Origin of the sequence: Streptomyces sp. NPDC002680 (assembly GCF_042889145.1) — a bacterium.
In the GTDB taxonomy this organism is placed as follows: Bacteria; Actinomycetota; Actinomycetes; order Streptomycetales; family Streptomycetaceae; genus Streptomyces; species Streptomyces adonidis.
Genome location: NZ_JBIAQP010000008.1, coordinates 224,819 through 281,188, shown reverse-complemented (window position 1 = coordinate 281,188; position 56,370 = coordinate 224,819). Strand labels below are relative to the sequence as shown.

The 56,370-nt window shown below is 70.4% G+C and carries 52 protein-coding genes and 2 pseudogenes (1 of these 54 running past the window's edge); 24 read left to right on the top strand and 30 right to left on the bottom strand.

What is annotated here, in order from left to right:
- Positions 1-111 precede the first annotated feature (111 nt).
- A complete protein-coding gene (locus ACFYXF_RS22610) occupies positions 112-861 on the top strand; it encodes an SDR family NAD(P)-dependent oxidoreductase (protein WP_389351685.1) in 750 nt (249 codons plus the stop codon).
- Between the two features lie 55 nt (positions 862-916).
- On the top strand, positions 917-1,708 hold the full coding sequence (locus tag ACFYXF_RS22605; RefSeq protein ID WP_389351683.1) for an SDR family NAD(P)-dependent oxidoreductase: 792 nt from the start codon (positions 917-919) through the stop codon (positions 1,706-1,708).
- Positions 1,709-1,852: 144 nt separating this feature from the next.
- On the opposite strand, the gene ACFYXF_RS22600 is transcribed toward ACFYXF_RS22605, so the two are convergent.
- The 7 genes from ACFYXF_RS22600 to ACFYXF_RS22570 all read right to left on the bottom strand — a co-directional run bounded on the left by ACFYXF_RS22600 (position 1,853) and on the right by ACFYXF_RS22570 (position 9,274).
- Positions 1,853-3,808 carry a hypothetical protein gene (locus tag ACFYXF_RS22600; RefSeq protein WP_389351681.1) on the bottom strand — a complete coding sequence of 652 codons (1,956 nt, stop codon included), beginning with the start codon at positions 3,806-3,808 and terminating at the stop codon, positions 1,853-1,855.
- A gap of 93 nt (positions 3,809-3,901) precedes the next feature.
- Positions 3,902-4,717, bottom strand: a complete 816-nt coding sequence (locus tag ACFYXF_RS22595) for an ABC transporter ATP-binding protein (RefSeq protein WP_389351679.1) — start codon at positions 4,715-4,717, stop codon at positions 3,902-3,904.
- Positions 4,714-5,571 (bottom strand): ABC transporter permease, encoded by an 858-nt coding sequence (locus ACFYXF_RS22590; protein ID WP_389351677.1) that lies wholly within the window; start codon positions 5,569-5,571, stop codon positions 4,714-4,716. The genes ACFYXF_RS22595 and ACFYXF_RS22590 overlap by 4 nt, the downstream gene beginning before the upstream one ends.
- Positions 5,568-6,344, bottom strand: a complete 777-nt coding sequence (locus ACFYXF_RS22585; protein ID WP_389351675.1) for an ABC transporter permease — start codon at positions 6,342-6,344, stop codon at positions 5,568-5,570. Before ACFYXF_RS22585 ends, ACFYXF_RS22590 begins: the two co-directional genes overlap by 4 nt.
- 4 nt (positions 6,345-6,348) lie before the next feature.
- The gene (locus ACFYXF_RS22580) at positions 6,349-7,353 is read right to left on the bottom strand and encodes an ABC transporter substrate-binding protein (protein ID WP_389351673.1); all 1,005 of its coding nucleotides are present in this window, start codon (positions 7,351-7,353) and stop codon (positions 6,349-6,351) included.
- Between the two features lie 105 nt (positions 7,354-7,458).
- Positions 7,459-8,433: an amidohydrolase family protein gene (locus ACFYXF_RS22575; RefSeq protein ID WP_389351672.1), complete on the bottom strand. Its 975-nt coding sequence runs from the start codon at positions 8,431-8,433 to the stop codon at positions 7,459-7,461.
- Complete coding sequence (locus tag ACFYXF_RS22570) at positions 8,426-9,274, bottom strand: SDR family NAD(P)-dependent oxidoreductase (RefSeq protein WP_389351671.1); 849 nt, start codon at positions 9,272-9,274, stop codon at positions 8,426-8,428. Before ACFYXF_RS22570 ends, ACFYXF_RS22575 begins: the two co-directional genes overlap by 8 nt.
- A 193-nt stretch (positions 9,275-9,467) precedes the next feature.
- On the opposite strand from ACFYXF_RS22570, the gene ACFYXF_RS22565 reads away from it, so the two are divergent.
- The 4 genes from ACFYXF_RS22565 to ACFYXF_RS22550 all read left to right on the top strand — a co-directional run bounded on the left by ACFYXF_RS22565 (position 9,468) and on the right by ACFYXF_RS22550 (position 12,319).
- Positions 9,468-10,802 (top strand): hypothetical protein, encoded by a 1,335-nt coding sequence (locus ACFYXF_RS22565; RefSeq protein WP_389351669.1) that lies wholly within the window; start codon positions 9,468-9,470, stop codon positions 10,800-10,802.
- Complete coding sequence (locus tag ACFYXF_RS22560) at positions 10,799-11,398, top strand: carboxymuconolactone decarboxylase family protein (RefSeq protein ID WP_389351667.1); 600 nt, start codon at positions 10,799-10,801, stop codon at positions 11,396-11,398. The genes ACFYXF_RS22565 and ACFYXF_RS22560 overlap by 4 nt, the downstream gene beginning before the upstream one ends.
- A 47-nt stretch (positions 11,399-11,445) precedes the next feature.
- A complete protein-coding gene (locus tag ACFYXF_RS22555; protein WP_389351665.1) occupies positions 11,446-11,904 on the top strand; it encodes a TIGR03618 family F420-dependent PPOX class oxidoreductase in 459 nt (152 codons plus the stop codon).
- Between the two features lie 136 nt (positions 11,905-12,040).
- Entirely contained in the window at positions 12,041-12,319 is a 279-nt protein-coding gene (locus tag ACFYXF_RS22550) for a hypothetical protein (RefSeq protein WP_389351663.1), read from the top strand.
- A 28-nt stretch (positions 12,320-12,347) separates the two neighbouring features.
- On the opposite strand, the gene ACFYXF_RS22545 is transcribed toward ACFYXF_RS22550, so the two are convergent.
- Positions 12,348-13,433: a DMT family transporter gene (locus ACFYXF_RS22545; RefSeq protein WP_389351661.1), complete on the bottom strand. Its 1,086-nt coding sequence runs from the start codon at positions 13,431-13,433 to the stop codon at positions 12,348-12,350.
- 355 nt (positions 13,434-13,788) lie between these two features.
- A pseudogene (locus ACFYXF_RS22540) lies at positions 13,789-14,526 on the bottom strand (aldo/keto reductase); the annotation flags it as partial.
- A gap of 105 nt (positions 14,527-14,631) precedes the next feature.
- On the opposite strand from ACFYXF_RS22540, the gene ACFYXF_RS22535 reads away from it, so the two are divergent.
- Positions 14,632-15,189, top strand: coding sequence for a hypothetical protein (locus tag ACFYXF_RS22535; protein ID WP_389351985.1), 558 nt, complete (start codon positions 14,632-14,634; stop codon positions 15,187-15,189).
- A 261-nt stretch (positions 15,190-15,450) separates the two neighbouring features.
- On the opposite strand, the gene ACFYXF_RS22530 is transcribed toward ACFYXF_RS22535, so the two are convergent.
- Both ACFYXF_RS22530 and ACFYXF_RS22525 read right to left on the bottom strand, forming a co-directional pair.
- A complete protein-coding gene (locus ACFYXF_RS22530; protein WP_389351659.1) occupies positions 15,451-16,230 on the bottom strand; it encodes a metallophosphoesterase family protein in 780 nt (259 codons plus the stop codon).
- Complete coding sequence (locus ACFYXF_RS22525; protein WP_389351657.1) at positions 16,227-19,046, bottom strand: FAD-binding and (Fe-S)-binding domain-containing protein; 2,820 nt, start codon at positions 19,044-19,046, stop codon at positions 16,227-16,229. Before ACFYXF_RS22525 ends, ACFYXF_RS22530 begins: the two co-directional genes overlap by 4 nt.
- Positions 19,047-19,301: 255 nt before the next feature.
- On the opposite strand from ACFYXF_RS22525, the gene ACFYXF_RS22520 reads away from it, so the two are divergent.
- The 7 genes from ACFYXF_RS22520 to serC all read left to right on the top strand — a co-directional run bounded on the left by ACFYXF_RS22520 (position 19,302) and on the right by serC (position 29,266).
- A complete protein-coding gene (locus ACFYXF_RS22520) occupies positions 19,302-21,467 on the top strand; it encodes an ATP-binding protein (protein ID WP_389351656.1) in 2,166 nt (721 codons plus the stop codon).
- Positions 21,467-21,952, top strand: coding sequence for a roadblock/LC7 domain-containing protein (locus tag ACFYXF_RS22515; RefSeq protein ID WP_389351655.1), 486 nt, complete (start codon positions 21,467-21,469; stop codon positions 21,950-21,952). Before ACFYXF_RS22520 ends, ACFYXF_RS22515 begins: the two co-directional genes overlap by 1 nt.
- Complete coding sequence (locus ACFYXF_RS22510; RefSeq protein WP_389351653.1) at positions 21,949-22,332, top strand: DUF742 domain-containing protein; 384 nt, start codon at positions 21,949-21,951, stop codon at positions 22,330-22,332. Before ACFYXF_RS22515 ends, ACFYXF_RS22510 begins: the two co-directional genes overlap by 4 nt.
- The gene (locus tag ACFYXF_RS22505; protein ID WP_389351651.1) at positions 22,313-22,987 is read left to right on the top strand and encodes an ATP/GTP-binding protein; all 675 of its coding nucleotides are present in this window, start codon (positions 22,313-22,315) and stop codon (positions 22,985-22,987) included. The genes ACFYXF_RS22510 and ACFYXF_RS22505 overlap by 20 nt, the downstream gene beginning before the upstream one ends.
- Entirely contained in the window at positions 22,984-24,204 is a 1,221-nt protein-coding gene (locus ACFYXF_RS22500; RefSeq protein ID WP_389351650.1) for a cytochrome P450, read from the top strand. Before ACFYXF_RS22505 ends, ACFYXF_RS22500 begins: the two co-directional genes overlap by 4 nt.
- Before the next feature lie 219 nt (positions 24,205-24,423).
- Positions 24,424-28,044 (top strand): NACHT domain-containing protein, encoded by a 3,621-nt coding sequence (locus ACFYXF_RS22495; RefSeq protein WP_389351648.1) that lies wholly within the window; start codon positions 24,424-24,426, stop codon positions 28,042-28,044.
- A gap of 103 nt (positions 28,045-28,147) precedes the next feature.
- The gene (serC, locus tag ACFYXF_RS22490; protein ID WP_389351646.1) at positions 28,148-29,266 is read left to right on the top strand and encodes a phosphoserine transaminase; all 1,119 of its coding nucleotides are present in this window, start codon (positions 28,148-28,150) and stop codon (positions 29,264-29,266) included.
- A gap of 134 nt (positions 29,267-29,400) precedes the next feature.
- On the opposite strand, the gene add is transcribed toward serC, so the two are convergent.
- From add to ACFYXF_RS22470, 4 genes are all read right to left on the bottom strand, one after another.
- Entirely contained in the window at positions 29,401-30,405 is a 1,005-nt protein-coding gene (gene add, locus ACFYXF_RS22485; RefSeq protein WP_389351644.1) for an adenosine deaminase, read from the bottom strand.
- An 82-nt stretch (positions 30,406-30,487) separates the two neighbouring features.
- On the bottom strand, positions 30,488-32,005 hold the full coding sequence (locus ACFYXF_RS22480) for a cellulase family glycosylhydrolase (protein WP_389351643.1): 1,518 nt from the start codon (positions 32,003-32,005) through the stop codon (positions 30,488-30,490).
- Positions 32,006-32,140: 135 nt separating this feature from the next.
- On the bottom strand, positions 32,141-32,986 hold the full coding sequence (locus ACFYXF_RS22475) for an ABC transporter permease (protein ID WP_389351983.1): 846 nt from the start codon (positions 32,984-32,986) through the stop codon (positions 32,141-32,143).
- A gap of 5 nt (positions 32,987-32,991) precedes the next feature.
- Complete coding sequence (locus tag ACFYXF_RS22470) at positions 32,992-33,975, bottom strand: ATP-binding cassette domain-containing protein (protein ID WP_389351642.1); 984 nt, start codon at positions 33,973-33,975, stop codon at positions 32,992-32,994.
- A gap of 124 nt (positions 33,976-34,099) precedes the next feature.
- Between ACFYXF_RS22470 and ACFYXF_RS22465 the strand changes: the two genes are divergently transcribed.
- Together ACFYXF_RS22465 and ACFYXF_RS22460 are read left to right on the top strand one after the other, a co-directional pair.
- On the top strand, positions 34,100-34,861 hold the full coding sequence (locus ACFYXF_RS22465; RefSeq protein WP_389351640.1) for a TetR/AcrR family transcriptional regulator: 762 nt from the start codon (positions 34,100-34,102) through the stop codon (positions 34,859-34,861).
- Positions 34,862-34,892: 31 nt separating this feature from the next.
- On the top strand, positions 34,893-35,315 hold the full coding sequence (locus tag ACFYXF_RS22460) for a PPOX class F420-dependent oxidoreductase (RefSeq protein ID WP_389351639.1): 423 nt from the start codon (positions 34,893-34,895) through the stop codon (positions 35,313-35,315).
- A 62-nt stretch (positions 35,316-35,377) separates the two neighbouring features.
- Here ACFYXF_RS22460 and ACFYXF_RS22455 read toward each other — a convergent pair whose 3' ends face one another.
- From ACFYXF_RS22455 to ACFYXF_RS22425, 7 genes are all read right to left on the bottom strand, one after another.
- On the bottom strand, positions 35,378-36,595 hold the full coding sequence (locus ACFYXF_RS22455; RefSeq protein WP_389351637.1) for an ABC transporter permease: 1,218 nt from the start codon (positions 36,593-36,595) through the stop codon (positions 35,378-35,380).
- On the bottom strand, positions 36,592-37,302 hold the full coding sequence (locus ACFYXF_RS22450; protein WP_389351635.1) for an ABC transporter ATP-binding protein: 711 nt from the start codon (positions 37,300-37,302) through the stop codon (positions 36,592-36,594). Before ACFYXF_RS22450 ends, ACFYXF_RS22455 begins: the two co-directional genes overlap by 4 nt.
- On the bottom strand, positions 37,299-38,471 hold the full coding sequence (locus ACFYXF_RS22445) for a peptidoglycan-binding protein (RefSeq protein WP_389351634.1): 1,173 nt from the start codon (positions 38,469-38,471) through the stop codon (positions 37,299-37,301). The genes ACFYXF_RS22450 and ACFYXF_RS22445 overlap by 4 nt, the downstream gene beginning before the upstream one ends.
- Positions 38,468-39,019: a hypothetical protein gene (locus tag ACFYXF_RS22440; RefSeq protein ID WP_389351632.1), complete on the bottom strand. Its 552-nt coding sequence runs from the start codon at positions 39,017-39,019 to the stop codon at positions 38,468-38,470. Before ACFYXF_RS22440 ends, ACFYXF_RS22445 begins: the two co-directional genes overlap by 4 nt.
- Before the next feature lie 85 nt (positions 39,020-39,104).
- On the bottom strand, positions 39,105-40,622 hold the full coding sequence (locus tag ACFYXF_RS22435; RefSeq protein WP_389351630.1) for a sensor histidine kinase: 1,518 nt from the start codon (positions 40,620-40,622) through the stop codon (positions 39,105-39,107).
- Positions 40,623-40,648: 26 nt separating this feature from the next.
- Complete coding sequence (locus ACFYXF_RS22430; protein ID WP_389351628.1) at positions 40,649-41,344, bottom strand: response regulator transcription factor; 696 nt, start codon at positions 41,342-41,344, stop codon at positions 40,649-40,651.
- Positions 41,345-41,417: 73 nt separating this feature from the next.
- Entirely contained in the window at positions 41,418-42,398 is a 981-nt protein-coding gene (locus tag ACFYXF_RS22425; RefSeq protein WP_389351626.1) for a WD40 repeat domain-containing protein, read from the bottom strand.
- Between the two features lie 189 nt (positions 42,399-42,587).
- On the opposite strand from ACFYXF_RS22425, the gene ACFYXF_RS22420 reads away from it, so the two are divergent.
- The 4 genes from ACFYXF_RS22420 to ACFYXF_RS22405 all read left to right on the top strand — a co-directional run bounded on the left by ACFYXF_RS22420 (position 42,588) and on the right by ACFYXF_RS22405 (position 46,246).
- Positions 42,588-43,271 carry a GDSL-type esterase/lipase family protein gene (locus tag ACFYXF_RS22420; RefSeq protein ID WP_389351624.1) on the top strand — a complete coding sequence of 228 codons (684 nt, stop codon included), beginning with the start codon at positions 42,588-42,590 and terminating at the stop codon, positions 43,269-43,271.
- Between the two features lie 515 nt (positions 43,272-43,786).
- Positions 43,787-45,013 (top strand): hypothetical protein, encoded by a 1,227-nt coding sequence (locus ACFYXF_RS22415; protein ID WP_389351623.1) that lies wholly within the window; start codon positions 43,787-43,789, stop codon positions 45,011-45,013.
- Between the two features lie 9 nt (positions 45,014-45,022).
- On the top strand, positions 45,023-45,670 hold the full coding sequence (locus tag ACFYXF_RS22410; RefSeq protein ID WP_389351622.1) for a hypothetical protein: 648 nt from the start codon (positions 45,023-45,025) through the stop codon (positions 45,668-45,670).
- A 96-nt stretch (positions 45,671-45,766) separates the two neighbouring features.
- A complete protein-coding gene (locus ACFYXF_RS22405; RefSeq protein ID WP_389351620.1) occupies positions 45,767-46,246 on the top strand; it encodes a carboxymuconolactone decarboxylase family protein in 480 nt (159 codons plus the stop codon).
- 92 nt (positions 46,247-46,338) lie between these two features.
- On the opposite strand, the gene ACFYXF_RS22400 is transcribed toward ACFYXF_RS22405, so the two are convergent.
- Positions 46,339-47,277: a nuclear transport factor 2 family protein gene (locus ACFYXF_RS22400; protein ID WP_389351619.1), complete on the bottom strand. Its 939-nt coding sequence runs from the start codon at positions 47,275-47,277 to the stop codon at positions 46,339-46,341.
- A 146-nt stretch (positions 47,278-47,423) separates the two neighbouring features.
- Between ACFYXF_RS22400 and ACFYXF_RS22395 the strand changes: the two genes are divergently transcribed.
- Positions 47,424-48,416: an aldo/keto reductase gene (locus tag ACFYXF_RS22395; RefSeq protein ID WP_389351617.1), complete on the top strand. Its 993-nt coding sequence runs from the start codon at positions 47,424-47,426 to the stop codon at positions 48,414-48,416.
- Positions 48,417-48,677: 261 nt separating this feature from the next.
- On the opposite strand, the gene ACFYXF_RS22390 is transcribed toward ACFYXF_RS22395, so the two are convergent.
- Positions 48,678-49,160: a hypothetical protein gene (locus ACFYXF_RS22390; protein WP_389351615.1), complete on the bottom strand. Its 483-nt coding sequence runs from the start codon at positions 49,158-49,160 to the stop codon at positions 48,678-48,680.
- Positions 49,161-49,237: 77 nt separating this feature from the next.
- Between ACFYXF_RS22390 and ACFYXF_RS22385 the strand changes: the two genes are divergently transcribed.
- Positions 49,238-50,005, top strand: a complete 768-nt coding sequence (locus tag ACFYXF_RS22385) for a transposase (protein WP_389351614.1) — start codon at positions 49,238-49,240, stop codon at positions 50,003-50,005.
- 224 nt (positions 50,006-50,229) lie between these two features.
- Here the strand turns inward: ACFYXF_RS22385 and ACFYXF_RS22380 are convergent.
- Both ACFYXF_RS22380 and thpR read right to left on the bottom strand, forming a co-directional pair.
- Positions 50,230-50,375, bottom strand: a pseudogene (locus ACFYXF_RS22380) (cobyrinic acid a,c-diamide synthase); the annotation flags it as partial.
- Complete coding sequence (gene thpR / locus ACFYXF_RS22375) at positions 50,339-50,923, bottom strand: RNA 2',3'-cyclic phosphodiesterase (protein WP_389351612.1); 585 nt, start codon at positions 50,921-50,923, stop codon at positions 50,339-50,341. The gene thpR and the pseudogene ACFYXF_RS22380, both read right to left, overlap by 37 nt.
- Before the next feature lie 88 nt (positions 50,924-51,011).
- Here thpR and ACFYXF_RS22370 point away from each other — a divergent pair, with 88 nt between their 5' ends.
- Positions 51,012-51,740, top strand: coding sequence for a DUF4239 domain-containing protein (locus tag ACFYXF_RS22370; protein WP_389351610.1), 729 nt, complete (start codon positions 51,012-51,014; stop codon positions 51,738-51,740).
- Here the strand turns inward: ACFYXF_RS22370 and ACFYXF_RS22365 are convergent.
- The 3 genes from ACFYXF_RS22365 to ACFYXF_RS22355 all read right to left on the bottom strand — a co-directional run bounded on the left by ACFYXF_RS22365 (position 51,720) and on the right by ACFYXF_RS22355 (position 55,561).
- Positions 51,720-53,351 (bottom strand): IS200/IS605 family accessory protein TnpB-related protein, encoded by a 1,632-nt coding sequence (locus ACFYXF_RS22365; protein WP_389351609.1) that lies wholly within the window; start codon positions 53,349-53,351, stop codon positions 51,720-51,722. The two genes, ACFYXF_RS22370 and ACFYXF_RS22365, sit on opposite strands and share 21 nt — an antisense overlap.
- A 264-nt stretch (positions 53,352-53,615) precedes the next feature.
- Complete coding sequence (locus ACFYXF_RS22360) at positions 53,616-55,043, bottom strand: MFS transporter (RefSeq protein ID WP_389351607.1); 1,428 nt, start codon at positions 55,041-55,043, stop codon at positions 53,616-53,618.
- 80 nt (positions 55,044-55,123) lie between these two features.
- The gene (locus ACFYXF_RS22355; protein WP_319095470.1) at positions 55,124-55,561 is read right to left on the bottom strand and encodes a MarR family transcriptional regulator; all 438 of its coding nucleotides are present in this window, start codon (positions 55,559-55,561) and stop codon (positions 55,124-55,126) included.
- A 154-nt stretch (positions 55,562-55,715) separates the two neighbouring features.
- On the opposite strand from ACFYXF_RS22355, the gene ACFYXF_RS22350 reads away from it, so the two are divergent.
- On the top strand, positions 55,716-55,898 hold the full coding sequence (locus ACFYXF_RS22350; protein WP_369037399.1) for a ribbon-helix-helix protein, CopG family: 183 nt from the start codon (positions 55,716-55,718) through the stop codon (positions 55,896-55,898).
- Between the two features lie 7 nt (positions 55,899-55,905).
- On the opposite strand, the gene ACFYXF_RS22345 is transcribed toward ACFYXF_RS22350, so the two are convergent.
- Positions 55,906-56,370: the 3' portion of an NCS2 family permease gene (locus tag ACFYXF_RS22345; RefSeq protein ID WP_389351605.1), read on the bottom strand. 948 nt of this gene lie beyond the right edge of the window; 465 of the gene's 1,413 nt are visible here — the last part of the coding sequence; its start codon lies beyond the right edge, outside the window; it ends in the stop codon at positions 55,906-55,908.

The window sequence follows — 56,370 nt, the reverse complement described above, 5'->3', positions numbered from 1 at the left end:
AACCATCCACAGGCCTTAACTGTCGACAGACAGCCTGCCAACGGTGCGGTTGAGCGTCAATAGACGCGTCAAGTGTGGACACAAACCATGTCGTGGCTTACCGTCCGGACCATGCGCGCTACATGGGACTTCACGGGAACGCGAGCGCTGGTCGCCGGCGCCGGTGGCATCGGAGCCGCGGTGGCCGGGGCACTCGCCGGGGCGGGCGCGGCGGTGCTCGTCCTCGACGTCGACAAGGCGAAACTCGACCGGCTCCAGCAGGAGACCTCCGGTTCCGTCAGCGGGCTGGCCGTCGACCTCACCTCGGCGGACGCCTGCCGTGCCGCTGTCGGCCGTACGGTCGAACTCCTCGGCGGGATCGACGTGTTCGTGCACGCGGTGGGCGCCAACGACCGGCGTCCGGTGCTGGGGACGCCCGACGAGGTGTGGGAGCGGATCACCGCGATCAACCTCGACAGCGCCTTCTGGCTGGGCCGGGCCGTCGGCGCGGTGATGGTGCCCGCCGGGTACGGGCGGATCGTGTACCTGTCCTCCGTCTCGGGTCTCCTCGCGCACGCGGACCACTCGCCGTACGCGGCGACCAAGGGCGGGGTGAACCAGCTGATGCGGGTGATGGCACGCGAGTGGGCGCCGACTGGCGTCACCGTCAACGCCGTTGCGCCCGGCTACACCGAGACCGAGCTGACCCGTTCCTACCTCGCCCGGCCCGGCGTACGCGCGTCCCTGGAGTCCCTCGTCCCCGCCGGACGCCTCGGCCGGCCCGGGGATCTGACCGGGCCCGTCCTCTTTCTCGCCTCCGACGAGTCGGCGTTCGTCACCGGGCAGGTGCTGTACGTCGACGGCGGGCGGACCCTCGTATGACATCCGTGTCCTCCAACTCGCCGCTACGGCAGCGGACTTCATGATCGGAGCCCCTATGACCCCCGTGACTCCCGTATCCGAACGCTTCGTCGGCAAGACCGTCCTCGTCACCGGTGCCGGTACCGGATTCGGCGCCGAGATCGCCGTACGGGCCGCGCAGGAAGGTGCCGACGTCGCGGTCCACTACCGCAGCTCCCGGTCCGGCGCCGAGGCAACTGCCCGGCGGGTCACGGAACTTGGCCGCAAGGCCTTCGTCGTCCAGGCCGACATCGCCGAACACGAGCAGATCAAACGCCTCGCCGACGAGGTCTGGTCGCACTTCGGGCGTCTCGACGTGGCCGTGAACAACGTCGGCGACGTGGCCCGTGAGCAGATGTCCTGGCGGGACATCACCGAGGAGTCCATCGACCATGTCCTCGCCGTCGACATCAAGGGCACGCTGCTGTGCACGCATGAGTTCGGGGCGCGGATGCTGGAGCAGGAGGGGGGTGGGTCGATCGTGAACGTCGGCTCCACCGTGGTCGTACGTGGGAGTGCGCGGGCGCCGCAGTACGCGGCCGCGAAGTACGGGATCATCGGGTTGACCAAGTCGTATGCGCAGGCGTTCGCTCCGCGGGTTCGGGTGAATGTCTTTGCGCCGGGGTTCATTGAGACTGCGGCGACGCTTGGGCGGGACGACTGGAAGAGTGGGCGGGGGGATGTTCTGCGGGCGGCTACGCCTATGGGGCGGATTCCCGGGCCTGAGGAACTTGCGGGGACTGCTTTGTTTTTGGCTACGGAGGATGCGCGGCATATAACGGGTGGGTTTTTGATTGCTGATGGGGGCTACAACATGGTGGGGGCGTAGGGGTAGTTGGGTGGGTGCCGGCCGGTGGGGGCTTGTCGCGCAGTTCCCCGCGCCCCTAGGTGGGTGCCCCTCCCCCCTGTTCAGAGCTCCGGCCCCCGGGAATCGGTTCGCATCCAATCCCGGGGGCCGGTCCTGTTAGTGCCGCTACGCCACCGTCAAGGTGATCGCCCCCGTGTAGGAGCGGCCCGCCGTGATGGCCGTCGCCGTGCCGTTGACCGTCAAAGTCACCGTCTTGCCCGTCGGGGCCTCGATCGCTGCCGTGGAGGCGAGCGTGAGGGCGCTCAGGTACGACGTGCCGGTTACCGTCCAGGTCGAGCCCGCGCCCAGGGTCACCAGGACGCCGTTGTTGACCACCGCGCTCGGGGTGTTGGTGACCTCGCTGATCTCGCGGTACTCCGCCGAGGTGATCGTGGAGACGGTGTGCTTGGCGGTGGACGCGGAGATGACGCCCTCGACCGTCGAGCGAGTGAAGGACAGGGTCAGGTTCTGGCCCTGGATGCTGCCGGTGCCGCCGCCCCAGACCGAGTTGTAGAAGTCGCCGGTCAGCGCGATGTCGGTGAACGTGCCCTTCGCGTCAGTGGACTGGGACGAAGTCGTCGTCCAGGACGAGGACTTGGTGGGGGAACCGGTGGGCTCGGTGTACGTGCCTATGGTCTCCGTCTTCCATGCCTTCCCCGAGACCGTGACGCTGCTCGGGCGGTCGGAGTCCATCAGCTGGAAGACAACTCCGTTGCCGGGGTTGATCGTTGCGCCGTCCGAGCCGTCGGCCGTGACGGTGCCCGCGACCGCCTTGCACATGAACGCGGTCTCGCCGGTGTTGACCTTGGTACCGCCGTCGATGGTGACCGACCCGGCCGCGTACCAGAGGACCATGAAGCGGCCGGCGTTGATGACCGTCGGCTGCTCGGACATGGCACTCAACTCGGCGCTGGTGAGGCCGAGTTCGAGGGAGTCGTTCAGGTCGGCGACCGCGTCGGCCGTGCTGTCGCCGTAGTGGGCCGAGGAGCCCCAGTGGATGAGGGCGTAGTCGCCGACGTCGAAGGTGCAGCCGAGGAAGTGCTCGGTGACGTTGCCGATGGCGTACGAACCGTAGCCCTGGCCGCCCGTGTTGGCGATCTTGCTGTTGATGGCGGTGAGCGTGCAGTAGCTGCCGCCGTCGACCGACAGGGCACCCCATTTCTCCGAGGAGACCGAGGAGTTGACGAAGGCCATCTTGGTGTTCGCGCCGAGCAGGTTGGTGGCGCGGACATTGCCGGACAGGCCCAGCATCCACGGCACGGTGATCATGTACCGGGTGTCGCCGGTACCGGCGCTCGGGTACTCGTCCGGGACGGTGCCGTCGGCGCAGTGCAGCGTGGAGTTCTTGACGATCACGTTGGCGCCGGCGTCGGCGATGACCGCCGTACGGACCACGCCCTCGTTGCTGATGGTCGCGCCGTCCACGACGAGCGTCGTGCCCTCGCCCGTGCCCACGATGGAGGCGCCGTACCCGACGAAGTCGCAGCGGCCGTTCCCGACGTACGCGACCTGCGGATTCGTGAGCGTGTAGGTGCCGCCGCCGGCGACGTACACACCGTTGAACGCCTCGCCGTCCGACAGCAGCCGGACGTCGCTCGCGCCCGTGTCGGTGACGGTGCCGCCGAGGACCGCCGAGGGGACCGACCTGGCCTCGTCGACGCCGTCGGCGTCCACGTACAGGGCCTGGCGGAAGGGGAAGGTGAGGTCGTCGTAGGCGACGTCGGTGGCCTCGGCGACTGTCAGGACGACCGTTCCGGAGTAGGTGCCCGCCGCGATGGCGGTCGCCACTCCGCCGTAGCCGTCGGTGAGTTCGGCCAGCTCGCTGCCGATCTCGACACCGTTGACGGTGAGGCTGAGGCTGTAGCCGTCCGCGGCGGCGATGGCACCGCCCTCCTCGATGACGAGGGCGCTCGCGGTGGTGGTCTCCGTGAGTGTCAGGGTCTCCCCGGCGGCGACGGTGATCGTGTCGGCGGTCGCGGCACGGGCGGTGGCCGGCGCGAGGACCGGCGGCGCCAGTACGGCGGCGACCGCCACGAGGAGGGCGCGATTGCGGGACCGATAGCTGATGTTGGTGCGCAGCACTGTGGACTCCCTAGATTTTGGGCAGGGGTGAGCGACGCTTGGCGTCGGCCTGAGAGAAGAAGAGAAGAAGAAGAGAAGTGGGAAGCAGGTGCCCTAGCGGGCTGCGGACTCCGTCAAGTCCGGTACTTCCGGCGCGCGTTCGCCTCTGATGCGGGACAGCACGCGTGTACGCAGTTCGGTGAACCGGGGATCCGCGCGGGTGGTCAGCTGATCGCGATCGGCGCCCAGGGGAATCGTCAGGGTCTCCAGGACCGCCGTGGGCTTCCCGCCCAGCACCACGACCCGGTCCCCGAGATACACCGCCTCGTCGATGTCGTGCGTGACCACGACCACCGTGATACCCAGTCGACGGCGCAGCTCCAGAGTCAGATCCTCCAGGTCGAAGCGCGACTGGGCGTCGACCGACCCGAACGGCTCGTCCATCAACAGCACCGGCGCGTCGTACGCCAGCCCGCGCGCGATCGCGACCCGCTGCTGCATCCCGCCCGACAGCTGCCAGGGGTACTTCTCCCCCACGTCCACCAGCCCGACCGCCTCCAGGCATTCAAGGGCGCGCTGCCGACGTACGGCCTTCCGCACGCCCCGCCCCTGGAGCGGGAAAGCCACGTTGTCCCACACCCGCATCCACGGCAGCAACGACCCCCGGTAGTCCTGCGAGACCACCGCGATGTCCGCGTGCGGAGCCGTCAACGGCAACTCGCCGTAACGCACCGCCCCTTGGGTCGGCGGAGTCAGCCCGGCCAGACACCGCAGCAGCGTCGTCTTGCCCGCACCTGACGGGCCGACAATGCACACCGCCTCCCCCGGATCCACTCTCAACGACAGCCCGCCCAGCACCCGGTGTTCGTGCGCGCCCCGGCCGAAACTCATCCCGACGTCCTCGACGTGCAGGCTGGATCCGCGTGTCATACGGCGACTCCGTTACTCGTGGCGCGTTCCGTGGAAGGCGGCTGTGCAGGGGGAGTTGGCGGGCGCACTGCCCGTCGTGCGCGCGGCGCCCGTTGGTGGTACCAGCCCAGCAGGGCGTGCTCGACGAGCAGGAGCAGCACGCTCAGTGCGTAGCCGAGGACGCCGATCAGGATCGTGCCCGCCCAGGTCTCGGCGACGTGGAAGCTCGATCCGCTCTGCAGGATGAAGTTGCCGAGCCCGATGGGCGATCCGTAGATCTCGCTGACGACCATCAGTACGACGGCGATCGACAGGGCGACCCGGATGCCGGCCAGGATCTGCGGCAGCGCGCCGGGCAGGACGACCCGGCGCATCCGCAGCGCCCAGGGGATGCGGTAGCCGCGCGCGGTCTCGTGCACCGCCGGGCCGATCGCCTGCACCCCGCTGACGGTGTTGAGGAGGATCGGCCACACGGAGCCGAGAAAGATCAGGAAGACCTTGGGCCCGGAGCCGATCCCCAGGGTGAGGATGATGACCGGCACGAATCCGACGGTCGGGGTGGCGCGGGCGAAGTCGAGCAGGGGGCCGGTGGCCAGGCGCAGGGTACGTACCTCGCCGATGACGAGGCCCGCCCCGACGCCGACGACCGTGGCGAGGGCCAGGCCGAGGACGATGTTGCGGAGGCTGAACCACAGGTCTTCGACCAGTCCGCCGTGCAGCAGTTCGGTCCAGAGCACGTGGAGGACTTCGGTCAGCGGCGGGAAGTAGAAGCTGGTGCTTCCCGCCGTGGAGACGAGGAGAACCGCGAACACGACGACCGGCAGCCAGAGTTGGCGCAGCGCCGGCTTCCAGAACGTCCAGGTTGTGAAATTCATGGGGCCTGCTCCCCTCCCGGGTGCGTGGGCGGGCGCCAGCGCAGCAGGCGCTGCTCGGCGAGTTGCGCCAGCATGGTGATCGCGTACCCGATGGTTCCGGCGGTGAGGATGTAGGCGTACGCCCGTGCCGACACGCCCGCCTGCTGGGACTCCATGATCATGTGCCCGATGCCGGGCAGGGTCGTCAGTACCTCGACGCCGATCGCGACGAGCACGGAGGTGGTCGCGGCCAGTCTCAGTCCCGTCATGATCGACGGCACCGAGCCCGGCAGGATCACGCGGCGGAAGCGGAGCAGGCGGGGGACGCGGTAGGACCGTACGGTCTCGTGCACCGCCGGGGTCACGCTGCGGGCGCCGTACTGGGCCTGGAGCAGCACCGGGAAGACACAGGCGATGAAGACAACTGTCGCCTTCATCCCCGGAGTCGATCCCAGGACCAGTAGGAACACCGGCAGCAGGGCGATCACCGGGAACGACCGCAGGATCTCCATCAGCAGCCGTGAGGACTCCTCGGCCGCCGCGTACACGCCGGTCACCAGGCCCACCGGGATTCCCACGGCGACGGCCACGACCAGCCCGGTCACCGCGCCGCGCAGGGTGTCACCGACGGCCTGCCAGAACGTACCGCTGCCGACGAGGTCCCCGAACGCGGCGGCGACGGAGGCCGGTCCGGGCAGTGCGGTCGAACTCACCACGCCCACGGCCGCGATGAGCGCCCACAGCGCCAATACGGCGGCCAGGGCGCCCAGTTGAAGCAACCGTACCCTCACCATCGTGTTACTCCTCGCCGGTGACGGTCGGCGCCTGGTCCCAGTACACGGCGTCGTCCGTCGGCTCCTTGTCGAGCAGGTCGAACTCGTGCATCTTGGTGATCACCGTGCGCATGACCGTCGTGTCGAGGTCCTTGTCGTAGAAGTTGGTGTCGTGCGCGTCGATGAACTCGTCCGGCACCTCGGTGTACTTCTTGTCGATCGCCTTGACCGCGTCGGGGTGGGCGTTGGCGTAGGTGATCGCCTTGGCGACGGCGTCGGTGAACTTCTTCGCGGTGGCCGCGTTCGCGGACAGGTACTCCTCGCTGGAGAAGAGCACGCCCTGGACCATGCCGGGCAGGTCGTTCATACCGTTGCCGATGGAGCGCAGCCCGCTGTCCTTGGCGGCGAAGTAGAACGGGCCGAAGGAGAAGATGGCGTCCGTCTTGCCGGAGGTGGCCGCGTCGGTGAGCGAAGTCGTGGGCAGGGCGACGAACTTGACCTTCGAGGGGTCGCCGCCGTCCTTCTGGACGAGGTACTCGCAGATGAACTGGATGGTCCCGCCGAGCGCCGAGATACCGACCGTCTTCCCTTCGAGATCGGCGAACGACGTGATCTCGCTGTCCTTCTTCACCAGCAGACCGTCGGTCGGATCGGTCTTCGTCGTCGCGGACTGCAGGCCCGTCACTATCCGGATCGGCATGTCCTGGGCGGCACCCTTGAGGAAGCCGGAGCTGTCGGTCATCGCGAACTGGGCCTCGCCGTTGAGGACGGAGGGCGCGTTCTGCGAGGTGTCCTGGGCGCCCGCCTTGATGGTGACGTCGAGTCCCGCGTCCTCGAAGTAGCCCTGCTGCTCGGCGATATAGAGCGGCTCGAAGATGGCGCCGTTGGACCGCAGTACGGTGATCTTCGGCTTGCCGTCCGCGCTGGTCGCGGTCGCGGCCTCCCCACCGCAGGCGGTGGCCATGGACAGGACGACGGCACAGGCGGTGGCGGCGAGAACGGCGCGACGTGCTTTGTTTCTCGTCTTCATGGAACGGCTCTTCCTCACGAGGGTAGGAATCGGGACAGTACTGTCGACACTTTTCGCCTTCAAGGGGTTCGACACTCAAAGATTCTGTGTATCTGCCGACACTAATCAGGCAGGAAAGTCGAACAGCTCCGCCGGGTTGTCGACCATCAGGCGTCTCAGATGCGCCGGGTCCGGGGCGATCCGCTCGACGAGGTCCACGAGCAGGCCGTCGTCCGGGGCGTCGCCGACGATGTTGACGTGCGGATAGTCGGTCCCCCACACCACCCGCTCGGGCGCGTGGGCGACGAGGGACGCGGCGAGGTCGACGGCGTCGGTGTACGGCGGCCCCTGCCGCGAAACCCGGTCGACGCCACTGACCTTGACCCACACCTGCCCCGAGTCGAGAAGTGCGCGCAGACTGCGCAGCGCCGGTCCGTCACGGCCGGCGGCGAGATCGACCCTGCCTATGTGATCGACGACCACACGTCCCGGCAGGGCCCGTACGAGGCTCTCCAGTACGGCGATCTCCTCGCCCCGCACATGGAGTTGGGCCGCCCAGCCGAGCCCGTCGACGCGTTCGAGGATCGCGTCGATCTCGGCCCTGGTCGGTGGAGTCCGCAGATGGGGAAGGAAGTTGAGCCGGAAGGCCCGTACGCCGGCCCGGTGCAGCTCCTCGACCTGGGCACGGCTCGTCCGCTCACCGACCAGGGCAACCCCGCGCAGCCGCCCGCCCCCGTCGGCCAGGGCGTCCAACAGCACCCGGTGGTCGTACCCGTGGCAGGAGGACTGCACGACCACGACCCTGGTGATCCCCAAGTGCCGGTGCAGGGCGCGCAGTTGCTCCTTGGGGGCGTCGTACGGAGTGAAGGTGCGCTCGGGCGCGTACGGGAAGACGTCGGCGGGCCCGAAGATGTGGCAGTGGGCATCGCAACTGCCGGGCGGGAGACGGAGGTTGGGGGTACGCGGGGCGGGGTGCGGGGGCGGGCAGCCCGGGGAGGGTGCCGGGGTGACGGGCGGTACGGCGGCCTGGGCGGCGGGCACGTGCTGAAGCGAGGACAGCGGCTGAACTGTGGACAGGGGCTGCACGGTTGGCTCAGTCACAGCGGGCCGTCATTCCACCGTCGACCACGATCTCCGTACCGGTGACGAACCGCGCCTCGTCGGACGCCAGGAACAGTGCCGCGTACGCCGTGTCGCGGCCGTCGCCCATGAAGCCGAGCGGGATCCGGGCCTGCCGCTGGGCCAGCAGCTTCTCCACGTCCCCGCCCGCGCGCTGGCCGGCAAGACGGGCCTCGACCATCGGGGTGTGCAACTGCCCCGGGACGACGGTGTTCACGCGGATGCCCTCAGGCCCGTACTGCACGGCGGTGACCCGGGACAGCTGGATGACCGCGGCCTTGGCCGACGCGTACCCGACCTGCCCGGCACCGGTCCAGCGCAGCCCGGAGCAGGAGGCGGTGTTGACGATGGCGCCCCCGCCACCGCGCCGCATCACCGGGATGACGTACTTGCAGGCGAGAAAGGCGCTGGTGAGGTTGGTGCGCAGCTGACCGTCCCAGTCGTCCAGGCTCAGCTCGACCGCACCACCGGCCCGCGACCCGCCGACGTTGTTGACAAGGATGTCGATGTGGCCCGCGAGGCGTTCGACGTCCTCGAAGCAGGCCTGGACGGCGGCCGGTTCGGTGACGTCGAGCAGATGGGTGCGGACGGTGCCGCCCTCGTCGCGGATCTGCCGCGCGGTGACGTCCAGCGCGCCCTTGTCCCGGTCGGTCAGGTGCACGGTCGCACCCTCACGGGCGAAGATCACGGCGGTCGCACGGCCGTTGCCCCAGCCCGGCCCCACACTGCCGGCACCGCTGACGACGGCGACCTTCCCGGCGAGCCGCCCCGGCGGCGCTCCGCCCGACCTGGCGGGGTGGGCGTCTGGCGCGTCTTGGATCACAGGAGTCTCCCTGGGTCGACCTCGATCAGGACCTCTGTCCGGCTTCGGAACCTGCCGACAGTCTTAGCCAAGTGTCGACAGGAAGTAAACATAGAGGGACCTGTGAGCGATAACAGGCAGGAGTATTGCCAAAGGTGTCGACAGAGGGCTTGGATGGAGAGTGAGAACCGGTCCCGCTCCCGGAGGACGCCCGATGCAGAAGCCGCCCGTGTTCACCCCCGAGGAGGTCGCCCGCTTCCGCGCCGAGCTGGCCGCACGCCGGGCGCCGGGCGCGTACGAGCCCGGCCGCTGGTCGGTGAGCCCGCTCAACCGCCGCACGGACGTGGTCGGTTCACTGCCGACGTCCGTACGGCTGCGGGACGCGACCCTGCGCTCGATGGAGACCCTGCCGGGAGTCACCGCCTCGGCACCGCAAAAGGCGGAGTTCCTGAGGCAGTTGGTGGGAACGGGCGTACCGGAGGTCGTCACCGCCGGACTGTCCGGACGCGACGACGACGCCCTGAAGGCCGAGGTCGCCCTGGTGAAGGGCGAGAACCAGAACTGCCGGCTGATCTGCCCGCTGATGCGCTCGCCGGAGGACATCGACCGTGCGGCGGCGGCCGGTTACGACGCCGTACAGGTCTGGGTGCAGGGCTTCGGCGAAACGTCGCTGATCTACCAGCCGGCGGTCTACGCGGCGGCCTGGCGGGGCGAGGAGTGGCGGCGCCCGGAAACACCACGCGGCCGAACAGCGGTACTGGACAAGGCGGTTGCCCTTGTCCGGCACGCCCGTTCCGCCGGCCTGGACGTGATCGTCTCGCTGCTGATGGTCTCGTACGCCACCGAGGAGAGCCACGCGGAGTCGGTCACCGCCTTGGCCGCGGCCGGCGCCACCGAACTGACCCTGTTCGACGGTCCGGGCGCGCTGAGCCCGGAGGCGTACGGCCATCTGGTCCGCCGTACGCGCGAACTGGCCCCGGACGTCGAGGTCGGACTGCATCCGCACAACACCTTCGGCCTGGCGGTCGGTTGCGCGGTGGCCGCCGTCCAGGCAGGCGCGACCGCCGTGGAGCTGTCGGTCAACGGCTACTGCGGCGGCCCCGGCAACGCGGACCTGGCGGCCACCGCGCTGGCTTTCGAGGCGCTGTACGGCGTACGGACGGGGATCCGAACCGACCGCCTGACGCAACTGGCCCGCACGGCACAGGACTTGACGGGCTACCGAACAGCCTGGAACCACCCGGTGACCGGCACGCACGCCTTCTGCTGGGGCGGCATGGACCTCATCACCCAGGAGACGGAGATCGATCCCCTCCTGCACAACTGCCTGGAACCCACCCTGGTCGGCAACGAACGCAGAATCCCCTTCACCCCGGACAGCGGCCCCTACACCCTGACCGACCGCCTGACGAGTCTCGGCATCGACGGCCTCACACCCACCCAGGTGGATGAACTCCTGGGGAGTGCACGCAAGTTGATGTCGACGGAAGACTGCCTGGCCACGGACGAGGACCTGGCAGCACTGGCGGAGGAGATCCGATTCCGATGAGCGGCAGCCCCCGCCTACCCGCCTTCTCACCCTCGGAACTGACGCCCGACCAACGGGATTTGTACGAGACGATCACCGACGGCCCGCGCGCGAAGGGCCCTCAGCGCTTCGCCCTCACGGACCCCGAGGGTAGGCTGCACGGCCCGTTCAACGCGATGCTGCTGAGCCCGGCCGTGGGCAGGGCGCTCCAGGATCTGGGCGCGGCAATCCGGTACGCCTCCCAACTCCGGCCACGCACAAGGGAGATCGCGATCCTGGTGGTGGCCGCGTCCTGGGACAGCGCATTCGAGCGGTACGCCCACGAACGGGTGGGCGCGGCCGTCGGCCTCACGGAACCCGAACTACGGGCACTGCGCGAGGGCGGCGACCCCGGCCTGACGGACCCCGTGGAGCACGCGGCCTGGGAACTCACCCGAACCCTGATCCGCGACGGCGGCACCCTGACCGACGAACAGTACGACCGGGCCCGCACCACCCTGGGCGAGCGCACCCTCTTCGAACTGTCCACCCTCGTCGGCTACTACGCGACGCTGGCGCTACAACTCCGCCTGTTCGCGATACCGGCACCGACGCCGACGCCGACACCGACCAATTGAGGCCCCGCAGTGGAATGCGGTGCACTCCACGGGCGGTTACCCCATCCATGACCCAAGGCCCCGCACCCCGCGTCCTGTCCGACGAGGCCCTCTCCGACCTCCTCGCCAAGCACCAGTTCGGCACCCTGGCCACCAACAAACGCAGCGGTCACCCGCACCTGACGACCATGGTCTACAGCTGGGACCCCGCCACCCGAACCCTCCGCTTCTCCACCACGGCCGACCGCGTCAAGGTCAAGCACCTGCGACGCGACCCGCGCGCGGCACTGCATGTGCCGGGCGGCGACGTGTGGTCGTTCGCTGTGGCGGAGGGCGAGGCGGAGGCGTCCGAGGTCACGACGGTCCCGGGCGACGCGGTCGGGCGGGAACTGCTGGAGATGATCCCGGCGACGGCGAGGCCGGACGACGAACAGGCGTTCCTGGAGCAGCAGGTGGCCGAACGCAGACTGGTGATCCGCTTGAAGACACACCGGCTGTACGGGACGGCACTGGACATCGAGGGGTAGGGCGGCATCGTCGGTGCAAGCACCGACGGTCACTCTTCGCTCACTTTCTCCGCACTGCGCCGTCCTAGGCTCCTGCTCCTGCCCGGTCGCCGGAACCGTCCGACGGCCCCAGCGGAAGGAAGCCACCATGAGGCACATGACGCGCAGGACCGGGATCCGAGGGCTCATCACCTCACTCACCGTCGCCGCGAGCTGCGTGGGCGCGCTTGTCGTCGCCGCCCCCGCCGCGAGCGCCGCGCCGGTCACACAGACGACCGCCGTCGCCGCGGCGGACCCCTGCCAGGCGTTCCTGGACTCCTACAACACGTACATACTGCTGGCCCAGACCGCACCCGACTACCAGACCCGCGTCCAGGCCATGGCACTGGCGATCCAGTTCTACGCCCAGTACATCAACTGCACCGGCGGCGCCTGACCCTCACCGGAGCGCGGCAGACACTCGGTCAGGCCTCCAGCTCCAGGGGTTTCCGGGGCACGGGCACTTGAGTCGACGCAGCTGATTCAGCCGATTCCGCGGACTCCTCGCCCGCCACCACCGGGACCTTCCTCCGCCCCACCTGTGTCCGTACGGCCCCCATGCTCGCCACGATGACGAGGGAGATGGCGAGGGCCTCGGGGGCGGAGAGGGTCTGGTGCAGGATCAGGAAACCGGCGAGCGCGGCCACGGCGGGCTCCAGGCTCATCATGACCGCGAAGGTCGAGGCGGGCAGGCGTCGCAGGGCGAGGAGTTCGAGGGTGTACGGCAGCACGGACGACAGCACGCCCACGCCCGCGCCCAGCGCCACGGTGGCCGGGTCGAGCAGCTTCTCGCCCGACTCGACGACACCCAGGGGCAGGAACGCCACCGCGGCGACGACCATGGCGAGCGCGAGCCCGTCGGCCTGCGGGAACCGTCGTCCCGTACGGGAACTGAGGACGATGTACGCCGCCCACATGGCACCGGCGCCGAGGGCGAAGGCGGCCCCTACGGGATCGAGGGTGTCGAAGCCGCCTCCGCCGAGCAGGAACACCCCGGCGAGGGCGAGCCCGGCCCAGGCGAGGTTGAGGGCTCGCCGGGAGGCGACGACGGACAGCACGAGCGGCCCGAGCACCTCCAGCGTGACGGCGGGCCCAAGCGGGATCCGGCCGATGGCCTGGTAGAACAGCCCGTTCATGGCGGCCATGGTGAGCCCGAACAGCAGGACCACGCCCCAGTCGCCGCGCGAGTACCCGCGCACCTTGGGCCGGCACACCAGCATCATGATCACGGCGGCGGCCACCAGCCGCAGCGTGACGACGCCGAAGGCCCCCGCCCGGGGCAGCAGGGTCACGGCGAGTGCCCCGCCGAACTGCACGGATATCCCCCCGGACAGCACGAGCCCGACGGCCCCGAGGGTCCCCCACCCCTTGCGCGCCCCTCGATGGCGCCCCCGAGATCCCCCGGGGACCGGCTCGACGAGAGCGGGCAGATTGGCGGAAGGCAGAGCCGAGCCGGGCGCAACCGGCCCGACCACGGCGGCCCACGAGGGCAGACGCTCAGCGCTGGGCATCTTCACAGGGCCTTCCCAGGATTAACGCGCGATCTCCGTACAACGCGATGCACTTTCCCGTCCAGAGTAATGGACCAGGAAGAGCATACGAACCTATGTGCAACCGATGCGCCCCGGCCTGTGCTCCGGCGGCTTGGCTACTGCTCGGCGACGAATGAACCCAGGCCGACCTCCGCGCGGACCAGCCCCTCAGACTTGAGGTGGGCACACGAGCACCCACTGGGTACTCGCCCCCGGCAATACGAGCGGTGATGATCGCGGCGACCTGGCGCCAGACGGGTCGGGTTCGGTCAAGCTCGGGGGTCAGGCGGTCGACGCCAAAACTCTGCGGTAGACCGCGGATTCAAGCCGCGAATCACCGGTCGATGGTGGCCATGTTCGCCTCGTCGTGGCGCTCGCCCGAGGCCGGCGTGAGCTTGTTCAGGCGGTCGAGCTGAGCAGTGGTGAGTTCGATGCCGTCGGCGGCGGTGTTCTCCTCGACGCGCGAGACCCGCCGGGTTCCGGGGATGGGGGCGATGTCGTCGCCGCGGGTCAGCAGCCACGCCAGCGCGGTCTGGGCCGGGGTGGCCCCGATCTCGGCGCCGATGGCCTGCACCTCGTCGACGATGCGCAGGTTGCGCTGGAAGTTCTCGCCGGTGAAGCGCGGGTTGGTCTTGCGCCAGTCGTCATCGGCGAAGTCGTCGACGGTCCGGATCTGCCCGGTCAGCAGGCCGTGCCCGAGCGGCGAGTAGGGGACGAACCCGATGCCGAGCTCGCGCAGCAGCGGGAGGATCTCGGCCTCGACGTCGCGGGTCCACAGCGAGTATTCGGTCTGCAGCGCGGCCACCGGATGCACGGCGTGCGCCCGGCGGATCGTTGCGGGGCCGGCTTCCGAGAGGCCGATGTGGCGCACCTTGCCCTCGGCGACCAGCTCGGCCAGCGCGCCGATGGTCTCCTCGATGGGCGTGTTCGGGTCGACGCGGTGCTGGTAGTAGAGGTCGATGTGGTCGATGCCGAGCCGCAGGAGTGAGCCTTCGACGGCGGTCCTCACGTTGGCGGGGCTGCTGTCGATGACGCCGGGGCCGTCGCCGGCGTGGGAGACGAGGCCGAACGCATCCACCTGCTCGATCTCCTGCGCGGCGCCGGCACGACCCGTCCGCCACGCCGCCGCCCGGCCCAGCAGCGTGTGCGGCCCACGGTGCAGCGCGTCCTCGACTCGATGGCCGGCACACCCGCGTTCATCCTCAGTGGACGCGGGGACATCCTGGCCGCCAACCACCTCGGGCGCGCCCTGTTCTCCCCCGTCTACGCCGACCCCGCCAGGCCGCCGAACAACGCCCGGTTCGTCTTCCTCAGCCCGCACGCGACCGAGTTCTTCCGCCACTGGGACGAAGTCGCCAACGACACGGTCGCCATGCTGCGCGCCGAGGCCGGCCGCGATCTCTACGACCGGCGCCTGACGGACCTGATCGGGGAGCTGTCCACCCGCAGCGAGGAATTCCGCCGCCGCTGGGCGGCCCACAACGTCCGCATGCACACCACGGGCGTGAAGCTCCTCCACCACCCGGTCGTCGGCGACCTCGACCTGCCCTTCGAAACCTTCCCGCTCCCCGACGGACCCAGCCAGTTCCTCCTCACCTACACCGCCGAGCCCCACTCACCCTCGCAGGACGCCCTGAACCTGCTGGCCAGCTGGGCCGCGACCAACGACGACACCGAGCGGTCCGCGCCGATCAACGACTCCCAGCCCGCCGACTCGGGCGAGACACTCGACTGACCGACGAACCACGCGAGTCGATCTGTGGCAGCTTTCGCGGAGCAGCGGACGCATCCGCCACCGATACGTCGAGGCCAGGAACGGCCCAGCCGTCTACGCGAGACCGCGGGGTGACGTTGCACTCCAGGTCACGGCACTGCGGACCAGTCGAAGGGCGCCACGGCCTACCCGCACCCGCCACAGTGCGGGGAACTGACCAACTGCCGTTCACCTGGCGGAGTACGCGGGCATGTACGGCCACCCCGCCAGGCCTCACCCACCTCACCCCGTCGGCGCGGCTGCTCTCCCGTCACGCGCCCCGAACACCCCCAGCGCCTCCGCGTCCGTCACCCGGGCGTGCAGGTAACAGTCGGCCCAGTCGGCGATCTCCGGGTACGCGCACTCCGCGACGAGGCGGGTGATCGCGGCCGGGATGTCGTACCGCGTCACGCGCAGATCGGTGCCGGGGCCGAGCAGGCACCAGTGGGCGCCCGGGCGGCCGTACGGCATACCGATGCTGCCGGGGTTCACGACGAGGCGGCCGTGGGCCAGGCGGACGTACGGCATGTGGGTGTGGCCGCAGACCACCGTGCGGACCGTCTCGGGGACGTCCGCGAAGACCTCCGTCCAGCGGTCGGGGCGGGAGTCGACCAGGACGACCTCCTCGTCGTCGCGGGGAGTGGCATGGCAGAAGAGGACGTCGCCGAGTCCTCGGACGGGGAGCGTGAGGGACGTGGGCAGGGCCGCGAGGAACTCGACCTGTTCGTCCGTGAGCCGGTCGGCGGCGAAGGGGGCGATCGGGTCCGGGATCGACATCCGCTTCCCTTGTCGGTACTCGACCAGCTCCCGGTCCGCGTTCCCCGCGATCCACAACACCCGGTCGCCCAGCCCTTGGAGAAGGGCGAGAACCTCGGCGGGCTGGGGACCCGCTGTGATGTCCCCCGTGAGCACGATGCGCTCCGCGGCGGTCACCTCCGGCTCGGCGAGCACCGCCTCCAGAGCTGGGAGCACCCCGTGGATGTCGGAGAGGACGGCCACCCGCGTCAGCTCGTTGCCGATCATGCTTCGTCCCCCTCCAGTCCCTCGGCCAGCACCTCCGCCAGATGCCGTCCCCGTACTCCCGCCAGCTGCTGAAGCTGTGTCCGGCACGAGAAGCCGTCCGCCAGGATCACCGTGTCGGGGGTCGCCTCCCGCACCGCCGGCAGCAGTTGCTCCTCCGCGCAGGCCACCGACACCTCGAAGTGACCTTTCTCGAAACCGAAGTTACCCGCCAGACCGCAGCAGCCACCGCTCAGTTCGCCCGAGAGCAGAGCGGCTTGACGGAGCCGACGGTCGGCTGCGTCCCCCAGAACCGCGTGCTGATGGCAGTGCGTCTGGCCCGTCACCGGACGGGCCAAGCGGGGCGGCGTCCAGTCGGGGGCGTGGTGTTCCAAGGTCTCCGCGAAGGTGCGGACCGTGTCCGCGAGGCGGCGCGCTCGGGGGTCGTCGGGCAGGAGTTCCGGCAGGTCCGTGCGGAGGGCCGCCGCACAGCTCGGTTCCAGGACCGTCACCGGGGTTCCCGCCTCCAGGACCGGTTCCATCACATCCAGCGTGCGGCGCAACACCTTGCGGGCCCGGTCCAGTTGGCCCGTCGAGACGTACGTCAGACCGCAGCAGACCCGGGTGCCCCGCCCGGTCGGCGGCAGACTCACCCTCAAGCCCGCCGCCCCCAGCACCCGTACCGCCGCCCGCCCCACCGACGGCGTCAAGTGCTCCGTGAACGTGTCGGGCCAGAGCATGACCGTCGGCCCGCTCCCCCCAGTCTCACGCCCATCCTTCCGCCACCACCCGCTGAACGTCTCCCCCGCCACCCCCGGAATCTCCCGCTCGGGCGCGATGCCCCCCAGCCGCTTCGCCAGCGCCGCCAACACCCTCACCCCAGCAAGGGAGTTGACCAGCCGCGCCGTGCGCGTACGCGCGACCGCCCCCAGCCACACCGGCAGCCAGCCCATCGCGTAGTGGGCCGCCGGGCGCAGTCGGCCGGACCAGTGGTGGTGGAGGAACTCCGCCTTGTACGTGGCCATGTCGACCTCGACCGGGCAGTCCGAGCGGCAGCCCTTGCAGGACAGGCACAGGTCCAGTGCGTCGCGGACCTCCTCCGACCGCCAGCCGTCCGTGATCACCTCGCCCGCGAGCATCTCGTGCAGCAGCCGTGCCCGCCCGCGCGTGGAGTGCTCCTCCTCGCCCGTCACCCGGAAGGACGGGCACATCACGTCCGAGCCTCCCGAACCCAGCGCGGGCGTACGGCACTTGGCCACCCCTACGCACCTGCTCACCGCCGCCGCGAAGTCCCCGCCGTCCGCCGGGTAGCCGAAAGCCACGTCCACCGGCTCGCGCGGGAGGACCGCGAAGCGGAGGTTCTCGTCGAGGCGGGCCGGGCGGACCAGCATCCCGGGGTTCAGAAGGTCGTCCGGGTCCCAGAGGGCCTTCGCGCGCTCGAAGAGGGCGATCACCTCGGGGGCGTACATCTTCGGGAGGAGTTCGGCCCGCGCCTGGCCGTCGCCGTGTTCGCCGGAGAGGCTGCCGCCGTGGGCCACCACCAGCTCCGCCAGCTCCTCCGAGAAGCTGCGGAAGCGGGCCACGCCCTGCGTCGTCAGCAGGTCGAAGTCGATGCGTACGTGGATGCAGCCGTCGCCGAAGTGGCCGTACGGCGTGCCGCGCAGACCGTGCTCCCGCAGCAGGGCCCTGAAGTCCCGCAAGTACGCGCCCAGTCGGGGCGGTGGTACCGCGCAGTCCTCCCAGCCGGGCCAGGCCTCCGTGCCGTCCGGCATACGCGTCGCAGTGCCGCTCGCGTCCTCGCGGATGCGCCACAGGGCACGTTGGCCGGCCGGGTCGGACATGACGAGGGCGTCCATGACGTCCGCCGCGCGCACGATCGCCTCCGCACGCGCGCGTGCCTCCGCCGGATCCGCGCCGCCCGTCTCCACGAACAGCCAAGCGCCGCCCCGGGGCAGGTCCGTGCCGGTGCGGACCAGGTCGGCGGCCATGCCCTCGACCGTCAGCGGGCCGTACGGCAGCAGGCCCGCCGCCGCTTCCGCCGCCGCGCTCTCGTCGGCGTACGCCAGCACGGCCAGCGCACGCGCGCGCGGGGCCTCGACCAGGCGTACGACCGCCTCCGTGACGATGCCCAGGGTGCCCTCCGAACCGCAGAACGAGCGGGCGACGTCCGCGCCCTTCTGGGGGAGCAGCGCGTCCAGCGCGTAACCGGAGATACGGCGCGGGAGGTCCGGGAAGCCCGTGCGCAGGCGGGCCAACTCGCCCTCCGCCAGCTGCCGCAGGCCCTCCGGGGCGCCCGCCCAGTCCCGGCCCAGGCGGAGCCGGTCGCCCCGCGCGCGGATCACCGTCAGCTCGCGCACACTGTCCGCGGTCGTCCCCCAGGCGACCGAGTGCGCGCCGCAGGAGTTGTTGCCGATCATGCCGCCGAGCGTGCAGCGGCCGTGGGTCGACGGGTCGGGGCCGAAGCGCAGACCGTGCGGGGCGGCGGCCTCCTGGAGACGGTCCAGGACCAGACCAGGCTGAACCACCGCCGTCCGTTCCTCGTGGTTGAGGGAGAGGAGTTGGTTCATGTGCCGGGTGAAGTCCAGAACCACCCCTGTGCCTGTCGCCTGGCCCGCGATCGACGTGCCCCCGCCGCGCGCGACGACCGGCACGCCGTGCGCCCGGCAGACGGCCAGCGCCGCCGCCACGTCGTCCGCGTCGCGCGGGGCGACCACGCCCAGCGGAACACGCCGGTAGTTCGACGCGTCCATGGTGGCCAGCGCCCGGGACGTGGCGTCGAAACCGACCTCGCCCCGGACGGCCCCGCGCAGTTCCGCCTCCAGCGGCCGAAGATCCGTCATGACCCCAGCATGCATCCCACCACTGACAGTGACGGTCCGTGCGGCCAGGGAAACGTGCACAGTTTGTGGGAACCGAACCGGAACACCGCAAATTCGATCACCAACTCCCCTATAGTGACGGCGAGTTGAACACCATCAGTCACTTCTCGCTCACAAATCGATCGCACTGATCGCACAAGCGCCCCACAGAACCCCCAGGAACAGACCCAGGAACAGACCGGGGACAGACCCTAGGAACCGACCGAGGACCGCTTGATGACCGCGCCCCGACAGCCCGGCGAACGCCCCGCCTACCGCGCCCTCCTGCCCGCCCCGCTGCTCACCGCCGCGCTCGCCGCGCTCGCGGTGGCGGGCGCGGTCGCCCGGGCGCCGGACGAGGTGCGCGTCCCGCTCGCCCTGGGCGGGGCCTGCGCCGCGCTGCTGCTGTGCGCGGCCGTCGCCGTGGCCGCCCGTGGCATCCACACCGCCCGGCTGCTGCGCGAACGGCTCGCGGGCGTCATCGACGACGCCGGCCGTCTGCTGCACGACCGGTCCCGTCTCACCGAGGAGCTGAACCAGGTACGGGCCGGCCTCACCGCCGACCTGGAGCGGGAACGCGCGCGCGTGTCCGCCGATCTCGCCCGCGAACGCGCCCGCCTCACCGAGGCCTCCACCCAGGAGGTCACCCGCCTCCAGCAGGAGAAGGCGTACGAGATCACCCTGCTCACCGAGGACAACGCCCGGCTGACCGAGGAGCTGCGCCGGGCCGACCAGGAGCGCGCGGCGATCCTCGCGGCCACCGCCAACGCGGCCGGCCGTATGCAGGCGCTGGCCACCGGCACCCTCGCCGACCTGCGCGCCATGGAGGACCGTCACTCGGACGACGACGTCGTCGCCGACCTCCTCCACCTCGACCACCGCACCGCCCAGGCGGGCCGGCTCGCCGACTCGATCGCCGTCCTCTCGGGCGCCCGCTCTGGCCGCCGCTGGGCCCGCCCGATCGTCATGGAGTCGATCCTGCGCGGCGCCATGGGCCGCATCAGCGGGTACCAGCGCGTGCGCGTGCACTCCGCCAGCACCGCCGCCGTCGCCGGACACGCCGCCGAGGGTGTCATGCACGCGCTCGCCGAACTCCTCGACAACGCCGCGAACTTCTCGCCGCCGACCGCCGAGGTCCACGTGTACGTGGAGGAGGTCCCCTCCGGGGTCATCGTGTCCGTCGAGGACAGCGGCCTGGTCATGAGCGAGGTACAGCTGCGCCGCGCCGAACGGGCCGTCTCCGGCGAGGACGGGGAGTCCGAGGAATCCGGGGTACACGGGGCACGCGGGGAGGAGCGCGGCAAGAGCGGCGGGCGGAAGGGCAGGAACGCCGACGCCATCGGCCTCGGCGGCCTCACCGGCACCCGCCTCGGTCTCTCCGTCGTCGGCCGGCTGGCCCGCAAGTACGGCCTCAAGGTCTCCTTCCGCCCCTCGGCACGCGGCGGCACCGGCGTCCTGGTGCTCATCCCGCAGGACGTCCTGGCCGGGGGCGCGGCGACCGCGGAGCCACTGCCGATGCCGGCACCTCCCGCGCGCGCGGGACAGCCGGCGCAGGAGTCGCCCGCAGCCCCGGTGCCGACGCCCGGTGAACCCTGGGAGGCACGTTCCAAGGAACGGCAGCAGGAGGAGCAGGAACAGCGTCCGCGGGTGTCGTACGCGGAGGAGGCCCGCCCGGACTGGCCGTACCCGGAGACGTCGTACGCGGAGACGGCCTACGCGGAGACCTCGTACGCGGAGGGGTCATACACGGAGGCCGCGTACGCGGACAGTCCCTCCACGCCGGAGCCGTACGCGGAGCAGCCGCGCGAGGACCAGTCGTACGGGACAGACCCCTCGTACGCAGGAGACCAGCCGTACGCGGAGCAGCCCCCCGCAGACCGGTCGTACGGAGGGGACCAGCCGTACGCGGACCAGTCCCGCGCGGACCAGTCGTACGCCGCCGCCCGCGCCGCCACCAGCGACCTGGACCCGGACCCCGTACCCACCCACGAGTCCCCCGACCGCCACGCGCCGGAGCACCCGGAGAGCACCACCTCTGAGGAGCCCCCCGCCGTGCTGCCGAAGCGGCGCCGGGGCCGTACCCTCGCCGAGGCCGAGCGCGCGCGGGGAGCGGCTCGGGCCGACGAGTCGAGGTGGTCCGTCCCGCTCGCGGCCGACCCCGATCCCGAGGACACGCGCGCGCGGGTGGCACGTTTCGGTAGTTTCCGGCAGGCCGTGCGCGGCGCCCTCCCGGACCAGGCGGCCCTCCAGGGCAGCACGAACCCGGAGTCGGCCCCCGAACCCACGTCGACCTCGACATCGACCTCCGCCACCACCATCACGAACACACCCGCACCCCCGACGGAAGCCGCACCCTCACCTCCCATCTCTCCCAGCTCCCACCCGGAAGGCGACCTCACCTGATGACCGGCACTGGCCTCGGCCCCGGCCCGACGACCGCCGACGAGAAGCTGACCTGGCTCATCGAGGGCCTGCTGGAGCGCACCCCGGGTGCCCGGCACGCGCTCGTGCTGTCCCGGGACGGCCTGAAGCTGTGCCGTACGCCGGAGCTGTCCGTCGACCAGGCGGACCAGCTCGCCGCGATCGCCGCCGGGATCCAGTCGCTGTCGCACGGCGCGTCCGTGGAGTTCGGGGACGGCAGCGGAGGGGTGCGTACCGCGATGACGGAGTTCTACGGAGGGGTGCTGTTCATCGTCGAGGCGGGCCAGGGCGCGCACCTCGCCGTGGTCACCGCCGAGGACGCGGACGCCGGGCTCGTCGGCCACAACATGAGCGAACTCGTCGAGCAGCTCGGGGACCACCTGCGCGCCCAACCCCGAACAGACCAGCCCCGAACAGGCGAGCTACGAACAGACCAGCCCCGTACGGCTCAGCCCCGTACGGCATGAACCGAACGGCGGGACAGCCGACGGGACGGCCGGGCAACCGCCCGGGGAGGGACGATTCTCCGGACCGCCTCTACACCCTCACCGGCGGGCGCAGCCGCTCCGCGCCCGACAGTCCGTTCGACCTGGTGACGCTGGTCGTCGCCGAGTGCGATCCGGTGCCCGGGATGCAGTCGGAGCACGCGGCGATCCTGCGGCTCACCGAGCGACCCATGGCGGTGGTGGAGGTGGCCGCGATGCTGCGGCTGCCGGTGGGCATCACGAGGGTCCTGCTCTCCGACCTGCTCGCCGCGGGCCGCGTCAGCGCCCGTCATCCGCGCCGCACCGCCGTCACCGACCCCGACATCCTTGAGCAGGTGCTAGTTGGACTCCGCAACCTCTGACCCCGCAGCGGCGGGCGACCCCGACCCGCGTCCGCCCCTGCGCGCCTCCGCCGACAACGGGCTGAAGATCGTGGTCGTCGGCGGCTTCGGAGCGGGCAAGACGACGCTCGTCCGTTCGGTCAGCGAGATACGTCCGCTCAGTACCGAGGAGACGATGACGCGGGCCGGCGAGGCCCTCGACGACGTCAGCGCGGTGCGCGACAAGAACGCGACGACCGTCGCCTTCGACTTCGGCCGCATCACGCTGGACGCGCACAACGTGCTGTACCTGTTCGGCGCGCCGGGCCAGGAACGCTTCTGGTTCCTCTGGGACCGGCTGTTCGCGGGCGCGCTCGGCGCGGTCGTCCTCGTCGACACCCGCCGCCTCGACGACTCCTGGTACGCCATCGACCGCCTCGAACAGCACGGCACCCCCTTCGTCGTGGCCCGCAACGACTTCGGCGGCCCCGACTTCGCCCCGGGGGCGGTCCGCGAGGCGCTCGACCTCGATCCCGACGTACCGCTGGTGAACTGCGATGCCCGCGCCCGGAGTTCGAGCAAGGGGGTACTGATCGCCCTCGTGGAACACGCGAGACACCGCTGCCAGAGCTCACGACCGGGCCCGCGTTCGTACGATGGTCAAGTGCCCGTACGAACAGAGGAGTTGCCCCGGTGAGCGCCCATGTCCCGCTCGACGGCCCCCGGTTCAGGAACGAACCCGACCGGCTGTACCGGGAGATGCGGAGCGAGCACGGCCCGGTGACACCGGTGCTGCTCGACGGGGACGTGCCCGCGTGGCTGGTGCTCGGCTACCGCGAGCTGCACCAAGTCACCGGCGATCCGGTGCTGTTCAGCCGGGACTCGGAGCTGTGGAACCAGTGGGAGAGGATCCCCGCGGACTGGCCGCACCTGCCGATGATCGGCCGTGGCCAGCCGTCGATCCTCTACACCGTCGGGGAACGCCACCGTGAGCGGGCCGCGATGATCGGGAGCGCGCTGGAGGAGGCCGACCCGGTCGAACTGCGGGCGTACACCGAGCAGTTCGCGGACGAGCTGATCGACTCGATCTGTGCCCGGGGCGAGGCGGACCTCGTCAAGGAGTACGCGATGCGGCTGCCCGTACGGGTCATGGCGCGGCTGTTCGGCTTCACCGACGAGGAGGCGCCGGGGCTGGTCGGCGCGGCGAACGACATGGTCGACGGGCAGGAGGCCGGGCCGGCGGGACAGCGTCATCTGGTCATGGCGATGGGCCAGTTGCTGGCGTCGCGCAGGATTCGCCCCGCCGACGACGTGGTCTCACGTCTCCTCTCCAACCCGTACGGCTTCACGGACGAGGAGATCGCCCACGACCTGATGATCATGATCGCGGCCGGGAACGAGCCGACCGCCGGCTGGATGGGCAACTCGCTGCGGCTGATGCTCACGGACGAGCGGTTCGCGGCGTCGCTCTTCGGGGGGCGCAGCAGTGTCGCCGAGGCGATGAACGAGGTGCTGTGGGAGGACGCGCCCGTGCAGACCATGCCGGGGCGCTGGGCGTCCCGTGACACCCGCCTCGGCGGGCGGCACATCCGTACGGGCGATCTGCTCCTCCTCGGTCTCCAGGGCGCCAACTCCGACCCGCAGGTCCGCACCGACGGCTCGGCTCTGACGGGCGGCAACAACGCCCACTTCTCCTTCGGGCACGGGGAACACCGGTGCCCGTTCCCGGCGCAGGAGGTAGCCGAGGTCATCGCCCGCACCGGCATCGAGGTCGTCCTGGACCGCCTCCCGGACATCGACCTGGCGGTCCCGGCCGAGTCGTTGACCCGCCGCCCGTCGCCGTGGCTGCGGGGGCTGGTGGAACTGCCGGTGCGGTTCACGCCGACACCGGCGCTGGGCGTCGTACCGACGTAGGCCCCTTTTCCTCGCCCCCGCCGCCCCTACCCGTCCCATCCTTCTGGGGGCTGCGCCCCCAGAAGGATGGGAACGGGTAGGGGCGGCGGGGGCGGATCCAAGTGGCGAGGCCAGGCAGGGGCTGGTGAACTGGATGCAGGGATCCCTCCACCTCTACACCCCGTACCCGGAAGCGTCGGCCCCCGGCCGATCCCGGCGGAGCCGACGGAGTGGTGGTCAATGGGATACGCACTCCACCAGCGCAAGGTCAAGATCGTCGCAGGTCCGGCGGAGGGAGGCCCCCTGCGGGAGCTGTGGGCGCACGGCCGGCGCCCGTTCGTCGCCGTCTTCTGGCGCCTCCGTACCCGGTGGCTGATCCACCGCGGCGTCACACACGCCAGACGGTGGTGGAATCCGCCGTGGACGACCGCGCTGGTCGCGGTCGTCGCCCTGTTGACCGCGGGGCTGTTCGCGTGGGTCTTCGTCGCGGTGCTGGAGCTCGTCGACAAGTCGTGGCGTGTGAATGGCTTCGGACCCCACCTGTGCGAGGACAGCAAGAAATCCGCCGCGTGCGACGCGGTCACCGGCGTGGCGATGCCCGTGCTGCTGGTCGCCGCCTCAACCCTCCTCTTCCTGTCCTGGCGGCTCTGGCAGGTCCGCCGCTACTGCACGTACCAGGCCAGGCACGAGCCCAGCCGGCTGGTGGAGACCGCGGGCAGTCTGATGGACGAAGTGGTCGGACGCGACCAGCTCTGCAACGCCATCATGAAGAACCTGGGCGACAAGAAGGTCCGACGGCCTCATGTCGTCGTCGGTGGCGTCGGTGTCGGCAAGACGGCGTTGCTGGTCCGGCTCGCCCAGAAACTCGCGGCCGTGGGGGCCGTACCCATCCCGATACGGCTGCGCGACGTCCAGGGTGACGAGCCGCTGGACTTCGACGAGATGGCGCTCGCGCGCTTCCGCGACATCGTGCGGTCGAAAGTACGGTCCGACGGCGAGATCGACCGGATCTGGCGGTGGCTCAGGCAGCGAGCCGACCGGATCGTGGTCCTCGCGGACGGCCTGGAGGAGGCGTTCGGCCAGAACAACATGCGCGGCCGACGCGACAATCTGATCCGGGACGCGATACGCAGGGCCGGCCAGGAGGGCCTGCCGCTGGTCATCGCCTCGCGGCCGCACGAACCGCTGCGCGCGATGCAGGCGGCCGTCTCGGAACTGGAGCCGCTGAGCAACGAGGCGGCCCTGTGCTACATCGCCCGCAGCGGCAGCTGGCGCTCCGATCAGACCCTGCTCGACCGCATCGTGGAAGCCGCCAACATGGCGGAATCCCCCATCTACCTCAAGATCGCCAAGGATCTGCACAGCAAGGACCTGCTGGAACCCCTGTGGACCGGGGGCGGGAGTCCGGACCTCCAGCTCCATGACAGCTGGACGTTGCGGGCGGAACTCATGGAGACGTGGATCCACGCGCTGGTCGACGGAGACGTCCACCCCGAACTCCCCATCGACCACGACACGAGGCTGGCGGTGGTGGAGTACATCTCCGCGTTGGCGTGCATCGGCCTCGCCTCGGACAGCGCCGACGTCGAACTCGGGGAACTCGCCTCGGACACGGAATGGAACAAGCGCGCCGCGCGGAAGCTGGACGACCGGATGGCGGACCTGCGGTGGTCGCCGAAGGAGTACGGCCACAGGCGCGGCGCCTGCGGGCAGGGTCAGGGGCAGGAACACCCCTGCCGAGGAACGCAGGACGGCGCCGACTGGCGGCTGGGCCCCAGGGTGGACGCCCGGATCGCCGCGACCTGGGGCACCCGGATGGGCCTGGTCCACGAGAACGGCGACAAGGTCCGTTTTCAGCACAGCATCGTGCAGGCGTATCTCGGATCCCGCTTCCTCGACAAGATGTTCGAGAACGCGACGGCCGACAGCCGGCCGGAACACATCGCCGGGGCTCTGCGGCGGGGCGGACGGGAACTCCTCATCGCTCTCACCCTGTACTCCCGGTCGCAGAACGGGAAGTGCACCTGCGGCGGCTCCGCGGAGCGCAGGCGGCCGTGCCCCGTGGACACGATGTGCGGGCTGCTGAGGAAGCAGGCCGAGAACCTGCTGACCTACGCGGAACGCGCCCAGAAGGTGGCCGGACAGCTCCCGGCGACCGGTAACGGCGAGCCCGACGAGCGTGGCGGTCCGCGGCTGAGGGCGCTCGAGATCTATGGCGCCGCCGTGGAGATCGACAGCGTCCGGACCGTCCCGAGACAGTACGACCTCATCTCGGACATCTCGAAGGACTGGAACCGGCTCGGCCAGAACGAGGACCCCGCCAGGCTCCGCGAGGCGAAGCTCGCCCTGGTGAAGCAGTGCGGAACGGCGGTACGCCGGGTGGCCGCCGCCCAGAGCCGCAACTCCGGGCACGAGCACCCGGCGTACCCGCCGTACGGCGTCCTGTTCGAGATCGGCCGCAAGGAAACGGACCGCCGGGTGCGCGAGGCGCTCGTCAAGGAGGTAGGAGCGGGTGGCGAACCGGCGTACCAGGCGCTGTGCGACAGACTCTCCGCGGCCTGTGCGTCGCTCGTGATCCAGCGCGAGTGCGACAGCCAGGCGATGGAGCACATGGAGCACATGGACTCCCTGGAGCCTTCCTCCGGGGAGGCGGGCACGAACGGCCTCAGGTCGCAGCGGGACCTGAGGGAAGAGAGGGAGCGACGGGATCGCCGGTACGCCGAGGAGGAGGCCCTGGCGGAGAAGGGGAACTGGGCCTGCAACACCATGCGCGCCTGGCTCCTCCCGCTGCTCGTCGACTCCTCCATGATGTCCCGCCATCTCGCCAGCCCTCGCGACGACCTGGACAACTGGGTTCGGATGGCGACCGGGGAGACAGGGGAGACGATCGACGCCAGGATCCGTCAGGACGGCCCCGGCGCCCCCATCGGCCTGGGATCGGCGCTGGCCCAGGGATTCAAGTACGCCGCCAACCGACGGCCCGGTTCCCGGCCCAACCGGAGGGCCCGCGAGTTCCTCGTCAAACAGGCCCAGGAGCTGCTGAACCAGAGCACGTTCTGGTACACGCGCCTGACGCTGCTGCACGCCCTGACCCTGTGGAGCCTGCCCGACGACGTCAACGCCGACCAGGCGATCCGCGGCCACGGGGCTGACCCCAGGGGCCAGGTGCGGGAGTGGCTGTCGCGGGGCGACGGAAACCGGGCGGAGCACCCGCTGGTCGAGGGTGCCGCGAAGCTGGCGGTCCGCGCTCTGCAGACCCGGCGGCCCGAACGGTTCCTGTGGATCGACGAGGCGGCCCTGGCCTCCTGCATCGGCACCGAGGTCGGGCTGCCCGGGGAGCAGCGGGCCCACAACCTGTGGATCCCGCCGTCCACCGGGTGGAGCACCCTGGACCCCACGGCACAGCAACTGCTCGCGGACGTACTGCTGCTGCTGGTGCTCGGCGAACGGTCCTACCGGCCGAAGGACACGTTCCGCAGGCTGGAGCTCCGTTCCCGCGCGCCGGCCCAGATGCCGTCCTGCATACGCAGGGACCGCACCCGGCTGAACCCGGTCCGGGGGGCGGAACGCACGGCGCAGCCCGGATCCAGCTGCACGGACGACTGCCGGATGAAGATGTGCCCCTACCCGGCCAAGGTGGAGAACCTGCGGATGGAGTTCAGCGAGGTCTTCTGCCTGCACCAGCGCGACCTGCTGAGGAAGTGGCAGCCCTGGGCGTGGGCTTCCCTCCGCTTCCGACGCGAGGCTCCCTGGCAGCGCAAGGTGCCCGTCGCCGGCATGCGCCGCTTCTGGGACCAGATGAGCGACCGGGCGCGGGACATCGACCCCGACGACACAGGCAGCACCACCCGTACGGAATGACCCGCCGCATCGTCCGACGGCCCTCCACCTCCTCCGACGGCCCCCGTCTCATCCGACGGACGACGTTTCACCCACGTTTCGCGGAGCCGATAGGCTCGCGCCCGTGGCTGACATCCAGATCCCCGCTGACATCAAGCCCGCCGACGGACGCTTCGGCGCGGGCCCCTCCAAGGTGCGCACGGAGGCGCTGGACGCCCTCGCCGCGACCGGCAGCTCCCTCCTCGGTACCTCCCACCGCCAGGCCCCGGTCAAGAACCTGGTCGGCAAGGTGCGCGAGGGCATCCGGGACCTGTTCTCCCTCCCCGAGGGCTACGAGGTGATCCTCGGCAACGGCGGCTCGACCGCGTTCTGGGACGTCGCGACGCACGGCCTGATCGAGAACAAGTCGCAGCACCTCACCTTCGGTGAGTTCAGCTCGAAGTTCGCGAAGGCCGCCAAGCTCGCCCCCTGGCTCGCCGACCCGACCGTCATCTCGTCCGACCCGGGCACCCACCCGGACCCGGAGGCCGAGACGGGCGTCGACGTGTACGCGTACACGCACAACGAGACGTCCACCGGTGTCGCCGCGCCCGTCAAGCGCGTACCGGGTGCCGACGAGGGCTCCCTCGTCCTCGTGGACGCCACGTCCGGCGCCGGCGGTCTGCCCGTCGACATCACCGAGACCGACGTCTACTACTTCGCCCCGCAGAAGTCCTTCGCGGCGGACGGCGGCCTCTGGCTCGCCGCGTTCTCCCCGGCCGCGATCGAGCGCGCCGAGCGCATCCACGCGGGCGGACGCCACATCCCGGAGTTCTTCAGCCTCCCCACGGCGATCGACAACTCGCGCAAGAACCAGACGTACAACACCCCGGCCCTCGCCACCCTGTTCCTCCTCAACGAGCAGCTGGAGTGGATCAACGGCCAGGGCGGCCTGGACTGGGCGACGGCCCGCACCAAGGACTCCTCGACCCGCCTGTACTCCTGGGCCGAGGACTCCAAGCACGCGACGCCGTTCGTCACCGACCCGGCCAAGCGCTCGCAGGTCATCGGCACGATCGACTTCACGGACGAGATCGACGCCGCCGCCGTCGCCAAGGTCCTGCGAGCCAACGGCATCGTCGACACGGAGCCCTACCGCAAGCTCGGCCGCAACCAGCTCCGCGTGGCGATGTTCCCGGCGGTCGACCCGGCGGACGTCGAGGCGCTGACGAAGTGCATCGACTACGTGATCGAGAAGCTGTAACACCTCAGGCCGTACGAAGATGGGGGCGCCCGGTGAGTACCGGCGCCCCTTTCCTCTTTCTGCCCTCGACGCGGCAACCACCCCAGCAGGCAATGCCATGGTCGAACCACTCCCCGAAGGCGGCTTCACCAAGATCACCTGACCACCGCACAGTCTTGGGCCAACCATTCACCGATGAGCGCGATCGCGTCCTCCACCATTGCGCGCGGCGCGCCAGAGGATTCGACCGAGGTGCGGGCTGTCGCGGCGAGTTGGGAATCGGTGAGGGCGAAGGCCGCGCGGGCTGTCTCGTACTCCTCCAGCAGCCCGGGGCCGAACAGCAGCGGGTCGTCGGCATTGAGGGTGCACCGGACGCCGGCTTGCAGCAGAAGCGGGAGGGGGTGGTCGGACAGGGAATCCACGACGCCGAGGGCGACGTTGGAGGTGGGGCAGACGTCGAGGACCACCCCTTCCGCAGCCAGACGGGCGACGAGAGCCGGGTCCTCGACCGCCCGTACGCCGTGGGCGATCCGTCGCGCGCCGAGCACGTCGAGTGCGGCACGCACGCCGGCCGGACCGGCGAGTTCCCCTGCGTGTGGAGCAGAGATCAGCCCGGCATCGCGAGCGATGGCGAATGCCTCGGCGAACGGCTCCGGCGCGAACCGAGCCTCGTCCCCTGCCAAGCCGAAGGAGACAACCCCGTTTCCTGCCCGCCGGGTTGCGAGGTGGGCGGTCGCGACGGCCTGCGAAGGGTCCGCGTTGCGCCGGGCGAACACCAGGACGCCGAAGCCGATACCCAGCCGGGCAGCGGCACGACGGCCCTCGTCGATGACCATGTCCAGCACGTCGAGCGCGGCGTCCGGGTCGTCCTCGTAGGTCAGGGGGTTCACGTGCGGCTCGATCCACACCGCTCCGTCCGCGGCGGCGTCCTCGACGACCTCGCGCACCAGCCGCAGAAGGTTCTCCCGCGGGCCCTCGCGCACCAGCCTCGCGGCGAGGCTGTACAAGGACGTGAAGTCCTCGAACGACTTGAAGTCGCGTGAGCCCGACGGCTGTTGTCCACCGTGCTCGCCCGACAGTTCCGCGAGCGTGGCAGGACGCATCGCGCCTTCCAGATGGAGATGCAGATGGGCCTTCGGCAGGAGGGCCAGGCTTCGCAAGGTGCCTCACTCCGCATACGTCGATGGGGGCGCCCGGCGAACACCAGGCGCCCCCATCTCATGCCCGCAGGCCCTCACGCCCTCACGTCGCCGTACAGGTCACTGCCAGCACACCCCCACCCCCCGGCGCTCCCCCGAACCCGAGACTCGCCGAACCCCCCACCGCCACACTCCCGTTGTGAGCCGCGTTCACAGCCGTCACCGTCGCCCCGCTCTGCGTGTACGACGCGTTCCACATGCTCGTGACCGTCTGTGAACCGCTCCAAGTCCACGTCACCTGCCAGGACTTGAGGGCCACCGTCCCCGTATTGGTCACCTTCACCTCGGCGTTGAACCCGCCGCCCCAGTCGCTGCTGATCGCATAGGAGGCAGCACAGGTCGCCGTACTGCCGCCACCGCCCCCTCCTCCGCCACCGCTGCCCGGGAACCCGGGCGCCTTCACGCTCGCCAGATAGCCGTCCTTCACCGTGTCCACGGTCAGCCAGTCGTCCTTCAGAATCCCGCCCGTGTCACCGGAGTTGGGGTTCCACGACCAGAAGGTCCAGTGGAAGGAGTCCGAGCCGTACGTCGATGTGGGCCGTAGGTAGTCGACCAGTGCCGCCAGCCAGCGCTGGTCCACCGTCGAGGTCAGCGTCGTGCCGAACTCCCCCACCCACACCGGCGCGATGTTCTGCTTGAAGATGTAGCCCCAGTACTTGTCCCAGATCCCCGGCATGTTGGCGGGGAACGTCGGGTCGCTGAACCAGCTCTGCTGGGCCACGCTCGTCGCGTAGTCGTGGGCCGAGTACACGACCCGGTTCGCCACATCCAGCTGCACCGGATACTGCGCGACCCCCATCAGGTTGCCGCCCCACCAGCCGGAGACCCCGTTGTACGTCTGCACGCCCTCCACGAACACCAGGAGCTGCGGATTGACCGACAGCACGGCGTTGCCCGCCCGCTGTGCCGCCAGCCGCCAGTCCCTCGTCGTGTCGCCGCAGCCCCAACAGGCGGGATCGTGCGGCTCGTTGTGCAGGTCGATGCCGATGACCGCGTCCTGGCCGGAGTAACGCGCTGCCAGCGCCCTGAGGTTGGCGATCCATGTCGACTCGGGCACCGCCGATGTGTACCAGAGCGCCGACTGCCCGCCCGCGTCCGGCCGATGCCGGTCCAGGATGACCTTGAGGCCGCTCTGACCGGCGTACGCCACCAACTTGTCCATGATCTGGAGGGAGTTCAGGCCTTGCAGGTCGGCGTTCTTGCCGCTGCTGAAGTCGATGCTGTTGGGGACGGTGGAGGACTTGAAGATGTCGTCGCTGTACGGCATCCGAATGGTGTTGTAGCCGAGCGACTTCATCTGGTCGATCATGCTTTTGTAGTCGCGTGACCAGAGGCCGTGGACCACGTAGTTGGCGGTCTCGAAGCCGAACCAGTTGATGCCGGCGATCCGGACCGGCTGCCCGGCCGCGTCCAGGATCTGGCGTCCGCTGGTGTGCCAGTAGCCGGCGCCGGCGTCCGCCGCACGGACGTCCGCCGCGTGGGCCGTCTGCGCACCGGCTCCCAGCGGTAACAGCAGCACGGCGGCCACCGCGCACAGCGCTCTTCGCAAGCTGCGGAACATGTCGCTCGTTCCCTTCGGGGAGGCGCGGCCCCGGAACAAATGGGAGCGCTCCCATGAACCGCGCACCTCCAGGAAACTGACACACCATCACCACGTCAAGACATCCGGCAACGCCGACTTCACCGGCTCATCAGCTCACCGGCTGAGCCTCTTGAACCTCCGTACCGCCAGCGGCAAGAACACCACCGTCAGGATCAGCGGCCACACCCCCGCCATCAGCAGCGCGTGTTGCTCGACCCACGAGTTCCCGGTCACCCCCGGCGCCCCGAACAGCTCACGGGCGGCCGAGGCCGTGGACGAGATCGGGTTCCAGAGGGCGACCTGGCCCAGCCAGTCGGGCATCAGCTGGGGCGACACATAGATGCTGGAGACCATCGTCACCGGGAAGACCACCGCGAACAGCCCGCCCGCCTGTTCGGGGCTCGGCACGACCAGACCGAGCCAGATCCCGACCCAGATCAGCGCGAACCGCAGCCACAGCAGCAGCCCGAAGGCCTGCACGAAGCCGAGTCCGCCGTCCGGCCGCCAGCCCATGCCGTACGCGGTGACCATCATGATGCCCAGCTCGGCACAGGCGACGATCAGGTCCGTTCCCCCGCGCCCGGCGACCACCGCCGACGGCGCCATCGGCATGGACCGGAACCGGTCGATGACGCCCTTGCTGGAGTCGTAGACGACGACCGTCGCCGTGGTGACGAACCCGAGGGCCATCGTCATCACGAACATCCCCGGCATCAGGAACTCCTTGTAGTCCCCGCCGCCCGGCACCTGGATCGCGTTGCCGAAGACATATCCGTACAGCAGCACGGACAGGATCGGAAAGCCCAACTGCCAGAGGATGCTGACGGGTTGACGCTTGTAGTGGGTGAGGCCTCGGCGTACGACGTTCCAGCAGTCGGCGAGTGTCCAGTACAGCCGGCCATGACTCCGGCCGCCGCGACGGGCCCCGCGCCGGCCGCCGCCCGCCGGGGGCGCCTCCACCGCGCTCACGCGGCCGTCTCCTCTGCACCCTCTACGTCCGCGTTCTCCTCCGTACGGCGGCCGGTGAGCCGCAGGAACACGTCGTCGAGGCTCGGCCTGCGCAGCCCGATGTCCTCCACCGGGACCCTGAAGTCCTGGAGCGTGCGGGCCACATGGGTGAGCGCGGCCACCCGGTCGGTCACCGGCGCGTGGACGCGCAGCCCGGCCACATCGACCTCGGGTTCACTGTCCGCGACCTGGCCAACTGCCCGTACCACCCAGGGAATTCGGTCCCGCTGCCCGACGACGACCTCGATCCGGTCGCCGCCGACGCGCCGCTTCAGCCCGTCCGGAGTGTCGTCGGCGATCGCGCGTCCCTGGTCGATGACGGTGACCCGGGAGGCGAGCCGGTCGGCCTCCTCCAGGTACTGCGTGGTGAGCAGCACCGTCGTGCCGTCGGCCACCAACGCCCGTACGGCGTCCCAGACTTCGCCCCGGCCGCGCGGGTCGAGCCCGGTCGTCGGCTCGTCGAGGAAGAGGACAGCCGGGGCGAGGATCATCGAGGCGGCGAGGTCGAGACGGCGCCGCATTCCGCCGCTGTAGCCCTTGACGCCCTTGTCGGCGGCGGCCACCAGGCCGAAGCGTTCCAGGAGTTCGGCGGCCCGCAGCCGCGCCCGCTTCCCGCCGAGGTGGAAGAGCCGTCCGAACATCTCCAGGTTCTGGCGGCCGGTGAGGATCTCGTCCAGTGCCGCGTACTGCCCGGTGAGCCCGATCCGGGAGCGGACCTGGCGCGCCTGTGTGGCCACGTCGAGTCCGGCCACCGTCGCCTGTCCGCCGTCCAGCCGGAGCAGCGTGGCCAGGATGCGTACGGCGGTGGTCTTGCCGGCGCCGTTGGGGCCGAGCAGTCCGTGCACCGTGCCCCGGCGGACGAGCAGGTCGAACCCGTCGAGGGCGCGTTTCTCGCCGTACCGCTTCTCCAGGCCCTCCGCCCGCACCACACAGTCGTCCATGACGCCCTCCCGGTCTTCCCTCGCCCACCCCTGCCGCCTTGAACTGAGTACACCGTACTCGTTTTCGCGTACGACGTACCCAGTTCGCGTGCGAACGATGCGCGCCGGGTTCTAAGCTCGGCGTATGACGAGCGGCAGCGGCGGTACGGAGACCAGCGGCAGTGGTGACATCGCGCGCACCCTCGAACTGCTGTGGGCGACCGGACCCCGCCCCAGCCGTGGCCCCAAGCCGGGTCTGACCCTCGACGGGATCGTCGAGGCGGCCGTGCGCATCGCGGACACCGAGGGCGTCCAGGCCCTGTCGATGCGCCGCGTCGCCACCGAACTCGGCACCGGCGCCATGTCGTTGTACCGGTACGTCCCCGGCAAGGCCGAGCTGCTCGACCTGATGCTGGACCGCGTCCAGCGCCCCGCCCCGGAGGAGCTGGGCGACGGCGACTGGCGCGCCACCCTGGAGGCGATGGCCCGCTCCACCCTCGCCCACTACCGCCGCCACCCCTGGCTGCTCCAGGTCAACCAGTCCCGCCCGGTCCTGGGCCCCAGCTCCCTCGACGGCATGGAGAGCGTGCTCGCGCGCATCAAACCGATGGGGCTGACCGACCCCGAGCTGGTCTCGGCGGTGGTGATGGTCGACGGGTACGTCGTCGGGGCGGCCCGCGCCCAGGTCCACCAGCAGGAGGCGGAGCGCCGCACGGGCCTGACGGACCAGGAGTTCTGGCGGGCCCAACTCCCGGTCCTGGAAAGGGCGATGGCCTCCGGCCGCTACCCCGTCCTCGCCACCCTCTCCGAGGACACCTTCGCCCCCGGCTTCGACCACTTCGAGTTCGGTCTGCAGCGCATCCTGGACGGCCTGGAGGGCTGGGTCGAACGGCGCACGCAAGGGTGACAAACCGGGCGCCCGGTGCATGGATGGAGGTATGAGCACTCCGACTCCGAGCCCCCGGCTCGCCCCCTTCGTCAAGCAGTGGGCCGTCCTGCTCACCAGCCACAAGAAGGACGGCAGCGGCGTCGGTACCCCGGTCAACATCGCCGTCGAAGGCGACCACGCCTACTTCCGTACGCCCGGCAGCGCCTGGAAGACCAGGCGCATGCGCGACAACCCGGACGTGGAGATCGCCCCCTCCACCCTGCGCGGCGCCCCGACCGGGCCCGAGATCGCCGCCCGCGCCCGGCTGCTCGACCACGACAGCCCCGAGGACCGGCACGCGGCGAAGCTGCTGCGCCGCAAGTACCCGGTCACCCACGGCGTCCTGGTCCCGCTGGCCCACAGGGTGATGGGGACACCGACGCTCCACTACGAGCTGCGGGTACGGGAGGCCCGGGAGGTACGGGAGGAGTGACGCGCCGAGGGTCCCCCGATGCCGGTGCCGGGGGACCCTCACCTCCTGGCTGTCCCGTCCCGTCACGCCGACGCCAGCGCCTCCGTCGGTGGCAGCCGGGCCGCCCGGACCGCCGGGTAGAAGCCCGCGAGGCCGCCGATGACGAGCGTCGCGGCGATCCCGCCGGCCATCGCCCAGGCCGGTACGACGGCGGGCCAGCCCTGGTAGGAGGCGTAGCCGCCGGTGACGCCGATGCCGAGCAGCAGCCCGCCGAGCCCGCCAAGCGCCGACAGCAGCAGCGACTCGCACAGGAACTGCGTACGGATCTGCCCCTTGGTCGCGCCCATCGAGCGGCGCAGACCGATCTCGGAGCGGCGCTCCAGTACCGAGATGACCATGGTGTTGGCGACACCGACCCCGCCGACCAGCAGGGCGACCGCGCCCAGCCCGAGCAGCAGCCCGGCGAGGGTCTCGTCGGTGGCCTCCTTGGCGGCGATCGCGTCGGAGGGCCGGGAGACCTGGACGGCGGACGGGTCCTCGGGGTTGGCGGTGGCGCCCAGCACGGACTGGACGTCGGCGACGGAGCCCTGCGCGGCCCGCGTGTACACGGTGGTCGCGTATCCGTCGAAGCCGAGCAGCTCCTCGGCGACGGGCCAGCCGATCAGGGCCGCCGAGTCCATGGCGGGCACCAACTCGTTGGACGCGAGGATCCCGACGACCGTGAACCAGCGTCCACCGAGCCAGACTTGGACCTCCGCGCCGGTGTCGTGCACGCCGAGTTGCTGGGCGGCGGCCGAGCCGAGGACGACCGCCGGATAGCGGGCGTTGGCCGCGTTCAGCCACCGTCCCTCGGCGATCTCGGCCCCGACGGTCACGGGCAGTCCCGTACGGGCCGCGTAGACGCCGATGCCGCCGCTGCGCTCGGTGGGCACCTGGTCGTTGCGGTAGACCTTGGCGTCGGTCAGCCCGATCGCCGAGACGGACTCGACGGGACCGATCCGGCCGACCATGTCCTCGGCGGCGTCGGGGAGATGGGCCTCGCCTCCGCCGAAGGACTGCCCCGGCGCCACGGTCAGCAGGTTGGTGCCGAGCGCGTCGAGTTTCCGGTTCAGCTCCTCCTGGCTGGACGTCGAGATGCCGACCACCCCGATCATCGCCGCGATGCCGATGGCGATGCCGAGCGCGGAGAGGAACACCCGCATGGGCCGGGAGTGCAGCCCCGATCCGGCGACGCGGACGACGTCGACGGGGCGGAGGCGCGCGGGCCGGGGCGAGCGTACGGGAACAAGGGTGACGGTCATGCGCGTACCGCCTTCTCGGGGTGCCGGTCCGCGTCGTACTCGATGTGGCCGTCCCGCACCCGCACCTCACGCGGCAGGGAGGCCGCGATGTCCCGGTCGTGGGTGATGACGACGACCGTCGTGCCGGCCCGGTTCAGGTCGCGCAGCAGCTGCATGACGACCGCGCCGGAGCGGGAGTCGAGGGCGCCGGTCGGCTCGTCGGCCAGCAGCAGCGGCGGATCGCCTGCGACCGCGCGGGCGATGGCGACGCGCTGCTTCTCGCCGCCGGACAGCTGGTGCGGCTCGTGGTCGAGCCGGTGCCCGAGGCCGACCCGGATCAGCGCCCGCCGGGCGAGCAGTCTGCGCTCGGCACGCGACCGGCCGCCGTACAACAGCCCCTCGGCGACACAGTCCAACGCCGGTACGCCGGACGCCAGATGGAACTGCTGGAAGACGAACCCGATGGTCCGGGCACGCAGGGCGGACAGCTCGCGGTCGCTGAGCCGCGCCACCTCGTGACCGTCGATGCGCACGGTCCCGGAGGTCGGCCGGTCCAAAGTCCCCATGATGTTCAGGAGAGTTGACTTGCCGGAGCCCGACGGCCCTACGACGGCGAGGAGTTCACCCCGCTGGACCACCAGTCCGGCACCGCGCAGGGCGGCCACCTCGCCGTACGACTTGGACACGTCCGCCAACTCCACGATGGGGGTGTGGACTTGACTGCTCACTTGGGCACCCCGACCTTCAGGCCCTCCGTGACCCCGGCACCCGAGATCTCGACCATGCCACCGGCGAACAGCCCGGTGTCCACGGCGAGATACTCGCTCCCGGTGGCGGTGACCCGCTCCACCGCGTACCCGCCCTCGCGCAGCGCGACCAGTGCCTCGACCGGCACGGCGAGGACGTTCTTCCGGGTCTCCGCCTCGAAGTCGACGTCGACGGGGGCCGCCTGGTAACGCCCCAGCTTCCGCTGGTCGTCGACGGTGAGCGTGACCGGCAGGGTGGGGTCGGAGGACTGGCCCCCGGTGGAGGCGGTGGCCGCTGCCGTGACGGCCGTACCGACCTCGGTGACCTCGGCCTCGACGGTACGGCCGTCGGGCAGTTTCACCGTCGCCCTCGTGTCGTCGCCGGAGACCAAGTCCTCGTCCTTGACGTCGAGTTCGACGGTCACGGTCCGTACGGTGCCGGTCCAGGTGAGGACCGTACCGCCGGCCTGCCCGCCCAGGGTGCCCTGCACCTCGGCGACCCGCCGCGCGCCCGGCGCGACCACCGCGTCCCCGGCGCCGACCGTGCCGGTCTCCGCCCTCCCGAGGTCCTTCTGCCAGTCCCGTACGGCGTCGGCGGTGCCCTCCGTGTACGTGTCGTCCACGGTGAACCCGGTGTAGCCGAGCGCGGCGAGGTTCTTCTCCAGCACCTCGACGTCCCGGCCCTCGGCGTCGACATCGAGGGTGCGGTAGAGCGGGGTGGCCCCGTACAGGAGCGGCACCTTCTGCTCGTTCAGCCGGTACACGGGCTGCCCGCGCTTCACGGTGTCCCCGGCACTCGGCAGCCAGGTCAACACGCCCTGCCCGGCGGCCTGTACGGGGGTGGAGTCGCCGTAGCCGAGGGTGCCGTCCAGGGTGTCGCCGCGCGTGAGGTCGGTGCGCTGGACGGTCGCGGTCTTCGCGGGCCCGGAGGCCGCGCCCGACTCCGTACCCTCCGCGTCGCTCCCGCCGAAGGCACCGGTCGCGGCGGCCACGGCGACGGCGGTGACGCCGAGGGAGGCGAGCAGGGCGAGGGCGACCCGGAGGGGCCGGCGACGCCCGCCCGTTCGAGCGGCGCGCACCTCACTCATCCCGTCGGGGGCCACGGCGACCGTGTGCTCGACGTCCTCGACGTCCTCGATCAGGTCGCTCACTGCGACTCCTCCCCGCCGCCGAAGCCGAGTTGGCCTCGGCAGGCCTCCAGGGCGGAGTCGAAGTCGGGGTCGCCCGTGGGCACCGACTCGGGGGTGAAGCCGTCCGGTCCGGGGTCGTCCATGTCGACGCCGTTGTCACGCATGCACTGCGCGAACTCCTTCTGCTGCTCGGTGTCGGGCGCCTGGGACGCCTGGTCCTGCAAGGACTGCGGCGCCTTGTCCTGGCAGGCCTGGAAGGCGCTCATGAGCGTGTCGCGGTCGGCGTCGGCGGTGGCGAGCGCCTGGAGGTTCAGCTCGCCGGTCACCGGATCGGGGTCCTCGACCTCCAGCCCCTCCGCACGCAGACAGTCCACGAACTCCTGTGCCTGCTCGACCTCGCTCTTGTCGGAGGCGGCGGCTGTCTCCCCACCGCCCGCACTGCCGCTCTCGGCCACCGAAGCGATATCGGGCCCGTCGTCCCCTCCCCCACCGCAGCCGGCCAGCAGCCCGGCCGCGAGCAGTACGGCGGCGGTCGCGACCGGTATCCGGCGCGTCAACCTCCTGCGCATCCTCGCCTCTTCTCATCGCGTCACGGGGTGTTCCATGACGAGAAGAAGGCTGGCGGCGCAGCGTCAGGGGACCCTGCGCCGAACCTCAAAGCAAGCTGGTAATCCGCGCCGGAACCGTCGCGCCCACCCGCTCCAACGGCAGCAGCACCCGGAACACCGCACCCGCAGTCCCTCCCGCGGCAAGATCGACGCGCCCCCCGTGCGCCCCCGCGAGCGCCGCCACGATCGACAGCCCGAGCCCGCTCCCGGCGGTCTCCGCGCTGCCCCGCGCCCGCGCCCCGTCCACCCGGTAGAGCCGCTCGAAGACGTACGGGGCATGCTCGGCCGGCACCCCGTCCCCGCTGTCGGCCACCTCGACGAGCCCGACCGGCACCCCCGGCGGCAGCGGCTCCCCGGCGGCCGCCGCGACCGGCCCGAGGTCGACGGGCCGGACGACATCGACCCGAACGCTGATCCGCGCGTCCGGCGGGGTGTGCCGGTCGGCGTTGGACAGCAGGTTCCCGAGCACCTGCCGCAGCCGCAGCGCGTCCCCGGGCACCACCACGGGCCGCATCGCCCCCACCAGCCGTACGTCCCGTCCGGGCGAGCGTGCGTGCAGATCCCGTACGACATCGGCGGCCAGCTCCAGCAGATCCACCGGCCGCCGCTCCAGCTCGCGCCGCTCGTCGAGCCGGGCAAGCAGCAGCAGATCCTCGACCAGGACACCCATCCGGGCCGCCTCGGCCTCGATGCGGCGCAGCGCGTCCGTACGGTCGCCGCCGCGCCGGCTGAGTTCGGCGAAGCCACGGATGGAGGTGAGCGGGGTGCGTAGTTCGTGCGAGGCGTCGGCGAGGAAGCGGCGCAGGCGCCGTTCGGAGGCGGTGCGGGCGGCGATCTCGTGTTCCAGCCGGGCGAGCATGGCGTTCATGGCACCGCCGAGCCGCCCGGGTTCGGTGTGCGGGTCGGTGCCCTCGACGCGGCGCCGGAAGTCCCCGGCCGCGATGGCGTCGGCGGTGGCCTCCATCCGGGTCAGGGGGCGCAGCCCGGCCCGTACGACGAGAGCGGCGACGCCCGCGAGCCCGGCGAGCACGACGACGGTCACCAACGCGTCGATGAGCAGCAGCCGTTCGGTGGTCTCGGCCACGTCGGCGAGGGAGACGGCGGTGACCAGCAGAGTGCCGCCGCCCACCGTGCGCACGGCGACCCGCCAGTCGGCGCCCGACTCCCCGGGCACGGTGAACACCTCACCGGTACGGGCGGCGAGCCCGTACCGGTCCGGCAGCAGCGGGCCCGGGCCCTCGGGGTCGCTCGGGACGCCGGTGCGACCGCCGCCGGCCTCGTAGACGTACAACCGGAAGTCACCGCCGAAGCGTTCCGCGAGGAACGCGACGACGGTCTCCTCGCTGCGCGCCAAGTCCACGCGCTCGGCGACCAGTTGATCGACCGCGCTGTCGCCGACGGGGCCGCCACCACCCATGTCCAGGTTGGTGTCGACCCGTTCGACGAGATAGTTCTCCAGCAGCACCAGCCCGACGGCGTTGGCGGCGACCAACGCGAGCAGAGCCAGTCCGGTGGCGGCGAAGGCGAGCCGCGCACGCAGGGACCAGTGCCTCAGCTGACGCAAGGGCCTCAACCGGAGCCCTGGCCGGGTCACTCGGGCGCCCGGAGCACGTACCCGACCCCGCGCAGGGTGTGGATGAGGGGCGCGGCCCCGGCCGAGTCGATCTTCTTGCGCAGGTAGTAGACGTAGCTCTCGACGATCCGGGTGTCGCCGCCGAAGTCGTACCCCCAGACCCGCTCCAAGATCTGCGTCTTGCTGACGACCCGCCCCGCGTTCTCCAGCAGATAGCGGAGCATGCGGAACTCGGTTGCCGACAGCTCCAGTTCACGTCCGTCGCGCCGTACGGTGTGCGCGGCGGCGTCGAGTTCGACTCCGGCGCAGCGCAGTACGGGGTCGGGCGTGGACTCGTCCCGCCGGGTGCGCCGGAGGATGGCCCGCACGCGCAGCACGACCTCTTCGAGGCTGAACGGCTTGGTGACGTAGTCGTCGCCGCCGACCGACAGCCCCTCCACCCGGTCCCGCACGGTGTCGCGGGCGGTGAGGAACAGTACGGGCACCTCCCGCCCGTCGTGCCGGAGCATACGGGCGACCTCGTAACCGTCCATGTCGGGCAGCATCACGTCGAGGACGACGAGGTCGGGCGGCGCCGAGAGCACGGCGTTGAGCGCCTCGACCCCGCCGGCGGCGACGGTCACGTCGAAGCCGACGAGGCGGAAGGTCTCGGACAGCAGATCGCGGATGTTCTGCTCGTCGTCGACGACGAGGAGCCGGGGTGAACTGGTCACTCCCCCAGACCTACCGGGGCCACCTCAAAGGAACCTGAGAACTCCCTGTGGAAACCCTTGAACCGCCTGTGGGCTACGCCGTCGGCTTCCGCCGAAGCCGCTTGAGCCCGAAGTAGCCGAGGAAGAGCACGGCGACGGCGATGGCCCCGTTCTTGACGTTCCCGTCGGAGCCGCCACCCCCGTCCGAAGCCGAACTCCCGCTCGCCGAGGGCGATTCGGGATTCCCGGAAGCATCGTACGAAGGCGCGTCCTCGGCCTCGACGCCACTCTCGGCGCCCTCGCTCCCGTACATGATCTTCGACCCGTCACGGCTGTACGTGACCGACTCCCCCTGCCCCTGCAGGGGCACGTCGAGCTGCCCCTCCCGCTTGAGCTTGCCGTCGTTCCAGGCGTAGGCGACACCGCCGAAGTAGCCGCGTACGGCCAACTGCCGCCCGTCGGGCGAGAAGGCGGCGTCGGTGGCCCACATGTCGACGGCGGCGACGGGCCGGAAGACGTTGGTGCCGGAGGAGGAGAGCTTGGCCGGGCCCGCGTACAGATGCCCGCCGTCCTCCTGCTTGTCGATGATGTAGACGCGCCCGGTCTTGGGATGCACGACGAGGGACTCGGCGTCGCGGGACCCGTCCGAGTACTTCACGACGTACTGCGTGGCGCGGATCGTCTGGTCCTTGAGCACCTTGGGCTCGGTGAGCTGATAGACCCACACATAATCCCAGGTCACGCCATCATTGTCGCCGATGTCACCGACGTAGATCTGGTTGTTCGGCCCGATGGAGATGGCCTCGATGTCGCGGGGGGTGCCGACGCCGGTCATGGTGATGGTGGCGACGGTCTGCCCGGTCGCGCTGTCGACCGCGTACAGATAGGCGCCGTCGTCGCTGTCGTTGTGGGTCCAGTAGATGCCCGGGTGGAGGCGGGAGGCGGCCAGACCGCTGGACTCGGTGATCCGCGGGTCCTTGATGGTGAAGTCCTTGTCACCATCGGCAGCGGAGGCGGGCGCGGCGAGCGCCCCGACGAGTAGGCCCCCGGCGAGGAGGGCGAGCGATCGGCGCATGCCCTCAAGCGTGCCATCCCGGCGTTCGATTCGAGGCCCATGACGCCTGCGCACACCCGCCCGCGCCCGCCCAGCGACACCCAACTGACCACAAGCTGACGCAGACCTGACACTTCCCTGACACCGGGTGGCCGGGCTCACACACCACACCCGCCCCACACCCCTCCCCCCATCCCGCATCATGAGCGGATGCTCAGGTTGATGCCCGTAGGCGACTCCATGACCATCGGCAGCGCCGGCGAACACACCTGGCGCTACCGGCTGTGGCAGCACCTGCGGGAGACGTACGGCGGCCCGTTCCGGATCGTCGGCCCACGCGAGACGCTGTACGACAAGGCGACGAACGCCTCCGACTCGTACGAGTACGCCGACCCGGAGTTCCCCCGCGCCCATCTGGCCGGCTGGGGCGAGGGCTGGCAGCACATGACCCCGCTGATCGCGGACGCGGTACGCGCCCACAAGCCGGACGTCCTCCTGGTCTCCCTGGGCCTGATCGACCTGGGCTTCTACACGGACGCGGACCAGACGGCCGAGAACGCCCGCCTCTTCGTGGCCGAGGCCCGCCGCTCCAACCCGCGCATCGCCATCGCCCTGCTCCCGGTGATCCCGAACGTCCGCGCGGAGACGGACCCGCCCTTCGCCGCCCAGGTCGTCCGCTTCAACGAACTCCTGGCGAAGACGGCGGCCGACCTGGACGAACCCCGCTCCCCGCTGCTCCTGACGTCGCCCCCACCCTCGTACGACATCCACCAGGACACGTACGACGGCACACATCCCAACGCGAGCGGCGAGCACAAGATCGCGGGGGCGTTCGCGGACTCGCTGTACGAGGCGTGGGATCTGGGGGAGCGGTACGGGGCCGGAGAGAACTGACCGGCCCTGGTCCAGCCCTGGTCCGTGCTCCCGGGCGGGGGGCAGTTGCGTTCGTGGAAGCTCGCGTGGTCGCTGCGGCCGGCGGCCGGGTCGTCGGCACCCGTGAGCCGTTGCGTCGTGAGGCCGGGCTCGATCTCCCCCATGGCCGTCGCGACGAGGTCGCCGAGCGTTTCCGAAGCGCCCACCGCGGGGCCGGGAACAGCGGAACCCGCGTGGATCCAGCCCCTGCCGTAGCGGGCCGGGAGCATGGGCGATACCTCCAGTCTCCGCGCCCCGGTACGTGATCGCATTCCGGAGCAGGAGGCACACGAAACCCCCGAAGGGCCGCTCCGGTGCGCCGAGTTCGGTCCGGCCGGGCACGGACTGATGCGGCATCAGCACCGGACGACGAGCGGGCACCGGGAAGGGGGAGGAGAATGGAGGCGATGCGTGAAGGGCGACGATCCGGGCCCGGCGCCCGGGCCTCTCGTGCCCGTCAGCTCCTTCTCCGCCTCTCCCCTCCCCCTCCGTGACTCATGTCCTCCGTCGCGCGAACCATCGGCCGGCTGCTGACAACGGTGCTGCTGAGCACCGCGGTCGCACTGGGCCCGACTGCGTTCGCGGGGCCGGGCGCGTACATCGAGATCCAGGAGACACATGGGCCGCCGGGGACAGTCATCGGCGTTCGGGGCGGGGGTTTCGACGACTGCTATCCGGGAGGCGTCGAGGACTCGGAGGGAGAATCCACCGACTCGGAGGGAGAAACCACAGACTCGGAGCCAGGCACGGTCGAACTCTCCATGGGCGACGCGGCTCCCGCCACCCACGTATCCGTCAACGACCCGGAGAGCACCGCCGAGGCGGGCACCTTCGAGTCCAGCCTCACGGTCTCGGACGACGCCGAGCCGCGCGATTACCAGGTGATAGCCGAATGCGTCACCGGCCCGTACAGCAAAGCCGAGAAGACCTTCACCGTTGACACCAAGGAGGAGGCCGCCCTCGCCCTCGATCCCACCGAAGGCCGCCCGGATACGGACGTCACCGCAACCGGTTCCGCATTCAACTGCTCAAGTGTGGATGTGACATGGGACGACGGCGAACAGCTCGTCCCCGCCGTCCCGGTGTCCGAAACGGGAACGTTCACCACGTCGTTCAAGGTTCCGACGGACGCGCCCGAAGACACGCACACCGTGCGGGCCGTCTGCACGGACTACGAGAAGTACGGCGATGACGACGCCGACTTCACGGTGCTCACCGCCCCGACGAACGAGACCACGAGCGGCAACCAGACCAACGGCGAAACCACCACAGGCACCACCGGCGAAACCAACGGCGAAACCAGCACAGGCACGACCGGCGAAACCAACGGCGAAACCAGCACAGGCACGACCGGCGAAACCAGCACAGGCACCAACGGTCAGGTCGGCGGTACCAGTGACGGCGGTACAAGCGACGGCGGTACAAGCGACGGCGGTACGGTCGGCGGGACCGGCTCCGTGGACAGCTCGACCCCCGTCGGACTGGTCGTCGGGCCCGCCCTCGGCGGCGTACTGCTCCTGGCCGCCGCCGGACTCGCCCTGGTGCGCCACCGCCAACGCGGCCCGCGCTGGGTCCACGACCACGTCAGCACCGCACTGCGCCCCGGCACCGCGAGGTCCGCCGTGCGTGAGCCGTACGACACCGGTCCGCCGACCCGCACCGTACGGCTCGAACCGCACCTCGACCCCGGCGACCAGAGCGTCGACGGCACCGACAGAGGCTGAGGCGACGCCATGACCACGACCCACGCACTGCAACTCCTGACCGTACGGGCCTTCCTGCTCGACTCGGAGGGGCGGCGGGACTCCGCCGACGCGCTCGTCGACCCGGTCCGCTCCCACGGGCTGGCCCGCACCCTCCTCAGCGGAGTGCCCTCCCTGACACCGGCGGCCGACCAGGCGGTCGAGCGCGAGCTGGCGACGGTCATCGACAGCTTCCTCGGCCTGGACCTGCTCGACCTGGCGTCCGGCGGCTGGCGCAAGCACGCGGAGCTGAGGGCCGCCGCACGGCGCACCCGTTCCGTGCCGGGCAGCGAGGAGGTCGTCGCGCTGGCGACGCACAGCATCACCTCCAGCCACCGCCCGTTCGTGGACGTGTTCGTGGACGGCACCAGGATCGGCACGCTGGACGTCGAACTCACCCTGCGCTACCAGGTCGCGGGGCTGGTCGCCGTCGTCCGGGACGCCTGTCTGGCCCGCGTACGGAGCGGGGAGTGCACGATCGACGGCACGCTCACCGTGCAGCGGATCGTGCTGGCCGAAAGGCAGGGACGGCTGGACCTTCCCGGCACGATGCGACTGCGCGCGCCGATCCCCCTGCTCCGCAACGAGCCGCCGCCACCGCCTCCACCGCCCCCTCCACCCAGGCCGACTCCACGGTGACCCACGTCACATCCATCCATGTCACGTCCGGGTGAGCCGTTCCGTCGTTCATGTGTAACGCCCGACAGAGGCAGCACAAAGACGGAGGAGCCCACCATGGAAGCCCGCTTGAACCTCTTCGCCAACCCGGTCGCGACCAAGGCCACGAAGCACCTCGTCGCGGCGGGCAAGGCGGCCGCGGACTCGGCCCTGCCGCTCGCGACGCAGGAGCTGGTACGGCTCCGCGCCAGCCAGATCAACGGCTGCGGTTTCTGCACCGACATGCACACCAAGGACGCCGCCGCGGCCGGCGAGACCGCACAGCGCCTCCACCTGGTCGCGGCCTGGCGCGAGGCCACGGTCTTCACCGACGCCGAGCGCGCCGCCCTGGAAGTGACCGAGCAGGGCACCCGTATCGCGGACGCGGCCGGCGGGGTCACGGACGAGGCCTGGGCGAACGCCGCCAAGTACTACGACGAGGAGCAGCTCGCCGCCCTGGTCCTCACCATCACGCTCATCAACGCCTTCAACCGGATGAACGTCATCGTCCAGCAGCCGGCCGGCGACTACCAGCCCGGTATGTTCGCCCAGCTCTGAGCACGACTCCGGGTAGGACAAACGCGATCGGGCGACGCCAGCCACACTTGCGTCGCCCGACCACCGTCGGAACTCAGAACCTCGTACTGCCGTCAGAACATGGTGTTGTCGTTGGCCGAGGTGGCCGGAACGTCCTGGAGCACATCCCAGTGCTCGACGATCTTCCCGCCCCGTACCCGGAACAGATCCACGACGGCCTGCCCGCGCTCACCGGGCGCGCTGACGTAGTGGCTGTGGACGGCGACCAGATCCCCTTCCGCCACAACTCGCTTACGGGACACAGCCAACTCGGGGAACGCCCGGAAGTACGCCCCGAGCCCCTCTCGCACACCAGCCACACCGTCCGCGATGCCGGGATTGTGCTGGTGGTACTCGGACCCCCAGTACACGTCCAGCGCGGACAGGTCCTTGTCGACGATGAGCCGGTCGAACGCCCTGGTCACGAGCCGCTTGTTGTGGTCGGTGAGCCACCGCGGCCCCGGCTGCCCGCTCCGCGGCCAACTGACCGTCGAGAACATGTCGTTGCCGTTGACGCTGCTGTCCGGGACGTTCTGCCCGGTGTCCCAGTGCTCGGCGATCTTCCCACCCCGGAACCGGAAGATGTCGAATACGGCCGAGCCCCGACTCCCCGGCGTCAGCACGACGTTGGAGTGCACGAGGACGAGGTCGCCCTCGGAGATGACCCGCTTGATGTCGTACCTGGCGTCGGGGAACTGCTGGTGCACCCCGGTGGCCAGGTTCTTCAACGGCCCGGAGCCGTCGGCCGCGAGGGGGTTGTGCTGGATGTAGTCGGCCCGCACGAACCGGTCCACGACAGCGGTGTCCCCGCGCTCGAACACGCCCTTGAGGACGCGTACGACGACGTCCTTCTGGTAGTCGAGCCGGGCGCCGTCACCGACGTACCCGCCGAAGGCATGCCGCCCACTGGCGGACGACGGCGAGGCGACGGCCGGCACGGTCGCGGCGCCCAGCAGGGCGGACGCGGCGAGGGCGGCGACAAGGATGCGGCGAGCGGGCATGTGGGGGGACACGATGCTCCCTTTCGTAGAATCTTGAAACTTAAAACGAGTAACGCTGTGCATACGTAAGCACTAACCATGAGTTAGCGTCAAGGTCCGATGTGGCCGCCCAACCCACCCTTGCTTAGAGCGCACTCCACGACGTTGGCTGAGGAGTCATGAAGTACACGCAGCTCGGACGCACAGGACTCAAGGTCAGCAGGCTCGTGCTCGGGACCATGAACTTCGGCCCCCAGACCGACGAAGCCGACAGCCACGCGATCATGGACGCGGCCCTGGACACGGGAATGAACTTCTTCGACACCGCCAACGTCTATGGCTGGGGCGAGAACAAGGGCCGTACGGAAGAGATCATCGGGAACTGGTTCGCCAAGGGCGACGACCGTCGCGACAAGGTGGTCCTCGCCACCAAGGTGTACGGCAACATGGCCGCCGACGGCGACGCGTGGCCCAACCACGACAAGCTCTCCGCGCTCAACATCCGCCGCGCGGTGGACGCGTCGCTCAAGCGCCTGCAGACCGACTACATCGACGTCTACCAGTTCCACCACATCGACCGCTCGACCTCCTTCGAGGAGATCTGGCAGGCGATCGACGTACTCGTACAGCAGGGCAAGATCCTCTACGCGGGGTCGTCCAACTTCCCGGGCTACAAGATCGCCCAGGCCAACGAGATCGCCGCCCGCCGCGGCGGCACCATCGGCCTCGTCAGCGAGCAGTGCCTCTACAACCTCGCCGAGCGGCGCGCCGAGATGGAGGTCATCCCGGCCGCGCAGGAGTACGGGCTCGGAGTCATCCCCTGGTCGCCGTTGCATGGCGGACTGCTGGGCGGGGTCATCAAGAAGGAGATCCAGGGCGGCCGACGCGCGAGCGGCCGCGCGGCCGACACCCTGGCCGACCCTGCCAAGCGCGCACAGATCCAGGCTTACGAGGACCTGCTCGACAAGCACGGCATCGAGCCCGGCGAGGCGGCTCTCGCCTGGCTGCTGACCCGCCCCGGAGTGACCGGCCCGATCGTCGGCCCGCGCACAGCCGAGCAGTTGGAGTCGGCGGTACGGGCGTCCGAGCTGGAGCTGAACGACGAACTACTGACCACGCTGGACGAGATCTTCCCGGGCCCCGGCCCGTCACCGGAGGCGTTCGCCTGGTAGACGGGCGGGAGGCGTAGCGAGTGGGCGGCGACCGTAGCGAGCAGGCGGCGGCCGTAGAAGGTGGGCGGCAGCCGTAGCAGGCGGGCAGCGGCCGTAGCGAGCGGGCGGCCGTCGCCGAAGATGGGCAGCCGTCGCAGAAGGTGAGCGGCAGCCGTAGCAGGTGGGCGGCGGTCGAGGCGTAGGTCGAAGCCGGGGCTCCGGCCTAAGGGCTGTCCCGTAACTGGGCGGAGAGACCAACGGCCCCATGGCCACGGCGCCGTCTCACGTGGCTGACCTCAGAAGGGTGTCTCGCCACTCGTCCATCACATCGCGGGACTCGTCCAGGGCGGGATCGCGGCTTCCGCTAGGTGCGTAGGCAGGTGACCGGTCTGCGCGGAGCGGCACATGGGCGCAGTACCAGGCCCGCTTGGCGCCTGCTTGCTCCGTGTCCGTGCCGGTCCGTAGATAGTCGAGCAGTGCGGTCATGACTCGGCGGCGTCCGAAGGCGTAGACCGCGGGTTCGACGAACCAGCGGCAGAAGCTGGGGTCCGGGTCGTAGACAGCCGCAGTCAGCAGCGGGGCGAAGAACTCCTCGGGCAGGTGGGCGAGTTCGAGCAGCGGCTTGCGCACAGCATGGGCCAAGTGCCGTGCGCGGCGGGCTTCCGGCACGTCGGCCGCATCCCCGAGATCCATCAGCCGTGCCACCTCGATGGCACATGACAGGAAGGAGCGCGCGGCGGGCTTGGTGTGCTCTTCGTCGGCCATGACGGCATTCTTGACCGGCTCGGGCCGAGAACGCACGGGGGCGGTGGCTGCTTCTCGCCGAGTGAAACGATCATGTGGTGGCTGGTGTGATCACGGCGTCAGTGCCGTCCTGGATAGAGCCCTTCACCGGATTGAGTTTGCGCTGCTTCGGCACGTTGGTTGCCTCGGTGCGACGCGAGCAAGCTTCGGATCAGCAGCGCGGCCGGCCCTGGAGCCTGCCGCTGGAGGACCGTGTCCTGTTGGTGACGGCGTACTGGCGCACGAACTTGACGATGCGGCAACTTGCTCCGTTGTTCGGGATCTCCAAGTCGGCCGCTGACCGGATCATCGACCACATGGGTCCGTTGCTGGCGCTTCGGCAGCGGAAGCAGTTCCGCAAGGACACCGTGCTCATCGTCGACGGCACCCTGGTGCCCACCCGCGACCACTCGGTCGCCGAGCAGTCGAAGAACTACCGCTATTCCACTGCCCACCAGGTCGTCATCGACGCTGACACCCGGCTGGTCGTCCTGGTCGGTCGCCCCTTGCCGGGAAACCGGCACGATGCCCGCGGCTGGGAGGAATCTGGGGCGAAGGCTGCCGTCGGCGCCACAATGACCATCGCCGACGGCGGCTACCAGGGTACCGGCCTGGTCGTCCCCCATCGCCGCCGCAAGGGCGAGGAACTCGCGGCCTGGAAGGAAAGGAACAATCGCTCCCACAAACAGGTCCGCGCTCGTGTTGAGCACACCTTCGCGCGGATGAAGGGCTGGAAGATCCTTCGCGATTGTCGCCTCAAAGGCAACGGCGTGCACCACGCCATGCCCGGCATCGCCCGCCTGCACAATCTCACCATTGGCGGGTAGCCGAGCAGCCCGCACAGCGCGACCACCCACACCTCGGTCTACACCAAAGAATCGGTTACGGGACAACCCTTAGGCCATCACTTCCCGACCGCCGCCGCCACGGCAACCACCACGAACATCAGCACGAGCGCACCGGCCATCACCCGGTTCCGGATTTTCGGATTCACACGGCCGAGCCTAACGGGCCGCCTCTCGACCCGGCCCGCCCACCCCAGGCACCCGCTCAGCCCGTCCGGCGCTTGAGGACCAGCGCGTTCAGCGCGAAAGGGGGGTCTGGGGGCGCAGCCCCCAGGGATGGGACGGGTAGGGGCGGCGGGGGCGAAAAACACCTCCCTACACCCCACCCCGCAGGCCAGGCCCCAGCGGCCAACGGTCGACCACCTCGTACCGCGGCTGCTCCCCCGGCACCCCCGACTTAGGCAGGTTGCTGCGCACGAGCGCCAGGTCGCCCACCGTCCAGGTGCGGCTCGTATACGCGTCCAGGGCCTCGACGTACGGCCCTGCCTCAAAGGCCTCGCGGCTGCGGGCCACGGTGAGGTGGGGCTTGTAGTGCCGGTGCTCCCTCATCTCGACGCCCGCCTTCCGGGCCGCCGCCTCCGCCCGCTCGGCCAACAGCCGCAGCACGTCCAGCTCACCGGCGGCGCCCGCCCACAGCGCCCGCCCGTGCCCGAACTGCCCGCCCCCGCGCACCGCCAGCGCGAACGGCTCCGTACGGTGCGCGGCCCGCTCCAGCCTCGCCGACAGATCCGGTACGACGTCCTCGTCGACCTCGCCGTAGAAGGCGAGCGTGAAGTGCCAGCCGGGTACGCCGGTCCAGCGCAGCGTGTCCGCGCCCGGCAGGCTCCTCAACCCGGCCACCTCGGCGGCGAGTTCACGGGTCACGTCCTCCGGGGGCAGCACGGCGGCGAAGAGTCTCATGAGCGTCACCCTTCCAGGGAATGGATCATCCGGCGAGCCACCCGCACCATGAACATGGGCGGGGACAAGGGGGACGGGGGACGTCTGCATGCCCATTCTCGGAATCGTGCTGCTCCTGGGCGGCTCGGCCATGGCGACGACGGCGGTCTTCGTGGTCGCGCGGCTCGTGCCGGTGGCCCGGCGCAAGGCTCACAACGACATCCTCGGGTACGTGTACGCGGAGATAGGCGTGATCTACGCCGTCGTCCTCGCCATGGTCGTCGTCGGCGTGTGGGAGACCCGGTCGCAGGCCCACGAGAACACGTACACCGAGACCAACGCGCTGCTCCAGCTCACCTGGTACAGCAGCTCGCTGCCCCAGCCCGACCGCACCCGCCTGGGCACCCTGGTCGAGCGGTACACCGGCACGGTGATCGACGACGAGTGGCCGCTGCTGGCCGAGCAGCGGGACGACCCGGCGGCCTGGCGGCAGTTCACCGAGATCCGCTCCCTCGTGAACACGCAGGAACCCGCGACGGGCGCGGACCAGGTCGTCCGTTACGAGGGTGCCCTGGAGGCCGTCGCCCAGCTCGGGGACGCCCGCCACGAGCGCGTCAACGAGGCCGCGACGGCCGGCGTACCCGCCCTGCTGTGGACGGCTCTGCTCCTGGGCGCCCTGGTAACCGTCGGGTTCGTCTACCTCTTCGGCGTGGAGAGCCTGCGCGCCCACGCGGGCGTGGTCTTCTCACTGACGTTCATCGTGGGCGTGATGCTGCTGATCGTCTATGAGTTCAACTACCCGTTCAGCGGACCGTTCCTAAGAACTGAGCGGGAGTGAGTCCTGTTGCCAGGACCCATGCTCAGCCGAACGCCCCGGACGGTGTTGGGCGTTCTGGTTGCCCGCGTTCGCTCCGCGTCCGGCGCCTACGGATCGTGTCCGTGGTCCGGGAATGCGGGGGCGGGTTCCCTCACGCCCAAGGATGCCCAGCCTGGCCTGGACGGTCCGATGCCCTTGCTCATCACTCCGGTGAGCAGGGGGCGGTGTCGTCCGTCGCCGGATCGGGTGTCCCTGGGCGCGCCTTCCGATCGCCACGGCAGCAGCATCGTGGCGGGTGGTCTTGCGGGTCGTGCTGGTGAGGGGTTTCTGCCAGTGCTGGGCGCCCCAGCGGCTGGTGTAGGCGGGGTCGACGGCGATGACCGCGATACCCGTGTGATCCGCCATCGAGGCCAGCCGGGTGCGGAGTTTGCCGGTGGGCATGCCGGAGATCAGCTGGCGGAAGCGTTTGCGGCGGCCGTGTTTCTCCCGGGTTTTCTCCGCGGCGAAGTCCAGGTCCTCGACCGCGATCGCCTTGACGCCGCAGCTGCGGGCCCAGTACAGGAGGCGGGTGAGGGCGTGGCGGACCTGGGCGTCCCGGTGCTGGGTGGTGCCGGTGAGGTCGTAGAAGAAGCGGCGCGGGCTGCCGGTGGGGTTGCCGTGGGTGTCGAGGTGCCAGGCGGCGACGTGGTCGGCGTTCATGTCGACGCCGATCACACCGTGGGCGAGCGCGGCCTCGATCGGGATGGATGGGGCGGGCGGGATCTGCCAGGAGGCGGTCAGATACCAGCGGTCCCGGCCGGTATCCAGGTGGATGCGGTAGGCCACGGCCCGGTTGGCCGCGACTCTGTCGGCCCACTCAGTGCCCCGGTGGGCGAAGGTGACCTGACATGCGAGGACGTAGCGGCCGTGCGGGGCGTTGGCCAGATGCGCGAGCGGCACGGGGAGCTTGATGCTCGCCTCGCCGTCCGGGCTGATGCGGATGGTCTCGTTGCCGTAGCGCTTGCCGGACTCACCGTCCGCGTGGCAGAACCAGCGCTCCGCCTCCCAACGACCACGCCACGCGGACTCCGTGAGCTGGGCCGCATCCAGGTGGTGGCGGGTGCGGGCCAGCGGCTTGCCGCCCCGTACGACGTGTACGACTCCGGCCTCGCGGTCGGCCCGCACAGCAGTCAGCCGGTCCTCAAGCACCCGCAGACGACGCGACTTCGCATGCCACTCACACCGGGACCGGTAACCCCCGGGTGCCTTCTTCGTTCCCTTCTGTCCGACCGGCTGGGACAGCCGGCGCTCGATGGTGCGGATGCCGGCTTCCAGGTTCTGGATGTGCGCCGACTGGCAGCGGCGGGCCAGTGCCCACTGGTCGTGCGTGGCCTTGGTGATACTGCCCGCCCACCGCGACGACGACAGCGGCGTCAGCTCCCGCTTACGCACCGCCCACGTCTCACCGGAGTGCTCCAGGCCGTCCCGGCAGCGTGCCTTGAGGTCTTTCGAGGCCAGCGACCCCAGATGCGCGCCCACCAGGCACAGCACCTTCTCATCGCCGGGCGTCAGGTGCTTGAGGCGGGTCCGGACGGCCACACCACTCGGGCCGGACGCGACGAACGGCGCCGCGATAGTCCTCAGCTCACTCACCCCGTCACCCCCGCCCGACTCCACCCGAAGATCCCGTCGTCATGGGAAACGAGCACGCCCCATGAAGGTCACGCATTCGATGAAAGAACGTCAGTTCGCCACCGAGAACCGGCCCCATGGTCGAGGTACGCGGCACAACGCAGACCAGCAGCGCTCACTCCCGCTCACCAGAACGTTCTTGAAGGCATTCCAGCGGCAACAGTTCCAGACCCCTCAAGGTGAACCCCACGGCGTTCCAACTGGCCCTGGAACGCATGAGGTCGATCATCTGACGGACACGGCCGAGGGGACCGGCTCCGACAACTCCTGTTCCTGTGCCCGAGGTTCCTGCTGGTCCTGTTCGCGCTTGAGGAGGAGGACGCGCGGACGCCCGGAGTTCCAGACGACCGAGACCCGCAGGCCACCCACGCGCGTGAGAACCAGGCCGATCGTCAGGGCGGCGGTCGTCGCGACGATGCCGCCGAAGGCGAGGCCGACCCGGGGGCCGTACGCGTCCGTGATCCAGCCGACTATCGGCGCGCCCAGCGGCGAACCGCCCATGAAGACCATCATGAACAGGGCCATGACCCGGCCGCGCATGGCGGGGTCGGTGGCCATCTGGACCGAGGTGTTCGCGGTGACGTTGACCGTGAGGCCCGCGATCCCGATCGGGATCATCAGCAGCGCGAACAGCCACAGGGACGGGGCCACCGCGGCCACGATCTCCAGTGCGCCGAAGGCCACGGCCGCCGCGACGAGGACGCGCAGCTTCGCCGTACCGCGCCGGGCGGCGAGCAGGGCGCCGGTGAGCGAACCGACCGCCATCAGCGTGTTGAAGAGGCTGTACGCGCCGGCGCCCGCGTGGAAGACGTCGTCCGCGTACGCCGACAGGAAGACCGGGAAGTTGAAGCCGAAGGTGCCGATGAACCCGATGAGGACGATCGGCCAGATCAGCTCGGGCCGCCCGGCGACATAGTGCAGGCCCTCGCGCAGCTGCCCCTTGGCACGCGGCGCCCGCTCCACGGCGTTCAGTTCGCGGGAGCGCATGAGCAGCAGACTGGCGATGGGGGCGACGAAGGAGAGCCCGTTGGCGAGGAAGGCCCAGCCCGTGCCGACCCCGGTGATCAGCAGCCCGGCGACGGCGGGTCCGACGAGGCGGGCGGACTGGAAGTTCGCGGAGTTCAGGCTGACGGCGTTCTGAAGCTGATCCGGCTTGACCATCTCGGAGACGAAGGACTGCCGGGCCGGGTTGTCGACGACCGTGGCGAGACCGACGGCGAAGGCGGCGAGGTAGACGTGCCACACCTCGACGTCGCCGGAGAGTGTCAGCACGGCGAGCGCGAGGCCGGTGAGGGCCATCAGCGTCTGGGTGACGAGCAGCGTGGGGCGCTTGGGCAGCCGGTCGACGAGGACACCGCCGTACAGGCCGAAGAGCAGCATCGGCAGGAACTGGAGCGCGGTGGTGATGCCGACGGCGGTCGAGGAGCCGGTGAGGCTGAGGACCAGCCAGTCCTGGGCGATGCGCTGCATCCAGGTGCCGGTGTTGGAGACGACCTGGCCGAGGAAGAAGAGGCGGTAGTTCCGGACCTTCAGCGAGCTGAACATCTCGGACTTGCGGGTGCGTCCGGTGGGGGTCGGCGTGGGGGTGGGGGTGGGCGGGGAGTCGTGGGTGGCTGGTGCGGGGGCGGAATCTGCTCCGGGTCCCGAACTCAAAACGGTCGCCTCCTTGCGGGGTCCTGCTTGGGGGTGCTGCTGGGGTCCTGCTTACGGATACGCGGGCTACGGATGCGCGGCTACAGATGCGCGAGCTTCTCCAGGACGGGGGCGGCGGCACGCAGCTTGGCCCACTCGTCCTCGTCGAGGTCCTCGACCAGACCGGCCAGCCAGGCGTTCCGCCTGCGACGGCTCTCTTCGAGCATCGCCTCGGCGGTCTCGGTCTGGGTGACGACCTTCTGGCGCCGGTCCTCGGGGTGCGGCTCCAGCCTGACCAGTCCCTTGCCCTCCAGCAACGCGACAATGCGGGTCATCGAGGGCGGCTGCACATGCTCCTTGCGGGCAAGCTCACCCGGCGTGGCCGAGCCGCAGCGGGCGAGGGTGCCCAGCACCGACATCTCGGTGGGGCTCAGCGACTCGTCGACCCGCTGGTGCTTGAGTCGGCGCGACAGGCGCATCACGGCGGAGCGCAGTGAGTTCACGGCGGCAGCGTCGTCGCCATGGGTTAGGTCCGGCATGTTCTTTAGCATAACTCATTACCCTGACTAAAGACCACCCGTGACGCGCCGGGATGCCCGTGACAAGGGCCACCGAATCTCCACATCACCCATACGAGTGAGTCGAACGCAAAAAGCCCCCCATCGCCCCGCACCCGCCCGCGACCCTCGTTCCATGGGGACCAGCGTGCTCAGCCTGCGGATAGACGGGGAGCTGCTCGACCGGCTCCGGGACCATGCGGCGAAAAGGGGAATGAGCGTCCAGGACTACGTGGTCGGGACGCTCGTCCGGGACGACTTCGACGAGCGGTTCCAGACCGCGGTCGAGGAGACGGAGAGGTTCTACGGGGTCACGTGAGCGGAGGTCACGTGAGGCCCAGGGCAGGCATCAGGTAGTAGAACCCGAAGACGCCGGCGACGACGTACATGGCCACCGGGACGTCACGCCCCCGTCCGGCCGCCAGTCTCAGCACGACGAAGGTGATGAAGCCCATGCCGATGCCGTTGGTGATCGAGTAGGTGAACGGCATCATCACCATCGTCACGAAGGCCGGAATGGCGATCGTGCGGTCGTCCCAGTCGATCTCCCTGACCGAGCCGGCCAGGATCAGGAAGCCGACGGCGAGCAGCGCAGGGGTGGCGGCCTGGGACGGAACCATGGTCGCCACAGGGGTCAGGAACAGCGCGACGGCGAAGAGGGCCCCCGTGACGACGTTCGCGAACCCGGTCCGTGCGCCCTCCCCGACACCGGCGGTGGACTCGACGAAGCAGGTGGTGGCGGAAGAGGAACTCACGCCACCCGCGGCAACGGCAATACCGTCAACGAACAA

Excerpts from the sequence above, each read along its gene's own strand:
- ACFYXF_RS22405 (WP_389351620.1), top strand. The coding sequence starts at position 45,767 with ATGGAAGCCCGCTTGAACCTCTTCGCCAACCCGGTCGCGACCAAGGCC.
- ACFYXF_RS22555 (WP_389351665.1), top strand. The coding sequence starts at position 11,446 with ATGACCCAAGGCCCCGCACCCCGCGTCCTGTCCGACGAGGCCCTCTCC.
- thpR (WP_389351612.1), bottom strand. The coding sequence starts at position 50,923 with ATGAGACTCTTCGCCGCCGTGCTGCCCCCGGAGGACGTGACCCGTGAA.
- ACFYXF_RS22355 (WP_319095470.1), bottom strand. The coding sequence starts at position 55,561 with ATGCCGGACCTAACCCATGGCGACGACGCTGCCGCCGTGAACTCACTG.
- ACFYXF_RS22395 (WP_389351617.1), top strand. The coding sequence starts at position 47,424 with ATGAAGTACACGCAGCTCGGACGCACAGGACTCAAGGTCAGCAGGCTC.
- ACFYXF_RS22510 (WP_389351653.1), top strand. The coding sequence starts at position 21,949 with ATGAACCGAACGGCGGGACAGCCGACGGGACGGCCGGGCAACCGCCCG.
- ACFYXF_RS22590 (WP_389351677.1), bottom strand. The coding sequence starts at position 5,571 with ATGAATTTCACAACCTGGACGTTCTGGAAGCCGGCGCTGCGCCAACTC.
- ACFYXF_RS22410 (WP_389351622.1), top strand. The coding sequence starts at position 45,023 with ATGACCACGACCCACGCACTGCAACTCCTGACCGTACGGGCCTTCCTG.
- ACFYXF_RS22455 (WP_389351637.1), bottom strand. The coding sequence starts at position 36,595 with ATGACCGTCACCCTTGTTCCCGTACGCTCGCCCCGGCCCGCGCGCCTC.
- ACFYXF_RS22605 (WP_389351683.1), top strand. The coding sequence starts at position 917 with ATGACCCCCGTGACTCCCGTATCCGAACGCTTCGTCGGCAAGACCGTC.
- ACFYXF_RS22470 (WP_389351642.1), bottom strand. The coding sequence starts at position 33,975 with ATGGACGACTGTGTGGTGCGGGCGGAGGGCCTGGAGAAGCGGTACGGC.
- ACFYXF_RS22495 (WP_389351648.1), top strand. The coding sequence starts at position 24,424 with ATGGGATACGCACTCCACCAGCGCAAGGTCAAGATCGTCGCAGGTCCG.
- ACFYXF_RS22520 (WP_389351656.1), top strand. The coding sequence starts at position 19,302 with ATGACCGCGCCCCGACAGCCCGGCGAACGCCCCGCCTACCGCGCCCTC.
- ACFYXF_RS22350 (WP_369037399.1), top strand. The coding sequence starts at position 55,716 with ATGGGGACCAGCGTGCTCAGCCTGCGGATAGACGGGGAGCTGCTCGAC.
- ACFYXF_RS22610 (WP_389351685.1), top strand. The coding sequence starts at position 112 with ATGCGCGCTACATGGGACTTCACGGGAACGCGAGCGCTGGTCGCCGGC.
- ACFYXF_RS22530 (WP_389351659.1), bottom strand. The coding sequence starts at position 16,230 with ATGATCGGCAACGAGCTGACGCGGGTGGCCGTCCTCTCCGACATCCAC.
- ACFYXF_RS22420 (WP_389351624.1), top strand. The coding sequence starts at position 42,588 with ATGCTCAGGTTGATGCCCGTAGGCGACTCCATGACCATCGGCAGCGCC.
- ACFYXF_RS22525 (WP_389351657.1), bottom strand. The coding sequence starts at position 19,046 with ATGACGGATCTTCGGCCGCTGGAGGCGGAACTGCGCGGGGCCGTCCGG.
- ACFYXF_RS22370 (WP_389351610.1), top strand. The coding sequence starts at position 51,012 with ATGCCCATTCTCGGAATCGTGCTGCTCCTGGGCGGCTCGGCCATGGCG.
- ACFYXF_RS22465 (WP_389351640.1), top strand. The coding sequence starts at position 34,100 with ATGACGAGCGGCAGCGGCGGTACGGAGACCAGCGGCAGTGGTGACATC.
- ACFYXF_RS22545 (WP_389351661.1), bottom strand. The coding sequence starts at position 13,433 with ATGCCCAGCGCTGAGCGTCTGCCCTCGTGGGCCGCCGTGGTCGGGCCG.
- ACFYXF_RS22565 (WP_389351669.1), top strand. The coding sequence starts at position 9,468 with ATGCAGAAGCCGCCCGTGTTCACCCCCGAGGAGGTCGCCCGCTTCCGC.
- ACFYXF_RS22580 (WP_389351673.1), bottom strand. The coding sequence starts at position 7,353 with ATGAAGACGAGAAACAAAGCACGTCGCGCCGTTCTCGCCGCCACCGCC.
- ACFYXF_RS22390 (WP_389351615.1), bottom strand. The coding sequence starts at position 49,160 with ATGGCCGACGAAGAGCACACCAAGCCCGCCGCGCGCTCCTTCCTGTCA.
- ACFYXF_RS22585 (WP_389351675.1), bottom strand. The coding sequence starts at position 6,344 with ATGGTGAGGGTACGGTTGCTTCAACTGGGCGCCCTGGCCGCCGTATTG.
- ACFYXF_RS22560 (WP_389351667.1), top strand. The coding sequence starts at position 10,799 with ATGAGCGGCAGCCCCCGCCTACCCGCCTTCTCACCCTCGGAACTGACG.
- ACFYXF_RS22480 (WP_389351643.1), bottom strand. The coding sequence starts at position 32,005 with ATGTTCCGCAGCTTGCGAAGAGCGCTGTGCGCGGTGGCCGCCGTGCTG.
- ACFYXF_RS22460 (WP_389351639.1), top strand. The coding sequence starts at position 34,893 with ATGAGCACTCCGACTCCGAGCCCCCGGCTCGCCCCCTTCGTCAAGCAG.
- ACFYXF_RS22415 (WP_389351623.1), top strand. The coding sequence starts at position 43,787 with ATGTCCTCCGTCGCGCGAACCATCGGCCGGCTGCTGACAACGGTGCTG.
- ACFYXF_RS22440 (WP_389351632.1), bottom strand. The coding sequence starts at position 39,019 with ATGCGCAGGAGGTTGACGCGCCGGATACCGGTCGCGACCGCCGCCGTA.
- ACFYXF_RS22425 (WP_389351626.1), bottom strand. The coding sequence starts at position 42,398 with ATGCGCCGATCGCTCGCCCTCCTCGCCGGGGGCCTACTCGTCGGGGCG.
- ACFYXF_RS22595 (WP_389351679.1), bottom strand. The coding sequence starts at position 4,717 with ATGACACGCGGATCCAGCCTGCACGTCGAGGACGTCGGGATGAGTTTC.
- ACFYXF_RS22550 (WP_389351663.1), top strand. The coding sequence starts at position 12,041 with ATGACGCGCAGGACCGGGATCCGAGGGCTCATCACCTCACTCACCGTC.
- ACFYXF_RS22535 (WP_389351985.1), top strand. The coding sequence starts at position 14,632 with ATGGCCGGCACACCCGCGTTCATCCTCAGTGGACGCGGGGACATCCTG.
- ACFYXF_RS22515 (WP_389351655.1), top strand. The coding sequence starts at position 21,467 with ATGACCGGCACTGGCCTCGGCCCCGGCCCGACGACCGCCGACGAGAAG.